Source organism: Cellvibrio sp. UBA7671 (assembly GCA_002483145.1).
Taxonomy (GTDB): Bacteria; Pseudomonadota; Gammaproteobacteria; order Pseudomonadales; family Cellvibrionaceae; genus Cellvibrio; species Cellvibrio fibrivorans.
The window spans coordinates 1-57671 of the sequence record DLHJ01000005.1; the positions used below are offsets into that span (position 1 = coordinate 1).

Sequence of the window (57671 nt, forward strand, 5' to 3'; positions counted from 1 at the left end):
AGTGGCGACATCAGCGCTGCCGGTGTAGCAACCCTCACCATTGACCTCAGCACTGTCAATACCGGTGTCGCCCTGCGCGATGAGCGTATGCGCGGCCTGTTGTTTGATGTGACCAACTACCCCACCGCAACTGTGACCGTGGCTGTACCTGCCACCCTGATCAGCAGCCTGGCGGTTGGCCAATCCGCTACCACCGATATCTCTGCCAGCCTGAACCTGCACGGTGTGACCGGTGCGATTACCACCAAAGTCTCCGTCCAGAAACTGTCCGCTAACCGCGTATTGGTGCAAAGCCTGTCACCGATCCTCGTGAAAGCCGGCGATTACGCACTCACCGATGGTGTGGAAGCCCTGCGTGCAGCGGTGGGCATTGCCTCGATCAGTGTCGCCGTACCCGTGGACTTCGCGCTCGTCTTTGACGCCCGTTAATTGGATGAAGCTTAGAGAGAACCTATCATGAAAAAATTAATGAAACTGTCGATGCTCTCCAGCGGGTTAATGGCCCTGGGCATCATGGCATCCAGCGGCGTTAACGCCCAGGGTGCCTGTAGTGTGGCTTACGATACCGTCAACAGCTGGGGCAACGGTGGCCAATACAAGGTCACTATTACCAACAACGCCACTGCCAAAACCAGTTGGGAACTCTGCTGGAGTTTTGCGGGCAATGACACTATCCCCAACCTGTGGGACGGTGTATTGACCCAAACCGGTAAAAACGTGTGTGTGAAAAATGCACCTTACAACCCCAACCTCGCGGCAAACGGTACAGCGACCTTTGGTTTCCTGGTGAATAACCCGGGCACCATCCCCACCGCGTTTACCTTGAACGGCGCCGCCTGTGGTGGCAATGCCAGCTCAGTGGCCAGCAGCACCCCAAGCAGTGTGCCGACTACCAGCAGCAGCCGCAGCAGCACACCGACCACTAGCAGCCGTAGCAGCAGTAGCGTCTCCGGTGCAGCTGCCCGCTGGTTACTCGATGCCACCAACTCCACCTTCAACTTCGTGACCGTGAAGAAAAGTACAGCCGGTGTGGAAACACCCGAAAGTATGACCTTCAGCCAGTTGCAAGGCACTGTGGCAGCCAATGGCCAGGCGACCCTGACCATTCCACTGGCCAGTATCAGCACCGGTAACGTGATCCGCGATCCACGCATGCAGAACCTGCTGTTTGAATCGGCTTACCTGCCCAACCTGCACTTCACCACCCAGCTCGACCTGACCGCGATTGACGCTATGACTGCTGGCAGCATCGCGGTACAAAGCGTCACCGGTAACCTCGTGTTGCACGGGGTCGTCAAATCAGTGGTGTTTGATGCATTGGTGGTTAAGCACGCCAATAACAGCGTCAGCTTCTCTCCCCGCAAACCGATCGTGATCAACTCGATTGATTTCGACCTGAATGCCGGTGTGGAAGCCTTGCGCGCTGTCGCTGGCCTTTCAACCGTTGGCGAGAAAGTGCCGGTTTACTTCAAGATGTTCCTGAACCGCGACAATCCCACCAACGTGCCTGCCATTACCCTGGCCACTGCACCTGCAGCGGCAACCGGCCTGACCGGCACAGTGAGCAACGCCACTGGCGCTGCCAACCTGAACTGGGCTGATGTCAGCGCGACTGAAACCGGCTTCCTGGTGCGCCGTAAAGGTGCCGATGGTCGTTGGGTAACCGCGAACAATGCCACCGCCAACAGCGTGAGCTACCTCGACAGCCTGACCGCCGCCGGCAGCTATGACTACAAAGTCATCAGCTACACCGACAGCATCCCGGCTGCAGCTACGGCGCCTTTGACCCTGGTGTATGCGGCAACCGGTTCTTCTGCTGGCACCACCTCCAGCGCCCCGATTACTTCTGCCAGTTCCTCCAGCAGAAGTGCAACATCGGTTAGCTCATCGAGTAGAAGTGCTACCTCCGTAAGCTCAGGCAGTTCAAGCAGTGTTACCTTCCTCGGTAATGCCACCACCGGTGGAAATATTTTCAAGACCAAAGGTTGTGCAGGTTGCCACGAGGATCCGGATAGCGATGGCGTGTTTGAAGGCTTCGCGTTTAACGTGAATTCCTTTACCTATCCCACAAGATTCGCGGTCAATAACTACACTGACGCCAATGTTGCAGGACTGGCCACATTTATTAGCCAACAAATGCTTCCACGTGTGGGCGGTTGCACCGATGCTAACTGCGCGGACCATTTGGCAGCTTACCTCTGGTCACTTAAGGGCCGCACACAAACCGGCGCAGTAGCTTGTGATACAACATCACCCGTTAAATACGGTATGCGTTCGGTGAAACTGCTGACTTCTTTCGAATACCACAACTCGTTGCAGGCATTGTTTAACAGAACACTGCCAGCCAACTTTGCCTCGAAAGAGTTGGCTAACGCCGACAAAACTGTTGCCAACTTGCCAAACCACACGACGGAGCCAGTATCTGAAGCGCGCTTGTTGTCTTACAAGAAAAACGCTGAAGATATCGCTAGTTGGGCAATTGCCAACAATGCAGTGACGCTGAACAACTGTGGTGATACCACCTCGGCAAACTGTGCAACCAGCTTCATCGACAACTTCGCCTACCTGGCCTTCCGTCGTCCATTAACTAACGACGAGAAAACCGAGTACAGCGCAATTGTTCGTAATGGCTCAACTGGCTTGCGCTGGGCGATTCAAACCGTATTGATGTCACCGCAATTCCTGTACCGCACCGAGCTGGGTATTCCGGTTAGTCAGGCGCGTTCACAATCCTGGGGTAATGGTTCAGTGTTCCAAAGCGCAGATGGTACTGCTTACGCGTTAGATCCTTACGAGTTTGCATCTGCACTGGCCTATATGTACACCGGCAGTGCACCTGACCGTACCCTGTTGAGCGCAGCAGCCAATGGTTCGCTTGAAAACGCCACGTCACTCGGACAACAAATCGATCGTTTGCTCGATTCAGATCTGGGTAAAGCCCAAATTGGCCGCTTCGCTGGCTTGTGGTTCCGCACAGACAGCGTGGTTGATATGAGCCGTACCGGTGGCGCCAACTTCAATCAAGCAGTAAAAGATTCGATGGCGCAGGAGATCCGCGAAATTTACAAATACGCGTTCTACAACAACCTGCCGTTCACCGACATCTACACCGGCGATTACACCGTCCTCAACAGCACCTTGTCGCAGTACTACGGTGTAACCGGCGGTGGTACGAGCGCAACGGATTGGCGGATGGTGAACACTGCCAACTCCAAACGCGGCGGTGTATTGGCTTCTGGCGCATTTATGACAGTGAATGCCCATGCAGGCCGCACCTCGCCAATTAAACGTGCTGTGCATGTGCGTCAGGATATGCTGTGTCAGAACATCCCTCTGCCAACCTCGTTCGAGGACAACACCGGGCTGCGTGACAAAGCGGCTGCCGACGCTCAAAAAGCGCTGGAAGCCGGCAACCTGACCACGACCCAGTTCTACGATATGCAAACCGCTGTACCGGGAACACCGTGTGCCCAATGCCATAACGCGATTATCAACCCACTGTTTGCAGTGGATGATTTCGACCACTTGGGTATGCCTCGCGCGCTGAGCAACGGCAAAGTTGTACAGAAAGCACTGGACCTCAACGGCAACGAAGCGCGCACAAATCTGGTTGAGGTGCCGATGGTTAACAACGGTGGCCGCCTGTTTGGCGCTAACGGTGTAGGAACTGTGGGCTTCAACGAAGTGAACAACGAAAAAGATACTGGCTCACCCGGCATCGCATTCAACGGTTCAAAAGACTTGGGCAAAGTGATGGTGGCTAACAGCCTGCCAGGTATCAATGCGTGCCTGATCCAAAAATCGTTCCGCTACGCGACAGGTTATTCGCTCAGCAGACAATTCCAGGACGACACTCAGGAACCAGCCCTATCAACCCAACAGCAAGGCCAACTGGCTTGCGTATCCGATGCGCTCAAAACCAGGCTCACCGCAAGCAATGGGAATCCGCGCGCCATGCTGAAAGAGTTGGGTATGTCTAACGTGATTCGTTTCCGCCGCTAAGGCCTGAATGGTGGGGGCAACCCCACCATTCAGCGAGACAACCAAAAACAGAATTCTAAATCCAAGAGGTTTGGTTATGAAAAAGATTGATAGCAAATTTCGTCATATGCCCGAAGAGGATGCCCTTGAGGCGATGGAGCATCAGAAAAAGCTCGAAGAAGGTCCTGCAGCACTTAATGCATACTTAAAAGACGATTATTACAGCGGCAACAAACAAATACGCGAAGACTTTGTTCGACAAGATCGCCGCCGCTTCCTTGACCTGATTGGTAAGTCCGGCATTGCAGCTGGTTTACTGAAAGGCTCTGCTTTAGTGGGCGGCATTTTGGCAAATCGCCATGCACTCGCGCAGAATGACATCAATAAACGCGTCGTATTCTGTTACCTGAATAGTGGTGCAGCAGCCGGCCAGTGGATGCCAACCAGCGCAAGCCAGATGAATCAGATAACTCGCCCCTACGGCCCGCAAGGTTATGCGGTTTCTGATATCTGTCACTTCCGCCAAGTTGATGTAATCACCTCTGGTCATGCGACTGCACTTAACTCATTAGGAGTTACAGATTACAACTCGCCCACGATGGATAAACGTATTGCATCCGTGCTCGGTAGTACGACCCCACGTTCGTCTATCTATTTAGGTGCAAAAGCAACCACCAACGGCACTCTATGTAGCAATATCGGCCCTTGCCAGGACAACCCGACCCAGGCATTGGCAAGTATTTTCAACGGTACTGGTGGCGGTGGTGGAACAACACCCGATACTACCTATGCACTTTCTTATGATGCTCAATTGCGTGCGCTTGACTCCATCAAGAGCAAACTCAGCACCCAAGAATATGCGCGCTATCAGGAGCACATTGATTCATTGAAGAAAATCAAAACCAATACCGCCAACGAAAATAGTGGCGGTGGTGGCACCACAACCAACTGCGGCAGCACCATCACACCGAGTATGGCCAACATGCAGGCGACCGGCAAATCACAAGCCGACATTATTGTCGCAGCGCTTGCCTGTGGTATTACAAAAGTGGCGACACTGCAGTTGGGCAACCACCAAGGTGACTGGACTGGGCATAACACGACTTGGAGCCAGGATGCCCATCAGGCATGTCACGGCGCACCTAACAATAGTGCGTTTGTCGAAATGTGGCGCTACCTGAACGATGTACCCGCTTACCTGATTGATAAATTGCGCAAAACATCCGGCCCGGATGGTCAACCACTCATCAATTCCACCGTGGTTGTCCAAGTCACTTGTATGGGTAACGGTATGGATCATACCTCGGGTAATGGCCCATTTATCGTCGCCACTCAAATGCCTGGTTTTGCAAGTGGATTCTCTGCTCGCTCAGGCGGCAATGTGTATGACCTAAATGGAGCTATTCCCAAGGGTATGGGTCTGACCGGCATCAACCTCGGCAGCAGCACTCTGGGTCTCGTGTAACGCTCTTTGTTTGACAAGCTGTGAACAAACGCCTTCTACTGCCATGCTGTAGAAGGCGTTTTGTTTTTCAAAAAACTATTTAGCAATTGCCCAACCAACACTTTTCAAGCCTGACTCTGGTAAAGACCGAATGAATAATAACAAGCAATATCCTGAGCATCTTATTGCAGCACTCCGATGCCCAAACTGCGGTAGCAGCGCACAGCAGGGATTTCAATTCAACGCTCTCCAATGCACTCACTGCGCAACCAATTACTTTTCATTGGGCGAGGTGCCCTGTTTATTTCCTGCCGGGATCCATCAGAAACTGATCTGGCAACATCAAACAGCCAACCTGCAGTACATGGCGCAACAAGGCCTCGCGGCTTTGCATGAATCCCTGTCGCGCTACGATTTAACTGATACAACTCGCCAGCGGCTTACCGAGATACAAACAGCGAGTCAGGTTAATCTCGACACCATTCTTTCGCTCATGCAAAAACACGGCATCAATCCAATCCCGGATGAGCAATTAAGCCAAATGAACCCCGGTGATTTGAGTGAATATTTTGATTTGCTATTACGCGACTGGGCATGGGACTCAACCACAAATGCAAACCCGGAAAATACCGCTGCGCTCGCACGGACATTGGCTGACATTGAAAAGCTACCGCAAAAACCGGCACGCATATTAGTGCTCGGTGCAGGCGCCGGTCGATTGAGTTGGGATCTGCATGTCCGCTTGCAACCGGAATATACCTTGGCGTTAGATGCAAATCCGCTTGTACTGGCAGCTGCCGATGAGCTGGTGCATCAACGCCAGACAATTGCGATTGGTGAATTCAAAAATTTTCCACAAATTGGATTTCAGCACGCACACTGTTGGCAATTGGAGCCACCACACGATACTGACAATGCGCGCTCAACCTGGTTTCCATTGGGCGCCAATGTATGGCAACTGCCTTTTGCGCGCGACAGTTTTGATTTGATTATTACCCCGTGGTTTATCGATGTTAACGGCGGAGATGTCAGGGATTTAATCGCAATTATTTATGAAAACCTCGCTCCGGGAGGGCATTGGTTAAATTCAGGTCCCTTGTTATTCACCCGTCATTTGCCGGTGCAATTAAAATACACGGCGACAGAAATCAAAGAATTTTTGTCACTCGCTGGATTTACATTAATTGAAGAATCTATCACCAATACAGATTACCTGCGCTCGCCATTGGAGGCGCGCTTTCGCCAGGAACAGGTTTGGACTTTTCGAGCCGCAAAACCCGAAGCGCGACAGGAAGCACCAATTATCGCAGGTGCACTAACAGCCTGGTTGGTGATGCATCATCTGCCCATCCCGAAAAACAATTATTCCAGCAAGGATTCGCACCCATTGATCGATGCGATATTGTCGCTCGTCGATGGCAATCGCTCGATCAATGATATTTGTTACGAAGTGGGTCCGCATCTTCCGCAAGATATTCCAGTAAAAGATGTAGTTGTCACTTTATTCGGGCAAATACTTTCTGAATAATCCAACAACATATTATCCAACAAAAATAGGCGGCGCATATTGCAACATTAAAAGAGAAAAATACGACAAATTGCGGCAATAAACTCATCATTTTTATTGCCGTTGTCGTTCAGAAATCCAGTAGCAAACAATGAATTTCACGCGCCGAATTTTTTATAGATGAGAAATAAAAATACAGGCAATTAAATATCAAGACATAAGTGATAATTTTTGTAAACTGCAACCTGACACAAAAATGCCCTGATATAGAAGAATAATAAAATCCCTAAAAAACAAGGCATTTTTTTCATTAAAGCTATCTGCTTCGCCAAAAACCACATTGAATATTTTCTTTCTATCGACTAGTTTTTTTAAGAGAATACCAAGCGCTGGCTTATCGCATAACTCACCTTATTTTTATCTATGCAATAAATTCGCATTTAAAAACAACAATAAATTTGTCTGTCACCCTCCCAATGACAGCGGCACTATCTTAAATTGCCTCCATAGCGGTTTATCACACGTATCGATTTGTCAGTGACCCGGATTGCTAACAAGCTGCGTGTTTATCCTATTTTCATCGCAATGACATCCTTTAGAAATAATTCTTGGGATTTCGTTTGATGCGAAATGGTAGCGCAATCATTTGGATATAAATAAAAAGGTCAACCGTAACAACCGTGCCGAAGTGATTCGGTATTTACTTTCGAGGAAGAAACTATGAGTAGCTTCAACGCTTCTGCAATAACCCCTCGCCTGGCAGGTGCTAAAAACCGCACCATCTATGCATTATGGGGTTTTCTAACACTATCGGTGTTATCCACCCAAGCCCATGCAGGTTGCCAATATCTGGTAACCAATCAGTGGGGCAACGGGTTTTCCGCCACCATAAAAATAACCAACTCAGGTGCTAGCGCTATCAACGGCTGGGATATTAATTGGCGCTATAGCGGCGACAATCGTATCACCAGCAGTTACAACACTACCCTCACGGGCAGCAACCCCTACAACGCCAAAAACCTCAGTTGGAATAGCACCATCCAACCCAACCAGACAGTAGAGTTTGGTGTACAGGGGACAAAGGGAGCGGCAGCCGCTGAAGTGCCTGTTATCAATGGCGCGGCTTGTGCGACGCCATTGTCTTCTTCAGCGGCTTCATCATCGCGAGCGAGTAGCTCGGCAATTTCATCCTCAGTTGTTTCATCATCGTCCATTGCTCCCAGCTCAAGCAGCAATTCCAGCTCTTCAGCAGTTAATACGGCAACATGGAGTCTGGATAGCAGCGCGTCTTACCTGAACTTTGTCACTACCAAAAACACCCACAATGTTGAAGTGCACAACTTCACCCGCATTAGCGGTGCAATCAGTGCGACGGGTGTTGCCACTTTGGCGATCGACCTCAGCAGTGTGAATACCAATATTGCCCTGCGCGATGAACGCATGCGCGATCTGCTCTTTCAGATCACCAGCTTCCCGACCGCCACCGCCACACTGAATTTGCCAAATGGATTGCTCACCAGCCTTGCTGTGGGTGACACCAGTGAAATCCAGCTCACCGCGAGCCTCGACCTGCATGGTGTGACCTCCCCGGTCGCAACCAAAGTGTCGGTGCAGCGGCTGTCTGCCACCCGCATCCTCGTTCAAAACCTCTCGCCTATTGTGGTGAATGCGCCGGATTACGCGCTCGCAGCCGGCGTAGAGGCATTGCGCGCTGCAGTCGGTATCGCTTCGATTAGCTCGGCGGTACCCGTGGATTTCACCCTCGTCTATGACGCCCGTTAATCGGACTGGAGAACAATCGAGATGAAAAAATTATTGAAACTGTCGATGCTTTCCCTGGGGCTGATAGCCTCCGGCAGCACATTCGCACAGGGTGCCTGTAGTGTGAATTACACCACTACCAATTCCTGGGGTAATGGCGGCCAGCAGGATCTGGTTATCACCAATACCAGCGCCGCCAAAACCAGTTGGCAACTTTGCTGGACATTTAACGGCAACGAAGTAATTAACAATCTGTGGAACGGCAGTTACACCGCAAGTGGTAAAAATGTGTGCGTAAAAAATGCGGGATACAACGGCAACTTGCCCGCCAATGGCACTGTCGCTTTTGGTTTTACCCACACCAATGCCCCGGGCGCCAAACCCACCAGCTTCACTCTCAACGGTGTTGCCTGTGGCGGCACCGCCAGCAGCAGTGCACCTAGCAGCATGCCAACCACAAGTAGCAGCCGGAGCAGCAGCAGTGGCTTCACTACCAGTCGCAGTACCAGCAGCAGTAGCCTTCCCGCAAACGCCGCTCGCTGGTTGCTAAACGACAGCAAATCGGTGCTCAACTTTGTATCGGTCAAAAATACCGATGTCGCGGAGACTTTCACCTTTGGCCAACTGCAAGGCACTGTTTCAAGCGGCGGCCAAGCAACCCTGAGTATCCCGCTCGCCAGTATTTTGACCGGGGTAGCTATCCGCGATACACGCATGCAGAGCATGTTGTTTGAATCCAACTACCTGCCCAACCTGCACGTCACTACCCAGTTGGATCTCGCCGCGCTTGATGCCATGGCTGCAGGTAGCACCAGCACCCTGAGCCTCAGCGGCAGCTTGATCCTGCACGGTGTGATCAAGCCACTAACGTTTGATACCCTGGTGATCAAGCATTCCAACAACAGCGTTAGCTTCTCACCGCGCAAGCCGATCGTGATCAACGCCACTGATTTCGATTTGAATGCCGGCATTGAATTACTGCGTCTAACCGCAGGTGCCACCAGCATCGGTGAGAAAGTCCCGGTCTACTTCAAGGTGTTTTTGACCAAAGACAATCCCACCAACTTACCTGCGATTAGCCTTGCACCAGTGCCCAACACACCATTGAATTTAATGGGTAGTGTCAGCCAAGTCAGCGGCAATGCCACTCTTAACTGGGCCGATACCAACAGCAACGAAACCGGCTTTTTGGTACGTCGCAAAGGACTGGATGGTCGTTGGACAACCAAAGCCAATCTTGGCGCCAACTTCTCAACCTACGTGGATAGCCTGCTCAACACAGGCGGCGGTTTCACTTACAAGATCATTAGTTACTCCGGCAGCATTCCGTCGCTCCCCAGCAATGAAGTCACTTTGGGGCTCAACGGTATTGACTCATCGGCTTCCAGCCAGAGCTCAGTTAGCAGTTCAGTCAGCAGTTCAGTGACCAGCTCCTCCAGCAGCGTTGCTTACGTTGGCGATGCCGCACGCGGCAAAATACATTGGGAAGACGCAGAGATCGGCTGTAAGTTTTGCCATGCCGTGAACCCCGATGGCACCGCCGGCTCAAGCCTGAGCAAGATCGACCCGAGAAACCTGCGCTTTACTACAGCACTGGGGATGGCGAAATACATTGAAGAAAATATGCCCAAAGGCAATGTGGGAGTTTGCACCGGCCAATGCGCGGCAGATACAGCGGCCTATTTCCAATCCTTGATGCCAATAACCGTGTCGTCATCAATGAGTTCAAGCAGTCGCCTGTCATCAAGCAGTTCGTCATTAAGCAGCTCCGCCAGCTCGAAAAGCTCTGGCAGTTCCAGCAGCGCACCAGTGTTGAACGGCGCCCAGCTCTATGTTGATAAAGGTTGTGCCAACTGCCATGGCGCACGCGGCGATAACCCAATGCGCCCGATTGTGCTTGACCGCTGGACCCGCTCGACCTTGATCAGCAAGATCGATGCGACTATGCCCTTGGGCAACCCCACCGCCTGTGTTGGCGATTGCGCGACAGCTATTGCGGATTACATTCTCAGTTGGAAACCGATTGTGAGCTGTAATGCCGATGAGGATGTCTTGCCACGCCGCCTGCGGCTGCTGACCAACCGCGAATACGCCAATACCATCAACGATTTGTTGAATATCAGCACTGGCGCCGCTATCGCTGCCAGTTTTGAGCCTGACACTGAAGTAAAAGGGTTCGATAACAATGCTGAAGCCAGCAAGATCAACAATGGCCGTATGGATGCTTACTGGAACGCGGCAAAACAAGTCTCTGAAACCGTCAGCCTAACCAACCTGATGACTTGTTCCACCGGAACTGCCCGCGACCAATGTGCCAATACCTTTGTGCCAGCATTTGGTAAAAAAGCATTCCGTCGTCCGCTAGTAGCGGCTGAGCAAACATCCTATAGCAACCTGTTTCGCTTGGGTGCGAGTAACGAAGCGGGCGCACGGCTGGTTATCCAATCGATGTTGTCGTCGCCCAACTTTCTCTATCGCGCTGAAATTGGCAGCGTTGTGAGTGGTACAAGCAACCTGACAGCTTACGAAACCGCCAACCTGCTCTCTTACACTTTCGCCGGTTCTATGCCGGATGCAACCCTGTTTACCGAAGCCGACAACAATCGCCTGACGACGCCAGTACAACTGCGTACCCAGGCCGAGCGCTTGCTGGCGACGACCAAAGCGGCCAGCCAGTTCAGCCACTTTGGTCTGCAATGGTTGCATGTGGATGATGTCGCCAACCTGCAGCGCGATAAGACCCTGTATCCACAATTTACCCAGGCGATTGGCACGGCGATGAAGACTGAGCTGGAAACCTTCCTGAACGAGCTGTTCCTGAAGCCCGGCTACAAAATGGCAGATGTGTTCAACCCCGGCTTTACCTTCGTGAATGGCACACTCGCCAGTTATTACGGTATGACTGGTGTCACCGGCACCAACTTCCAGAAAATCAACACCAATAGCCAACGCGGCGGTGTACTGGCGATGGGGGCGGTCACGGCAACACTGGCAACAGTCACTGGTTCACACCCAATCCATCGCGGTCTGTTAGTGCGCCGTAATCTGCTCTGTCAGGAATTTGCGCCGCCACCACCAAACGTGGGCGAAGTCGAACCTCTGAACCCCAACAAGCCGACCCGCGAGCGCTTTGCGGCGCATACCAACAATCCGAACTGCCAATCATGTCACCAGTACATCGACGATATTGGTTTCGGTTTTGAAAACTATGATGCCGTGGGCCGCTTCCGCACCACCGAGGGCAACAACATTGCCATCAATGCGAGCGGCACTATTTCCGGTTTGGCGGTCATGACTGAGTCGGACAACTACTCGTTTACCGACTTGCGCGGTCTGTCCACTGTGCTCGCCACAGCCGGCGCTGAACCCACCTCAAAATGCCTGACCAAGCAGTACCACCGCTTTGCCACCGGCATTTCCGAACCGAATGAATGTGCGGTTAACGCGAGTTATTCACGCTGGCAGAACAAGTCCACGGATCTGCGCGACATGATGCTCGAAACCGTTACCTCACCCACCTTCCTGACCCGCAAATAGGAGTCATCATGAAAAGACGTTCATTACTCAAAGCCATTGCGGCCGGTTCTTTAGCGATGACCCCCTTGGCAACCATGTTGGCGCGCTCAGCGATGGCGGCCGAAGTACAGCGGATCCGCACGCTCTTTATCTACCACCCCAACGGCTGTGTGCCCGATGTATTCTTTCCGCGCGCCGGTGCACTCGCCAACGCCAGCTTTCCAGCCATGACCGCCCCCTTGCAAGCCGTTGCCAACCAGTTGGTCTTTTTGGATGGCATAGGCTACGAAGGCCAGGCCAATACCCACGAAGGTGGCGCGCTTAAATGCCTTACCGGCGTAGCCAGTTCGTCTGCGGGCGCCTCATCCATAGAGGTGCAAATGGGTCGGGAGGATTGGGCCAACCGCGCCAGCTCCGGTATCACCCGCCCCTCAGTACAAATGGGAGTCGGCACCAAATGGGGCAGCGATACCAGCAAACGCATCAGCTACGACAACGGTACCAGCCTGCATCCAGTCGATGACCCGCGCATTTTGTATCCGCAGTTATTTGGCGGGACTAATAACGGTGTCGATACCAACCAGATACAGGTGTTGGCGCGCGCGCGTGAAGACCTCAACCGCTTGAGCACCCAGCTGGGCAGTATCGAGCGCGAGCGGCTGGATCAGCATGTCGCCGCGTTGGATGTATTGGAGCAGCGCCTGAACAGTGCTTCTATGGGGGGATGCCTGGACGTCAGCACCAGCATCAAGCCGCGCGTCGATGCGATTGTCGGTGGTGAGGAACAAGCGCTTTGGGCAACCCAGGTGCTGGCGAATATCTCCGCCATCCAGCAAGACATTGCAGTCGCCACGCTCTCCTGCGGTATCACCCGCAGCATGGCGTTTATGTACGGTGTGCCCGTATCGCCGATTGTGGTACCCGGCACTGGTACCGGCGACCACGACTTGTCGCATCAGGACGCTGCCGCGCATACCACCAGCAAGGTGTGGTGGATGGGGCAAATCCGTCAGTTCATTCAAAAATTGGCGGCCACGCCCGACGTCAACGGCAGCTTGCTGGACAACACCATCATCTGCACCGTATCCGACCTCGGCCACGGCAACTACCACAACCATCACCGCATCCCCATGTTCCTCGCGGGCGGTAAAAATGCGGGGTTGATTACGGGACGCTCGGTGGATTTGCGCCCGCTCGGTGAAGTCAACAAACGTTGGGGTGACCAAACCAGTACCCAAGGTGGCGTCAACCACACCAACGTGCTGATGACCATTGCCGAGAAAGCAGGCTACCGCAACGTCGTCATGCCGACTGCGAATGGCCGCATCAACAACGTGTGGGTAAATGGAACTGGTTTGTAACGAATGATTTTTTAAGAATGATGGCCTTCGGCGCCCCGCCGAAGGCCCCGCTTGGAGTCCGGAACAAGGATGTACCGGTTTTTTATTGGCTGAAAACCCTTCTAACCTCATCCGCAATAATCTGCGCGCCCTGCTCTACTACGCTTGCATCCTGACAATAAGTCACACGAATGCATTCGCGAGAATGTTGCCACTCACCCGCCAAACCGGGGAAAAAATGATGGCCGGATACCACTAAAACGCCACGCGCTTTTAACCGTTGATAAAGTTCTTCGCTGCTAATGGGTAAATTTCTAAACCAGAGCCACAGAAAAATCGCGCCTTCCGGTTTGTGGATAAAACACGGTAGATCGCCGAGATATTTTTTAAAAGTCGCCACGGCGTGCTCCATACGCGCGCGATAAAAAGGCGCGACGACTTCGCGGCTCAATTGCAGAATTTTTCCATCCGCCAATAAATGCCGCGCGAGAGCGGGGCCGAAATTTCCAGTCGCTAAACTTAAAATCGTATTGGCTTTGGCGAAGGCGTTAATCACATCGGGGTTGGCGATAACAATGCCCGTGCGTGCACCGGGCAAACCCAACTTGGAAAGGCTGAGCACGAGAATGGTGTTCTCATTCCAATGGGGTTGCGCATCGGCAAATAGAATATTCGGGAATGGAGTTCCATAAGCGCCATCGACAATAAACGGGACTTGATGCGCGCGCGCCAGTTCATCCAGTTTTACTAATTCTTCGTCGCTAATCACGTTACCGGTGGGATTAGTGGGGCGCGACACGCAGAGCGCGCCTGTCTCACTGGTAATCTTGAGCTGTGAAAAATCGACGTGATATTTAAAAAAACCGTCGGGCAGCATTTCAATGCTCGGGCGCGTTGATGTAAAAAAATCCGCGCTGATTCCCAAATCGTTATACCCCAAATACTCCGGTGTGAGCGGCAATTGGATACGCTTTTTTGAGCCGTCGGCATAATCGCCTGCGAACAAATTAAACAATACAAAAAATGCGGATTGGCTGCCATTGGCGAGCGCGATATTCGCACGCGAAATCGGCCATTGATATTCGTTGTGCAGTAAATTGGCAATGGCGTCGAGCAATTCAGCATCACCCTGCGGCGGCTGGTAAACCCCTAAAAGTTGATGGGTTTCATGTGGATTAGTGAGCGTTGCGCGCAGTGCATCTTCAAACACTTGCTCCATTTCTGGAATGCGCGCCGGGTTGCCGCCCCCCATAAAAATCATATCGGGATTTACGCGCAGCGCCTCACCCAAATCATCCATTAGCGTGACTATGCCAGCATCAGTGCAGAGTTTTTGGCCGAAGCGCGAGAATTGCATAAACAGGAACCAGAATGATTAAACCGCTAGTGAGAGCGAAGCAATCTAGCGGGTCAGGCGGAAAAACACTAGCGGGATTAAATCAGGCCAAATTTTTTCAGGGTTGTAGCCAATTTTTCCGGGTTAACCGGCTTCTGGATAAAATCAATCGCGCCCAACTGGGTGACGCGAGCGTGGGCAGTTGGTTGGATATCGCCGGAGATAACGATAATCATCGCATCAAGCCCTTCCGCCTTTACCGTCTCCAGTACCTGGTAGCCATCCATTTCAGGCATGGTCAGGTCGAGAAAGACCATCTCGCCCTTGCCCTCGCGAATAGCCTGTAATCCTTCGGCACCATTGGTAGCAAAGGTGATCTCGACATCCCAGCCTTCAGGTAGTGAGCGCGCGACTTGCTTGCGCGCCATCATGGAGTCATCACAAATCAGTAGAGGTGTCGCCATGGGGTAAACGGTTCTTTTAATTGGTGAATAATGAGTGACATAACGACTGACAAACAGTGGCGCTCAAATGCAAAGCACCTAATCCAGTCGATCTCTGGAGAGTATAGTCAGGGATTTTTGTCCGCAGCGAGTTTTTTATCCAGCTTTGCGTTTTATCAATCCCTAGTCAGTCAGACGTGTAGCCGCCACGGCCGTTTGTTGCTCAAAAAGAGCGGCAACGCTAACACTCAATAACTGCTCACGTGTGTTATCAACTCCACTCAATATTCGGAAGGCATCTGCGCCCCAGGGTACGTGAGCCAAACAAGCAGTATCCTGTGGCAACTGGCGTGGCAAGGCCAGAATGTCGCTCAACTGTTGCAACGTCAGCAAATTAAGATTCTGGCTGATCAGATAATGTCCCTGGTAATTGGCCGTAATGACATGGCTTTTTACCAGCGCATCGCGGATCCGTAACCACTGCTCTGCGGCAAGCCCCTGGTGCAAGAGTTCGCGTTCCGGTACGGCAACGCCTTTCTCTGAGGCACGATAACATCGCCACAAAATCATTAAACTGGCAAACAGATCCGGGTAGTTGCGGTCGCGCAACACTATTTGATGTGCACCAATGGTATGGACAAATACAGCACCGCCCAAAATCACCGTCCAAATCAGGTTCACCCACAGCAGAAACAGCGGTAAAGCGGCAAAGGCACCGTAAACCAGAGTGAATGACGAGTGACCAACAATCCACCCAAAAGCGGCTTTTAATCCCTGAAAACCAAGGGTGGTAAAAAAGCCACCGATTATGGCGTGCCGCACCGATACCTTGCAGTTGGGCACAGCGACAAACAACAATGTAAATGCCGCCCAGGTGAGCACCCAGGGAGCTAGCTGGAATACCCATTCAAATACGCCGAGGCTGTCGTAAGTTCCAACCAACAAACGAAATGAGGCAAGATAAGTGCTTATACCCAGCGCCGCGCCAAGCAACAAAGGCCCCAAACTCAATATCGCCCAGTAGAGTAAAAAGTTGGCGACGCCACGCCGACCGCGCGGCACACCCCAGATACCATTAAAGTTTTGCTCGATATCTTTGAGCATCAAATAGGCGGATACGAGCAAAAACAGCAGACCAAAGGCGGTCAAATTGCGCGCCTGAGCGGAAAAGTCTTTTAGGTACTTACCCAAATCCTGTTCACTGTTGGGTAAAAAATGCTGGAACAACATCGACTGAAGTTGGTCGCCGAGGTTTTGAAACGCGGGGATAATGGAGAACATCGAAAAGGTCACCGTCATCATTGGCACTGTGGCGAAGAGGGTGACGTAGGTAAGCGAGGCGGCACTTTTTTGGCAGGATTTGGCCTGATACTGGTGCACCATCAACCAAAAAAAACCGACTAACCAACGATATCTTTTGTGTAAAAGCTCAATCAGAGACGGCGACAGCGGCATAACGTGAAATCCTTAAACCAAGTCAGGGCGCAGCCGCTATAATCTGCCGCGCCATCGTAAATAGACGTTATCAAGAGACAATTATGGTCACACTTTATCACAACCCGCGCTGCTCAAAATCGCGCGAGGCGCTGAACCTGTTGCGTGAACAAGGGCAAGAACCCGAGGTGATCCTGTATTTGGAAACACCGCCCAACGCCAAAACATTGAAAGCACTGCTAGTTAAATTAGGAATTAGTGCGCGCGACTTGTTGCGCAAGGGTGAGGATGCGTATAAAGAGCTGAACCTCGCCGATGAAAAACTCAGCGAAGCCGCCTTGATTAAGGCGATGGTAGAAAACCCCAAATTGATTGAGCGGCCAATTGCAATTAATGGCGATAAAGCAGTGATCGGTCGTCCGCCGGAAAACGTTTTGCAAATCATCGCGTAAGTTAATCGCTGCTAGTTAGCAGCGATTAACACCCAGACATTTGACTAAAGATACTTTTATGACGCCTTATATTTTAGTTTTGTATTACAGCCGCAGCGGTTCCACACTCGAAATGGCAAAACAGATTGCGCGCGGTGTTGAACAAGTGAGTGGTATGGAAGCGCGCTTGCGCACTGTACCGGCAGTATCGACAACCATCGAAGCAATTGAACCCGCCATTCCCGACAGCGGCGCAATTTATTGCAGCGAAACCGATTTAAAAAATTGTAGTGGCTTGATCCTCGGCAGCCCTACCCGCTTTGGCAATATGGCGGCGCCCATGAAATATTTTCTCGATAGCACCAGCGGCCTTTGGCTGAATGGCGATTTAATTAACAAACCTGCCGCCGTATTTACCTCGACATCAACATTACATGGCGGACAAGAATCCACCCTGCTATCGATGATGCTACCGCTCTTGCATCAAGGCATGGTGATTGCCGGCATTCCCTACAGCGAAGCTGGCATCAGCACAACCACCACTGGCGGCACACCTTACGGTGCATCACATCTCGCCAGCGGTGATGCACCCACTAAACTCAGCAGCGAAGAAATTGCGCTCTGCCAAGCGCTGGGCAAACGCGTCGCGACCCTAGCACTGAAACTTTCGAATTGAAACTCTCGCATTAAAACGACAAGGTTAATGTATGACTAACACGCCAGAACACAATGATTTATCCGCAGGTGAAAAACCAAAAAAAGTCATTGTGATTACCGATGCAGATTCCGTTGTGCTGCATAAAAAATTGCACATTGGTCGCTTCATAGTGCGCGCCAGTTACATCAGCTTACTGGTGTTATTCAGCTTGCTAAATATCATTAATGAAAACGGCAAACTCGCGCTCTGGTTGCTGCAAATTATCCCACTGCTGATTTTCATTCCGGCGCTGTTGCGCGAAACACACCGCACTTACAGCTGGCTGTGCTTTGTCGCACTCATGTATTTTGCAGCGATTATCCCGTTACTGATGAGCCGTTGGTTGTGGAGCGATTGGCTGATAACCCTGCTGGTAAGCGCCATGTTTATGGCCGCCATGATGACCAGCCGCTGGTTGCAGTACTGGAATTATTATTTGTCTACCAAAACCCAAAATTCATAAATTTTTTCGGAAGGAAATTATTGTGTCTGTGAATTATTACGAACCACCAGCACCACACAATCCAACGCAACCTGGAGCATCGAAACCAAACCGTGCAGCACCACAGCTGCCCCCACCAAAAAAACGTGGTGCATGGAGCATTTTTTTTAACGGAATGGGTGCAGGTATTACCTGGTTTCGCAATGCGTTGATGAACACCCTCTTCATTGTTGTGCTCATCATTTTTATCATTGCGGTAAGTTCAAGTGCACCACAACCTTTACCCGAAACCTTCGCCTTGCGTCTTGCGCCAACCGGTTTATTGGTTGATCAACGCAGTTACATTGACCCGGCCAGCTTGTTACTTTCTGAAGACGACCCGGAAGAAAATGAAACCGTTGTGAGCGATGTTGTTGAAGCCATCAATAAAGCGGCTAAAGATAAACGCGTAACCATGCTGGTGTTAGAACCCGGCCGCATGCTCGGCGGCGGCGTGAGCAAAATGAATGACATTGGGCAAGCGTTGGAAAATTTTAAAAGCGCGGGCAAAAAAATCATCGCCGTAAGCGACAACTACTCACAAGACCAATATTACCTCGCCAGCTATGCCGACGAAATTTATCTGCATGATATGGGTTTGATCGAAATTACCGGCTACGGCCGCTACATGAATTACTACAAAACCGCGCTGGATAAACTCGGGGTAACCATCCACGCCTTCCGCTCCGGCAAATACAAGGATTATTTGGAACCCTACCTGCGCGACGACATGTCAGAAGAATCGCGCGAGCACAATGCACAGTGGATCAACGAACTATGGGCCAGTTACACCGGCAAGATCGAAAGCCTGCGCAAATTACCGCCGGGCAGCATCAATGACTACGTGAATAATATCGATGCACATATGGCCTTAACAACCGGCGACAGCGCCAAACTCGCACTGGAAAAAGCACTGGTCGATAAAGTTGTCTCGCGCCAGGACATGGAAAAAATGCTTATCGAGCAAGCAGGAAAAAGTGAGGACGGCAATTGGTATAACGGCGTCGGCATAAAATCCTACCTTGCCGATATTCGCAAGCATCCAAAACTGGATAAAAACAAAGTTGCGGTAATTGTTGCCTCCGGCTCAATTGTGGATGGGCATCAACCCGACGGCAGCATTGGAAGCGAAAGCATGCTGGAATTATTGCGACAGGTAAAAGACGATGAACAAGTAAAGGCCCTGGTAATCCGTATCGATTCCGGCGGTGGCAGCGCCTTTGCATCGGAGATTATCCGCTCTGAAGTTATTGCACTGCGCGAGAAAAAAATCCCGATTTATATTTCCATGGGCACAGTCGCAGCATCCGGAGGTTATTGGATCGCAACCGCAGGCGATAAAATCTGGGCGCAACCCACTACCATTACCGGTTCGATTGGCGTATTCGGCGCATTCCCTACACTGGAAAAATCCCTGCAAAAAATTGGTATTAACACTGACGGTGTAGGCACGACTGAATTAGCGGGCACCATGCGCCTTGATCGCCCACTATCCGAAAAAGCCAGCAAGGTTGTACAAATGGGTGTGGATAATATTTACCAGCGCTTCATCACACTGGTAGCTGACGCGCGCCAACAGGAAGTGAAAGCCATTGATGAAATTGCCCAAGGCCATGTATGGACCGGCAATAAAGCCAAAGAAATCGGTTTGGTGGATGAGCTGGGTACGTTGAACGACGTCATTACCGCCATCGTACAAGAGGCCAAATTGAGCAGTTACAAAGTAGAGTTTGTACAGCGCCCGCTTTCGTCCAAAGAAGAATTCTTGCGCTCACTCACGCAGGGGCATGCAGGTACATTTGTCCCCAAATCGTTGCTGGAGAATTTTGCATCGCTCAATGTGTTGAACAATCTCGCACCCGCATTAAAGCCACTGAGCGATCTGCAAAAAATGAATGACCCACAAGGCATTTATGTACAGTGTTTGGATTGCGTAGCGCCTTAACAAGATTAAATGATTGGCAGGAAACCCTGCCAATCATTCCCTCCGCACTTTTATAATTTATCCTGTTTAGTTGCAATTCTCCAACCCACCAATCCATGCCGCTATAACATTCACTGCTTCTTGATCAACCACATGTGATGCTAACGGCGGCATTTGGTTTACATCCCGCACTTTCATACGCGCAAGCAGTACTGAACGCTCGGGCTCACCCGGAGCAATAATGCGTGCGTTGTTAATGCCCAAATCGCCCGCTGCTGGTTGTACATTGCAGGTTTGTGTTGCGGCAAGCTCTGTGCTGTAGCGCAAATCCAAAGTGACTGGTGTAGGCCCGTTGGGGCTATGGCAATTGCTGCAGTTACTGTGCAAATAGCTGCGCGCACGCTGCGTCAGTGTTGCATTAGTATCGCCGAGCGAAAAAAGTGTTTTTGCTTTTTGCGTGGGTGTAATTGCAGAAGAAAAAAGATTGATATGGGCGAGCGTATCCAGTTGATGTGCATTGATACCGCTCGCGTTGTAGAGCATGAAATTATTTAATTGCAGGGTTTCCAAACCCAGTGAAAAATTCGCGACTTGCGTATGGCAAGTGAGACATTGGCCGCGGCTGGGGTATTGCCATTGCACTCCTTCGATTGATTTTTCTTTGGCATCGGTTAATAAGAGCGCGTCGGTTTGGTCGTCGCGCCATTCATAGCTAAAGCCTTGCCACCCCAACTCACCGCGTGCAAATAAACGTGTTTCGACAAAACGCTCATTCAATGTGAAATGTTTCATCAACACACTGCCAACTGGAAATAAAAAATCCCCATCAGTCGTTAAATCTATTTTTGTGTTATTGGGAAGTGCAAAATACCGGTCTTTTTCTGCGGCATCTGACCAAAGTGGGCTGGCGACTGTGTAAGGGATCATTGCTGCTGCAGGCAGTGTTGGATTTGCAGAATTAACACAACCGGTTGCTGATAACCGCGCCGCCATAGTGCCCGGTTGCAATTGCCCTCCGGTCGCTTGCATTTTAACGATTTGTGAACCGGCACCCGATTGGCCAATCGCATAGAGTTCGCCTTGATTATCTTGCGCGAAGGACACTATATCGACCGGTACATTACCGTGACTGTTAACACTGATGTTGCCGTTACTATTACGCGTAATAGATTGCATGGTATTCACGCAAAAATCGGTGAAAAAATATTTCCCGTAAGCAGCAGGATATTGTGTACCACGATAAACATAACCGCCAATCACTGAGCAAACACCCGTGTTGTGGCTAATCGATAACACCGGTTTAATTTTATTAGCGGTAGAACAATTGGTGCGCTCGCTATAACAGAAGTCACCCTCCATATCACCCCAACCGTAATTGCCGCCGCGCGTAACCAGATTCACCTCTTCCCACGCGCCCTGCCCTACGTCGCCCACCCACAACTCATTGGTCTCGCGGTCAAAACCAAAACGCCAGGGGTTGCGTAAACCGTAAGCCCAAATTTCTGGCGCACCGCCGGTAACAGCGAAAGGATTATCAGCGGGAATCGCGTAATTGCGTCCGCCACTCGCGTTATTCACATCGATACGTAAAATTTTCCCAAGCAAATTGTTGGTGTTCTGGCCATTTTGTTGTGGGTCACCCCCACTGCCGCCATCACCGGAGCTGATATATAAGTAGCCGTCGCTGCCAAATGCAATCTGCCCGCCGTTGTGATTGGAATAAGGTTGATTAAAACGCAGCAAAATAATTTCTGAATCGCGATTAATAATTCCATTATTTGCAACTTCAAAACGCGTCACCCGCGTTTCCATATTATTGTTGACATTGCGGCCGATATAATTGAAATACACATAGCGATTAGTTTCAAATTGTGGATGAAATGCCATCCCCAACAAACCGGTTTCACCGCCGGAAAAATCCACACGATCTTCAATATTCAAGATCTCAGTCAATGCATTCGCGCTCGTATTATTTTGAAAACGCACCACCCTGCCAGGCTGACGCGTTGCATACCAATAATTATTGTCGTTGGGTGCCTGCAGTAAATTGGTCGCATTGGCAATATTGGGGAGTGAAGGAAATACCGCTTGCCAGCTAATACTGGTTGGGGTGCCGGAGTTAACAGGCGCCGGTGCAATACAGGTGGCATTCTGTGGCCGTGCAGATAATCCGGATAAGACACTGCTGGATGCCGATGAACCTGCTAGCGAACTACCCATTGATGAATTGGCAACAGAATTCCCTTGGGACGATTGGGCAGAGGATCCACCACTACCACCCCCTCCACCGCACGAAAAAAGAAATAGAAAACTGGATATAAACAATAATTTTTTTACGCACTTTTCCATGGTGATTACCTCGCAGAACATTGCCCGATACGGCGTATCTTTACGAAAGTCTGATCAATCACTATAGCGCTCCTTGCTGATAGTGTTCTGTGGTCAACAGCTCATAAGATCGGTGTGCGCTCACTTTTTATCGCAACAAAAAAACCCGCGTAGAAAGCTGGCGGGGTTGATTGCGTGGCGTGGAAAAATCACCGTTCCACTTTGCAGTATTTCTTTATTTAGTTGCCCAACCTCTATCGCCCACTTTGTAGGCCAGGTTGCCGTCGAAACGCCCGGGTATCGGAGCATGACGCAATACTTGCGTGCCACCCACCTCTGAAGTGAAGAAACCAAACAGGGTCAGTTGTTTGATCATCGTGAAGTAATGGATACCGCCTGCAGCAATATCCGCTTTTGCTGTACGGTCGAGTTGATTAACAAAATCTTCCCGCTCATTTTGTTGCAGATCCATAAAGCTACGGCGGTAAGTTTTTTTGCAATTGTCTTCGAGCGTCATCAGGCCTTTATGAAAAATTGCCTGTTCATCCAGCGTGTAGCAATCCGTCACAAACACACTCATAAACTGGCCGACTTGCGCGTCTTTGGCGCCCGGCGTGTCGGTGCGCGGCAGAATGGTTTCTGCAATTTCATCCAAGAGCGCAATATTTTGTGCAGAAAAACGGGTTGGTGCCTGAGTGGCACAACCACTTAACAGCGCGGAACCACCAATCATGGCAGTACCGGTAGCAGCAGTAATCAGTTTTAATAATTCACGGCGATTCATGACAGATTCCCCTTTTTCAGTTCTTTTACCGCATGGTCCACAGCGCGTGCAGTCATTGCCATATAGGTCAGCGATGGATTTACGCAGGAGGCAGATGTCATGGCGGCACCATCGGTGACAAAGACATTGGGTGCATCCCACACCTGGTTAAAACCATTGAGCACGGAAGTTTTAGGGTCGCGCCCCATACGCGCGGTTCCCATTTCGTGAATGCCCATACCCGGTGAATAACCCCAATCGGCACCACCGACATTTTTAACGCCGGCAGCCTCAAGGATCTCAATGGCATCCTGCTGCATATCTTTGCGCATCGCCAATTCGTTTGCGCGGATCTCCACATCCATCGCCAATACGGGCAGGCCCCATTTGTCGGTAACCTTGCGATCGAGATAAATCCGGTTGTCGTGGTGCGGCAGCATTTCGCCAAAGGCTGTCATACCGATAGTCCATGCACCCGGTTCGGCCAGGGCATTTTTGAAATCTGCACCCACCCCCATTTCCGCCACATCGCGATTCCAGTCCTGGCGGCTGGCAGCGCCTTGATAGCCAAATCCACGCACGTAACTGCGCTTTTCGTCGCCCAGATTGCGGAAGCGGGGAATATAAAAACCCGCCGGGCGACGGCCGTAGTAATACTTGTCCTCGTAACCTTCAACAACTCCACCAGCACCGACGCGGAAGTGGTGATCCATGACATTGTGCCCCAACTCGCCGCTGCTACTGCCCAAACCATCCGGCCAAATATCGGTGGCGGAATTCATCAAAATCCAGGTGGAGTTAAAGCTGGAAGCGTTGAGGAAAATTACGTTGGCAGTGAATTCATACGTCTTGTTGGTTTCTGCATCAATGACCTCTACCCCGCGCGCGCGTTTTTTGTCTTTGTCGTACAACACCTGGCTGACAATAGAAAATGGGCGCAGGGTGAGATTGCCCGTTTTCATGGCCGCCGGCAGCGTCGATGATTGGGTGCTGAAATAGGCACCGAACGGGCAGCCCAACCAACACTTATTGCGGTATTGGCAGTTGACTCTGCCCTGCTCCGGTTTGGGTTGGGTGATGTTGGCCGTACGGCTGTTGATCATCAAACGTTTGCCGCCATAGGCTTTTTTGATTCTGGCCGCCACGTCTTTTTCAACGATGTTGAGTTCAATCGGTGGTAAAAACTGGCCATCAGGCAGATGATCCAAACCTTCAAGGCTGCCGGAAATTCCCGCGAACCGTTCAACGTAATCGTACCAGGGCGCCATGTCTGAATAGCGAATCGGCCAATCAACGGCAATACCTTCACGCAGATTGGCTTCAAAATCCTGCGCACTAAACCGATAACTTTGACGCCCCCACAAGAGCGAACGACCACCCACGTGATACCCCCTAAACCAATCAAAGGGTTTCTTTTCAACATAAGGGCTTTCCTGCTCATTCGCCCACATACCTTGGGTTTCTTCATTGAGTACAAAGTCGCGTTTCAACACCGGGTGATTGCGCTGCATTTCCTGTGTCGGGCGGCCGCGATGCGGATAATCCCACGGTTCTTTGTGGGCATTGACGTAATCTTTGATGTGCTCAATATTGCGCCCGCGTTCGAGTAGCAATACTTTCAGCCCTTTTTCGGTGAGCTCTTTCGCCGCCCAGCCGCCGCTAATGCCGGAGCCAACCACAATGGCATCAAAGTGTTGTGTAGTGGACATAGATATACCTCTGGATAAACCGACTTTTTTATAGAAAATTAAATATCGCAGATGCGGATCGCCGCTTTTAACGATTCAATTCTTTCGTTGTCCGTTGCGCGCTTGGGCATAAACTCCTGCGCGACATATCCCTTGAAACCCGTTGCGTGAATAGCGCGAACAATCGCGGGGTAATACAGCTCCTGCGAATCATCGATCTCGTTGCGCCCCGGAACACCGGCCGTGTGGTAATGGCCAAAATACTGGTGATTATTTTGAATGGTGCGAATGATGTCGCCTTCGCTGATTTGCATGTGATAGATGTCGTACAACAATTTAAAATTGGGCGAATCCAAACGCTTGCACAGTTCAATTCCCCACGCGGAGTTATCGGCAAAATAATCCGGGTGATCGACCTTGCTATTGAATAATTCCATTTGCAAAACCACACCGCGTTTTTCTGCTTGGGCCAGAATTTTTTTCAATCCTTTTGTGGCCTGCTTTAATCCATCTTCCGGATCTCTGCCGCGTGCATTCCCACTAAAACAAATCAGGTTTTTATAGCCTGCATCGCTGACCAAATCGATATGTTTGCGATAATTTTCAATCAGCGGCTGATGAAATCTCGCATCGCCCCAACCATCTTCCAGATTTAATTCAGCGCCATTACACATGGAAGAATCGACTCCATGCTGCTTGAGGATATGCCACTCACCGGGTCCCACTAAATCAATTGCCGAAAAGCCCAAACGTTTCACGACCAGACACAATTCTTCCACCGATAAGAAATTAAACGTCCAGCGCGCAACCGAATGGTGAATATTGCCCCTGAGTGAAGCTGTTGGTGAAACCCCGCGGGAAGATGAAGGTGCCGCCGTGGGTGAAGCGAGTTCTGCCCCGAGCGCGGAAAGGCTGGAAAGCCCCAATGCACTGGCAACAGCGCCGCGCATAAGCGCACGGCGATTAATAGAATGGTTCATGATGGCTAGCTCTATTTTTTTAGATGGTATTTATACCGGCTCTCTCCAGCGCCGATAATAAAGATTAGCCCGCCAAAAACACCTTATCTATGCACCGATACGGATCTTTACTCTTTATGACAATAACCTGCAAAAGCGCAATAAAGCCGAGCAAAAACTGCCCATTCATTTGGTAAATAAAAAAGCCAGCTCAATGGCTGGCTCATAACAAACTAAAACGAGGTTACAACATCACTTAGGCGTTAACGCCTGAATAGCGGCCGAAACGTAAACCAAGGGCGCATTCCAGTTAATCGCAATTTCATTACTGGCATAACTGCACCAATTATCCAGATAGGATTTGGCCGCGATATTGGATGGATAAGGCACATTGCAACCGGACTTATCCTGCTGCCCAGGCTGCGGGCCACCGGCGATAAAACCGGGAATTGGCTCCGCAATGCCATCGGCTTCTGATGGGCGATGATGCGGGTGCAGTGTTGCTTTATCGCCATAACCAGTCACGAACGACATATCCGTCGCATTGCGGCCGAGTACGTAATCGAGCATCGCCTGAGCGGCATCCAAATATTCACGCTTGCCATTCAAACGATAGCCTTGCACCAACATCATTGCCTGCCCCAGTGCGACTGAGTTACTGCCCCAGACAAAATCATTTTTCTGCATAGTGACGCGATACGCCGATGCAGACCACACCGCTTGCAAATTGGCAGCGAGGCCATCGATACGGTTGGCAATTAATTGTTTATCGGCAACTGCGGTTAAATTATCGCGATGATGCGCCAATGAAATCCAACCCAAACTGCGTACATCGCCCCAGGAGGGAACTGTGGCAAAAGTTTCGGCGGGTTTCATCGCAGTGTAATAAGCGTCTTTTTTGCTGGTGATATACAACTCGGCTGCAGCCCAGGCAAATTCGTCAGCCAGATTGCCATCGCCGTACTCACCGGTTTTGACATCATCGGGTTGTTTGTAGGTGACTGCCGGATTGGCAACCGCCCAGCCCCAAGCCGATTCTGCAGCAGCCAGCATTTTTGCCGACATACCCGGCAATTGGGCTTCATATTGCGCAACGACACGGCTTGCGGTTGCCATTACCGCAGCAAAATCCAACGCGGCTGCCGTCGTTTTTTGCACCACATAACGCTCGCTCGTTGCCTGATGCGGCATTACAGTGCCATCAAAATTTTTGTTGGTGAGCTTGTGGTAGACGCCACCATCGTTGGGGTCCTGCATGCTCAACATCCACTCCAGATTCCATAAGGTTTCATTGAGCAGATCGGGAAGTGCATCACCACTTTCGGGAATATTTAAATTCTGGTTGTTAAACATTTCTGGAAAATGTTCGTAAGCCGCAAGCAGCGAATAGGTCGCAATGCCCGAGTTGACGATATATTTGTTGTAATCACCGGCATCGTACCAACCCTTGGGGCTGGAGATAATGGTGCCAGCAGGGCGAGCTGCACTGGCGGCTGACGGATGTACCAGCACCTGGGTATCTGGGTGGCCGAGTGGACGCGCAAAAATGCCAGCATGAGTTGCGAGTAATTCAGCGCTATTGCGGTTGTAATAAAAGGCTTTGATGCTCGCCGCCGTTAATGCGCTGTAGACATCATTGGCGATAGTAAAAGGATATGAGTCATTCACACCCTCAACACGCACAAGGTAATCACCCGGCGTTTTTACGCTGGAAAAATCGGCTAGCCTGACGCTTTCTTCCGATGCACTCCAGGTAGTTGCAGCGCTCAGGTTGCCGCTCAATACTGCTGCGTTGGTCGCAGTATTGATCACTTTAAAAGTAGCCGCGCTGCCCGCTGGAACAACCGCCCATTTGGCAGACTCGGGTAGAAAACCCAATTGATTGAGCTTGATATTGCCCGCTACTGCGGCGGTAGAACTGGCGGCGGCGCTGCTAATGGCTACCGCAGCAGCAGATGATGCAGCCTTGGAACTAGCCGCACTATTACCGCCACTGCCTCCACCACCACTACCGCAACCAAACATGACACCGGTCAGGCCGACAAGCGCCAGCGCCGACGCCAAACGAGTCGGGATAAATACAGCCATTGTGATTCTCCATTGCGTAGTCAGGCCCGGATGAGCCTGTTGTTGTTATGTGTTTGTCGTTATGTTGTTGAGCTAGAACACCTGGCGAGATTAGTTGATTAGCAGCTAGTCTGCGCACCGTTTTTCGCGAAAACCTAAAGTGGAGATTAGGTTGAAGAGAGTCTGGAGGTGAAGCGGAGGGAGATCAAATCGCTAAAACTTTCTTTACAAAAGGAATGGTAAGTTTACGTTGCTCGGCGAGCGAAGCGTGATCGAGCCGCGCCAATTGCCAAAAGAGTTCGTTAGTGTCGCGCGGCAGACGCTGGATAATGTATTGCGCCACATCGTCACCCAACTCCAAACCGCGAGCGCGGGCGCGCATTTGCAAAGCTTGCTGTTTGTCTTCGTCGGTCAAGCTGTGTACTTGATAAGTCAGTCCCCACTGCAAACGTGAGCGCAAATCTTCCAGACTTAATGCAAGTTCACGCGGACTGTGTTCGGCGGCAACCAACAAGCATTTTTCCGCATCGCGCAGGCGGTTGTAGAGATGGAAAATCGCCAGTTCCCAATCGGCTCGGCCAGCAATCGTTGGCAAGCAATCCAGGCACACTAGATCAACCATCTCCAAACCGGTAAACAGGTCGTCGGGCGCATAACCCACCAGATCACGCAGCGGCAGATACTGAACAGATAAACCCATCTCCTGCGCCTGGTGACAAGCGGCCTGCAATAGATGCGTCAACCCGCAACCAGGTGCACCCCACAAATAGATGAACGACTCACCACTGCCGTCCAATTGGTCGCGTAACCCCTTTACTACCATCGCGTTGTGAGAATGGGCAGGCGCATAAAAATTCTCGAAGGTTGCGTCATCGTTCAGATTGACGCTGAGTGACAACTGCTGGGGCAAGTTAACCATAACTACTTCTGCCAAACGTATATCAAAGGGTTCTCAGCGGTGCCGCCATAAACAGGCGCTTGCACCTGTGATGCAGGGGTGACACCGGGAATCTGCTCATTAGCCAGTGCCTGATCCAACTCCGCCATCACCTCAGCATCAAGGCTCGGATCGTTGATAACGGCTGGATCATTGACACCACCAGGAGTTTGGTCAGCTACTACCGCGCCCGTAGGTGTATCCACCAAAGTGTCCGATTGCAGCGGCGCCAACCGGCGCCCGAGTGCCAGCGTACTCATCAATAACTTCACATCGCCTTCGGTTGTCAGGCGCACCAATATACCTTCCGCGTTGACCTTCACTACTTCCATACGCTGCACCATCGCCAGTTCATCCAAGTAGGCTTGCGCCTGTTTGAACTCGCCAAAACTAGTGATATTGCCAATGCGCAACACGATGGTTTGCGGCCCCTGATTGGTGGGCATGATGGCGTATTGGTTGGCGAAATAATCGGCGGCATGGTCGATCGCCGAGACAAACAGGCCTTTTACTTCCGGTGTCTCATCGACAAATGATTGATCGTTGCTGGCGTGGAGCAACTGCCAATCGCCAAGCCATGGGCCTTGAATAACAGGAGCAGAAGCTACGTCAGTCATGCCATCTACCACCACTGAACTTGCTGCTGATGAAGATGCAAGGCTGCTCACTGCTATCGCTTCGCTCGGCGTTTCAGCCGCTAATGGATCAACCACTACCGCCGGGGGAATTGGCCCAAGACTGTAAGGGGTGTAGCGACCAATCAAAATCGCATCGGCTCTATAGCGAAGCGAAGCGGTTTTGATTTTTTCGATATCCAGAGCCCAGAGATCATCAGCCGTAAGCGAGAGGCTATCTTCCAAATCCATCTTAGGGAAACTGAGCGGCAAACCGCGATACTGCGCCTGCAACTGCATCGCCTGCAGATCAGCTATGTCTGGCACTAGACGCAAACCCGTCGGGTCTTTTGCGACCAACCACACCAATACTTTCGGGCGAGTTGCAGGCCAGAGCGGCAGCTGCGAATCGCGCAACAGCTTTTCAATCGCCTGGGGTTCGTAGTTCAACTGCAATCCTACGGCCGGGAATGTTTTGCCATCGGCAGTGATTTTTTCCGATGAAGATTTATAAGTGAAACCGAACAGGTAATTCTGTGCACCGGGTTGGGCGGCTTTTATGGCGGGGTGATCCAGTGCGCTGCGCTGGCCGGATACACGCACAACAACTTCACCGAAAGTCGCACGGGCGGCAGCATTTCGCTCGTTCTCAGACTGGGTTTTGACCAGCGTATCGGCGCGATAAATATCGACTTTTTGTCCAGCGGATGCTGCGCTTGCAAGCGCAACAATCAAGGAAGAAACCAGCAGACGTAGATGCAGGAAACGCAACAGGAATTACCTCTAAATGCAGTCAGCAACAAGCAGGGAGGCGGCATTGTAACAGGCTTAAACAAGCATGCGGCAGACCCAATTGAGGAAGCATTCACCAAAAATGTCTGATTCCAATAGCCACCGGCCCAGTGAGATTAGAATAACTTGCTCAGCCGCAGTGCTTTGGCCTGCAAGCGCCGCCATAAGCTGTTAGAATGGCGGCCTTTTTTTGAACCAGTCCAACTGCCAGAGCTGTGAGCCCTTTCCTATGAGCCAAAACCAAACCCCTACCACATCCCTTAGCTACAAAGATGCAGGCGTTGATATTGAAGCTGGCGATGCGCTGGTCGAGCGTATCAAAAGCGTCGCCAAACGCACCCGTCGCCCCGAGGTAATGGCCGGTTTGGGCGGTTTTGCAGCACTTTGTGAAATCCCCGAAGGCTATCGCCAACCGGTATTGGTATCTGGCACCGACGGTGTAGGAACCAAACTGCGTCTGGCAATGAATCTGCAAAAGCACGACACCATAGGTATCGATCTGGTGGCAATGTGCGTTAACGATTTGGTGGTCACCGGCGCTGAGCCGCTGTTCTTCCTCGATTACTACGCCACTGGAAAACTCAATGTGGATGTCGCTGCCGCCGTAGTATCCGGCATCGGCGATGGCTGCGAATTGTCCGGCTGTTCATTGGTTGGCGGCGAAACCGCAGAAATGCCCGGCATGTACGAAGGCGAAGACTACGACCTCGCCGGTTTCTGTGTTGGTGTCGTTGAGAAATCCGAAATTATCGATGGCAGCAAAGTGCAGGCAGGCGACGCTTTGATCGCCCTCACCTCCAGCGGCCCTCACTCCAATGGCTATTCGTTGATCCGCAAAATTATCGATGTCACCAAGGCCGACCTGAATCAGGATTGCGGCGGCAAACCACTAGCCAATGCGCTGATGGAGCCAACCCGTATCTACGTTAAATCGGTGCTAAAGCTGATCAAAGAATCGCAAGTCAACGCCATGGCACACATCACCGGCGGCGGTCTGACCGAAAATATCCCACGCGTATTGCCGGACGATTGCAAAGCAGTCATCGACACCAAAAGCTGGGCATTTCCACCCGTATTCCAATGGTTGCAACGCGGCGGCAATGTGGATATCCGCGAAATGTACCGCACCTTTAACTGCGGTGTAGGCATGGTGATTGCGGTTCCGGCGAGTGAGAAAGATAACGCACTGAACATTCTGCGCGCAGCGGGTGAAAACGCCTTTGTGATTGGTTCAATTGCCAAAGCCACTGGCGACGAACACCAAGTTGAACTGCAAGGCCTCTGATACGCATGTCATCTACTGAAGTAAAAACCTTGCGGGTTGTTGTCCTTATCTCCGGTAGCGGTAGCAACCTGCAAGCCTTGATCGATGGTGTCGCCAATGGCGACCTCCCCATCGAAATAGCCGCCGTAATCAGCAATCGCCCTGACGTTTTGGGGTTGACCCGCGCGACCAACGCGGGCATACCAACAGCAGTACTGGATCATAAAGGTTTTGCCAGCCGCGAGGCTTTTGATCAGGAATTGATGCGCACCATTGATGCTTACAACCCTGGCTTAGTCGTACTCGCTGGGTTCATGCGCATCCTAACGGCCGAATTTACCCAGCATTATCTGGGCAGAATGATCAACATTCACCCCTCGCTGCTACCCAAGTTTCAAGGGCTACACACACATCAGCGCGCTATTGATGCCGGTGAAAGCCACCACGGTGTTACCGTACATTTTGTCACTGCAGAATTGGATGGCGGCCCGGCAATTGTGCAAGCGTTGGTGCCTGTATTGGCTAGCGATGATGCCAGCCTGCTTGCCAAACGTGTGCAACGCCAGGAACATGTGATTTATCCATTGGCAGTAAAATGGTTCGCGCAAGGCGATTTGAAAATGCAGGACGGCAAAGCTGAGTTAAAAGGTGAACTTTTGCCTGCTTGCGGTTATCAAATTGAGGCCAATGAGCCCTAAAAGGAACGTCCATGTTAAGCCTTCGCGTCAGCGTCTTTTTTATCCTTGCCTTGTTTACATCTTTAGCAAGCGCAGCAAATGCCCCCAAGACATTTGACAATCAGTACAAAGCCAAACTCTACGGATTTAATATCACCGTCAATAACCGCTTAACCAAAACAGCAGAAAACCAATACGATCTATTATTCAAAGCCGAGTCATTTATCGGCAGCATAACTGAACAGAGCAAGATGCAATGGAACCCGGCGCAGCAAACCGTCAGCCCGCTCCACTATAGTTATGCGAGGCGCGGCTTAAGCAAAGACCGCACGGCCGAATTATCGTTTGATTGGAAAAACAAAAGCGTCACTAACAACGTGCAGAAAACAAGTTGGCAAATGGATATCGCACAAAAAGTGCAAGACAAATTGAGTTACCAAATCCAAATGCAGCAGGATCTACTCAATGGCCAGAAAAACTTTACTTACCAAATTGCCGATGGCGGCCGTCTGAAAGAATATAAATTCATGACCGTTGGTGAAGAAATGTTGGACACCCCTTTAGGGAAAGTGAACACCATTAAAGTAAAACGCAGTCGCGAAAATGACGAGCGTGTGACTTACGCCTGGCTTGCAAAAGATTGGAATTATCTGCTGGTACGATTACAGCAAGAAGAAAAAGGGGAAGCCTATACAATTTATATTCATAAGGCGACCCTGGATGGCAAGGCCATCGAAAAATTTTAATCTCGTAACAGTTAGACTGTATTAATTTGATTTATTTAATTCTATTCAACTAAACCTATTCACTCAAATCAAAAGGCTCTTTATGAACATCTCTGAAAATTGCGTTGCCAGCTTTCACTACACACTGACTGATGGCACTGGCAAAGTGCTCGATTCTTCCGAGGGCCACGAGCCACTGTCATACCTTCACGGTGCTGGCAATATTATTCCCGGCCTGGAAGATGCGTTGGTAGGCAAAGTAGTCGGCGACAAACTGAATGTATCTGTAAATGCTGCAGAAGCTTACGGCTTGCGCGATGACAGCCTGGTACAAGAATTGCCATCAAACATGTTCTCCGGTATCGATAACATCGAAGTCGGTATGGAATTCCACGCTGAAACTGAACAAGGTTTGCAGGTTGTTACTGTCACCAAAGTAGAAGGCGACCAAGTCACTATCGACGGCAACCACCCGTTGGCCGGTGTTGACCTGACCTTTGATGTGGAAATTACCGAAGTACGCGCAGCGACCGAAGAAGAATTGAATCACGGTCACGCTCACGGTGCCGGTGGCCATCACCACCACTAAGCCTAGTGATGAAATAAAAAAGGCTCCCCCTGTGTTTCACTTCAGAGGGAGCCTTTTTTATAGCTATAGCAACAACACTTTTGTTACGAATTATTTTAATTCCACTTTTTGCTCACCGCAGCGACTGCATTTATAGATAGTCACCAGCTTGCCCTGTTTTACATCAAACTGTTTTTCCTTTACCACTTCCCACTTATGAAAACCGCTGCGGCATAAGGTTTTGCCTTTGTGTTTGTCAAAAGGGCTTGGCTTTTTAAATTTGATTACATCACCCATAACCTAGCGCACTCGCTTATTAAACATACGCAGCCGCCGCCGCACCAGACGCCCAAGCCCACTGAAAATTAAAACCGCCCAAATGGCCTGTCACATCAACAACTTCACCGATAAAAAATAACCCCGGCTGCGTTTTTGCCTCCATGGTTTTGGAGGAAAGATGATGGGTATCCACTCCGCCCAAGGTAACCTCAGCCGTGCGATAACCTTCCGTTCCGGCAGGCATGATTTTCCATTCGTGGAATTGTGCTGCAATGAGCTGCAACTCCGCATGCGTATATTGATTGATCGGGCGATTGCCATTCCACTGCGCACCCCAGTAATCACATAAGCACTGAGCAATATTTTTGGTGAGCAACTCACCCACCATAGTCGTAAGCAAAACCTTGGGGCGCACTTTTTGCTGTTCAGTTAAAAAATCAAATAAATGCAAATGAGGTAACAAATTTATTTCCAACTCTTTACCCGGCTGCCAATAGGACGATATCTGCAACATGGCGGGACCACTAAACCCGCGATGGGTAAAGAGCATAGCTTCCGAAAAACTCACCTGCCCGCTTGCGGTTTCGCAACTCACACTGACATCGAGCGCATTACCAACGCAGGGCGAAAATACTGCGAGCTGCGCAGGTGAAAGCGTAAAAGGAACCAAACCTGCAGTGCGCGGCTTTAACGGCAAACCAAATTGTTCCGCCAATTCATAACCCGCACCCGTCGCCCCCATAGTGGGAATCGAAAGACCACCCGTCGCCACCACCAGAGATTCGCAATAAATCGTACCCTGCGAGGTTTTGACTTTATAGCGCATCGGCAAATCGCTTTCGGGCAATGACGCAACCTGCTCAATATCGCAAAGCGTGTAGATATCAGCACCCGCTTGTGCGCACTCATCAAGCAGCATCGACAAAATATCTTGCGCTTTATTATCGCAAAATAATTGCCCGAGCTTTTTTTCGTGATAGGGAATGTGATGTTTTTGCACCAGCGCGATGAAATCCCACTGGGTGTAACGCGCGAGCGCTGATTTGCAAAAGTGGGCATTGTCCGAGAGATAGTTTTTCGGCAGCACTTCCATATTGGTGAAGTTGCAGCGGCCGCCACCGGACATCAGAATTTTTTTGCCAACTTTATTGGCATGGTCGATAACGACCACCGCGCGGCCACGTGCACCCGCCATAGCAGCACACATTAAACCAGCCGCACCGGCACCAACAATTAATACCTGTGTTTGGGAAGGGAGAGCCATAACGGTGAACACTGCAGAGCTGGTGCGCGGCACCAGCAGAAAATTATGTGCACGGCATTAGGTGCGCGGCAAAGTCACGCCGCGCTGCCCTTGATATTTTCCACCGCGATCTTTGTACGAGGTTTCGCAAATCTCATCGGATTCAAAAAACAACATTTGCGCAACACCTTCATTGGCATAAATTTTTGCAGGCAGTGGTGTAGTGTTGGAGAACTCCAGTGTCACATGGCCTTCCCACTCTGGCTCCAGCGGCGTTACGTTAACGATAATCCCGCAGCGCGCGTAAGTGGATTTCCCCAAACATACCGTCAAAATACTGCGCGGGATACGGAAGTATTCAACGGTGCGGGCAAGTGCAAAAGAGTTGGGCGGAATAATGCAGACATCACTTTTAATATCGACAAAACTTTTTTCATCAAAGTTTTTAGGATCGACAACGGTGGAGTGGACATTGGTGAAAATTTTAAATTCATCCGCGCAGCGAACATCGTAACCGTAGCTGGATGTACCGTAAGACACTATGCGCTGACCGGCGGCATCATAACGAATCTGACCCGGCTCAAAAGGTTCGATCATGCCGTGCTCTTCAGCCATACGGCGCATCCATTTATCGGATTTGATGCTCATAGTTGCTCCACTGCTAAATAGTTAAACGGCGCGCATCATAGCCTTTTTCAGGGTAGAAAAACACCGGCCTACCGGTTAGGAAATATCGCCGGATAGCCGATTGGCTGGCACATCCACCAAGGTAAATGCCATAGAAGAAGGTCGTTTTAGCTGCGGTGATTCATCCACCGCCAGCTGATTGATAATTGCACAATCACTGGTGTCATCACCCGCGCATTCATTTGCCATATCAACCAAGGTATCGCGCATGGCGCGGAGCGCAATCAACTGCTGATCGATCTGGATTATTTTCTCATCCACTTGTGCTTTTACCTGGCTGCAACGACGCTGTGGGTTCGCGTAAAGCGCCAATAGTTCGCGGCATTCATCCAGACTAAATCCCACCGCGCGTGCGCGCTGCAAAAAGCGCAATTGCTCCACATCTCTCAATGTGTAAATCCGGTAATCATTTCCCTCTTGTCGCATGGGCACCACCAAGCCTATCTCCTCGTAATAGCGGATAGTTTTATTGGGTAGGCCGCAAGCTTGGGCCGCTTGGCTGATATTCATTTCATTGCCTCCGCGCAAGTTTTTATCTATTCCAATCACTTTAAACATTTCCCTAACTGTAATGTCAATGAAATCTTGCCACTTCAGCTATAACCACACGTAACCCGTTACACTTTTTTTGCTACTTTTTGACACAAAAATACAAATTTAAACGCCACTTTTATATCAACCTTCTATATAATGGGTGAACTAATACACACTTCTGGTTTAATTATTTTTATATAAATCATTACCTTAGCAAGGCTTCTTGACAAAATAATTTAATAAACCAGAATAACTGAACAAGATTTATCCGGGTCCAACGACGGGTTTTACCTTAAAGGACGATTTATGGAATATCTCGATATCAACCATCCTGAATGGCAAAGAATGTGGGATGAGTTGTCCAGCTACCGTTTAAATGGCGGCGACCCCCTCTGCATCCATGAAGGGCACTGCTGGGAATATATGGGGTCCACCCTCGATCACCATCATTTGCGCCATTCCTGTCACCCGCTGACCAATAAAGTGGAGTACATGTATATAGAACGCGCTGGTGCAGCATTGCGTTGGGCTTAATGCGCACATCGCCACAATAAAAAACCCGGCTGCCTGCCATCATTTTTTGCGTTCCTGCAATAAATTTTATACTAGTGTCACACTCCCCCTTTAAGCTACATCCTGCTTTGATAATTCCTACCACTTTCGCGTTAAAAGTATGCTAATGTGCTGCGTTTTTACGACGCGCACCGACTAACAATTCATCACAACTCATTACAATAACAACTCAATAGAATAACAATGAAACGCTTCGTCCTGTTTGTAGGTATTGGTGGCATATCCACCCTGATCCAGTTTTTATTGCTGATCTTGTTTGTCGAAAGCCGTTTATTGCCAGAGGTTGTTGCTTCTGCTGCGGGATATGTGCTCTCGTCATTCTTTAACTACTGGGCGAACTACCACTACACGTTCAAGAGCTCTAGCAGTCACGCGCAGACATTTCCCAAGTATGCGCTGGCGGTTGCTATTGGCTTATCAACCAATACCTTGTTGTTTGCAGCGTTTTTATGGTTGTTCAATAACTATCTCGCCCTGCCTTGGGTCGAGCATTATTTGGCTGCGCAATTTCTGGCTACGGGAATCACCGTGGTGTTGAATTTTGCGGTGCATAAATTCTGGATCTACAGGAATCATTAAAATGACAACGTCCATTCCATCGCTTGCGGTTGTTATTCCCTGTTACAACGAAGAAGAGATGTTGCCCAAGACACTGGCGACCATGTTAAACCTACGCGACTCAATGATCGCCAAAGGTAAAATTAACCAGGAATCCAAAATTTATTTGGTTGACGATGGCAGCAAAGATAAAACCTGGAAAATTCTCGCCGAAGAAGCGGCAAAAAATTCTGCGCTAGTTGCGATAAAGCTCTCACGTAATAAAGGCCACCAAAATGCGCTCTATGCAGGCCTGTGCACTACCACTGAAGATATTACGGTCAGTATCGATGCTGACCTGCAAGATGACCCACAAAATATTGAAGCCATGGTGGATGAATATCTAAAAGGTAACGATGTAGTTTACGGCGTGCGCTCAGCACGCCACACAGATACTTTCTTCAAACGCTTTACCGCCGAGGGCTATTATCATTTGATGAAAAAAATGGGCGTTGATCTGGTGTTTAACCACGCCGATTTCCGTCTACTCTCGCGCCGCGCATTGGAATCACTAAAAGAATACGATGAGTCCAATTTGTTTTTGCGCGGCATAGTGCGCGAAGTGGGTTATCCCTCATCAGTAGTTGAGTATGAGCGTCAGGCGCGTGAAGCGGGTGAAAGCAAATATCCGCTGAAAAAAATGCTGTCGTTTGCATGGAAAGGTATTACTGCATTTTCCACTGCACCACTGCGTATGATCACCGTGCTAGGTCTGCTTTCAGGTTTTGCCTCTTTTAGCTTGATTGCCTGGGTTCTGGTAGTGCGGCTATTTACTGACAATGCCGCACCCGGCTGGGCATCAGTACTCTTGCCATTGCTATTCATCGGCAGTGTGCAATTAATTTGCCTTGGAATTATTGGCGAGTACTTATCAAAAATTTATGAGGAAGTAAAAAGAAGGCCTAAATTTCATATTAGCGACATTGTTGGACGAAAGGATCAATAAGCAAACGCCCATTTAGAAAAAACAGGTATGTATATAAAAATGAACGACACGACCACTACTGCTGACGATGAACCAAGGGGATCTACAACAACTAGCGCCAGCGATCAGGAGCATGCACTCACGCAAAGTGCGATAACCTTTGTCGATATGGTGCCGTTGGAGTTATGCGATAGTCGCCGTACTAATTCCCGTTTATTACAGAGCTATTTAATTTTGGCCATAGTCGCCAATTTCACATTGCTCTTTCTCAAGGGCTACAGCCAGGATTTAGGTTATTGGCAAGATTGGGTGCGGCAATTATCAACCACCGGTTACGATGGTTTTAATGGTAACTACCCTCCATTCTATATCCACTGGCTATATCTCGTTGGGCAGATTTACAACTCCACAGGCATACCGCTTGAGCATAATGATTTATTAAAGTTTCTTACCCAGCTACCTGTCGTGGTTTTCCATGGGTTATTGATCATTTTAATTCAGAGCCAATTACGCAGATTCAATGCCACATACCAATTCACTCATATTATTTTGCTACTAACGGCAATCAACCCAGCCATATTAGTAAATGGCCCTATTTGGGGGCAAGTCGATTTAATACCGGCCACGATGGTATTCGGTGCGTTTTTACTGGCCACCTACCGACAATACACCTACCTTTCTATTCCTGTTTTTGTGTTGGCGCTGTTAACAAAGTTCCAAATGATTGCTTTCGCGCCGGTATTTGCATTTCTATTTTTCCGCAACATCGGTAAAAACCTGATAGGCGTTCTTATTGCTATCGCCGTTGGTGCACTGGTATTTATGCCATCGATACTTGCTGGGCATTTTTTACAATCGGTTAACCAAGCGTACATAGATACTCTAGGTCAATATCCAATGACCACATTCAATGCCGCTAATATTTGGATTTTGCTAACAGGTAATGTTGCCCCAGATAACATCATTTTATTTGGTGTCGCAGCTGATTCAGCCTTGGCCAAAGTATTTACTGCCAAGTATTTTGGGATGCTGTTATTTTCCTTGACCGCACTGGGCATTTTCTTCCACGGCATTCACTTTCTCATCAAAAATGAAACCATAATCAACGCGCGCCAACTCCTATCACAAGCACTCTTTTCTGCCACCATTTGTGCATTGGCTTTTTTCGCGTTACTGCCTGCCATGCATGAGCGTTACTTGTTTCCAGCCGTCATTATGGCGATCACTTTCAGCGCTATAGCTCAACAAAAATTGATTTACCCCATAGTAATCAGCCTATTATGCAGCCTGAACATGTTGATCATTTTAGAAATCAACGGTTCAGATATCTGGCATGGGCTTGCTTGGGGTACTATGGTGTTGCTGGTTTTAGCCATTATTGATTTGGCTAGCGCCGGGCGAATCATTAGTTGGCTAACAAACTTACTGAAATTTGCGACCAAAATTCCCGCAATATCCGTGTGGTGTTTTATTGTGGCTACGTCAGGAATGGCAGGCTATTTTTTTGACCGCTACCAAATTCACTCGCTCGCACTCACCGACAAACAAACTTTTCTGACAACTCTCCCCCTTGTCTACGCCAAGCAAGATCACGGCACTATGGCATTAAACCGCAGTTACGATGGCAACTATTTGTCGATAGCTAATCGCCGCTACGCGCAAGGAATAGGCACACACGCGAGTTCTGAGATCCAATACCAGTTGCCACCAGATGCCGTCGAGTTTAGTTTTATAGCCGCTTTGGATGATGAAGTAGGTACAGCTGATGTGCAATTTTCCGTGTGGGGCGATGATAAGTTACTATGGGAATCTGCACCTGTTTTAGGTTATGAGCGCGACATTCCCACTATTAATCTCGACGTGCGTGGTGTTCAAAAATTAACACTGAAAGTGGCTCCATTGAAAGATGACAAATGGGATCATGCCAACTGGGTCAACACAGTTATATCTATTGCCCCAACAGCGGCCCCTGAAGAAAAAACACCAACAATTCACTGACCCAAATCGATACAGGTGCACGCTTATGCGAGAGCGAATCCTAATAATCATCCCAGCCTACAATGAAGAAAAAAATATTCGCAAGGTTGTTCAATCCTTGCAGGATACTAACTCTGGTTATGAGTGCCTGGTAATCAATGACGGTTCAAAAGATAACACCCAGCGTGAGGCTGAGGCCAACGGGCTAGCAACCGTTATCGAATTACCTTCCAATCTTGGAATTGGTGGTGCAGTGCAGACCGGTTTCAAATACGCGCTCTACCAAAACTATGACTACGCCATTCAATTTGATGGCGATGGGCAGCACCTCGCCAGCGAAATACCGAAAATTTTATCGCCACTCCAACACAACGATTATGATGTCTGTATAGGCTCGCGCTTTATTGAAAAGACCTTGGGTTTTCAATCCACTTTCATGCGCCGTATTGGCATTCGTATTTTTGAAATAATGAACATACTACTGATCAAAAAAAGAATTACCGATAGCACTTCCGGTTTTCGTGCTTACAACAAGCAGGCCATTGCATTTCTTGCAAATAATTATCCAACTGATTATCCCGAGCCCGAAACGGTCATCTTATTAGGCAAAAACGATTTCCGTATCCGCGAGGTCTCTGTTGAAATGGTCGAACGCCAAGGCGGCGAATCATCCATTTCCGGCCTGAAATCAGCACACTATATGATCAAAGTAATATTGGCCATGCTGATGACATCACAACGACAAAAAATTCGCAGGATCTCGTTATGATTGAGGATACATTGAAACTTCTGCTTGACAATCGTATTCAGGTTTTTTCCATTATTGGCAGCCTGATGTTATTTCTATTTATTTTGCGCTTGGTCAAACGTAGAAAACTTAAGGAAGAATACTCACTACTGTGGCTGGGTTTTGGGTTTGTTTTTATCGTCTTATCCATTTTTAAACCTATGCTGGAAATAGTTGCCAGCGCGGTTGGTATATTGTATGCCCCCGCCGCGTTGCTATTGATGCTGGTGATTTCAGTCTTTTTTATATTGATCCAGTTTTCAATCGTTATTTCAAAGCTAGCGGAAGGTAACAAAAACTTAATTCAGGAAGTCGGCATACTCAAGGCAGAACTTAAAAAATTAAAGTCATTGATTAAGGATAAAGAATAAAATGAAATCGCTGCTAGTACGAACTCTAAAATCAAAGACGCTTTACATCTTGATTTTAGCTGTTGGCCTATTGATTTTTCTTCTACAAAGCATACAACCCGTCTTCTCAAATTTTATCCTGACGACCCCCTCAGGAAATATACAGACTATAGCAACCCCAGGCTTTATGCAGTCCAATGAAAGTGGGGTATACCGTCTAAGCGGCACACTCACAATGGGCAAATACACCAGCACTTTATTACGCTTTATTCCTGACGATGAGATTTATACATTAACAATCAATCAACACCCGATTGATCTAAGTATGATCCCAGCGCACGAACGCAAAGATTACAGCAAAGGGTTTACCTACGAACTTAAAGACTATTTACATCAGGGCGACAACCAAATTGAAATCCTTTATATGGATCAAGGCGGTCTGATGGGTATAGTTATCAGTGCCGAAAGTAATGGGCATATCAAACGTATTGTCTATTTATTGTTTACCACAGTGGCACTTTTGCTAGCACTCAAAATCACCAACGCTTGCCGCTTATCTACCCCGGTTAAAGTACTTTTTATTGGTGCTTTATTAATTCGCCTGGTTTATTTTTCGGTTACCACCGCTGATATCCGCGAACACGATTTGGGTGATCATATTGGCTACACTGAATACCTATCCCAACACTGGATGCCTCCACCCGTTGACTATGCAGTTGGCGGTGCATTTTTTCATCCACCTCTGTACTACTACACAGGCGCTATTGTTTATAAAGCAACCCAACTGGTGGAACCCAGCAATAAAGTTATTCTATTTCGCATACAGCAGGTATTAGTACTGATTTACTCGATGGGATTTGTATTGTTTGGTTTGATGATTTTGCAGGAGCTGCTGAACTTATATCGCAAATCACCTGCACAACCGGAATACCCAACACCGGAAATCATATTAGGCCCTCAGAGATCTACGGAATCTAAGGAATCTACGGAATCTACGGAATCTCAGCCTGGCTTATTCAAGCGCTTGTGCAAGTCATTTAAAGATGAGAGTGTGCTTTGGGTAATTGGGGCACTTTTTGCATTTTGGCCGGTGGCGATTATCCATTCGGTGCGGATCGGCAATGATCCGCTGCTTTATTTCCTTTTCACTGCAAGTCTCTACTACATCATCCGCTGGTACAGACACGATCAAAAACGCGACTTAATGATCGCAAGCCTCGTAGGTGCAGCAGCTATTTTGACCAAAGCCAACGGTGAAATTTTAGTGGCTGTACTCGGCGTTATTGGCCTTTATAAGATGGTATCCACTAAACAGTGGGCGACTTATTTTAAAATGGCGATTGCACCCTGTTTCATCATGTTACTCGCTGTTGCAATCACCGTTGGTCCAGGGTTAATTTTGAAAATGCAGGGAAAGCGCGACAAGTTGTACATCGATAACATCGATGGCCTCTCGCAAGCCAACCTGGTGGGCAATACCGCAGCAAATTATTTCTGGTTTGATGCGAAAATTTTTATTACTGAACCTTTCACTGACCCCTACGATGATCGCATGGGGCGTCAATTTTTCTGGAACTATCTGGGTAAAACCGGATTATTTGGCGAGTTTAAATATCCCGCGCTGTTAAATGTGAATACAGCTGTTATATGCAGTTTTCTGGCGGTTTTGATGTTTCTTTATCTGTTGTTTGGCCTCTATCGTATGACCAGAGAAGACTTCAAGCGGATGGCGCCAGTGCTACTATCCGGATTTTTCCTCTGGGCTGGCGTCACCTATATGCGCATGACATTTCCAGCAAATATCGACTTTAGATACATAGTGCCAATCATCCTCACCTTTTGCGCACTCTATGGCGTCAGTATTTTGCGCTTTCAACAACAGGGAGCCACCCGCTTAGCCAATATAGGGTTGACGATGTCGGCTTTATTTTCACTCTCAGCGCTGATATTTATTTGGGGAATTTACCTTAACAGTTAATATAGGCATCCTTGAAGGGTGCCTTTCTATTACGCTAGGAGCAGTCAGCGTGTTAGCAGTACAATTTGTCAGGTTTTTAGTCGTGGGGTTGGTGAATACCTTATTTGGCTATTCCATATATGCCCTGCTCATCTACTTAGGCCTGAGCTATACCTACGCCTTGTTGTTCGCCACCATCCTGGGAGTGCTGTTTAACTTTCACACGATTGGCAGGTTGGTGTTTCAATCAAGAGATAAACGTCTGATTGGCAAATTTTTTGCTGTTTATGCAATAACCTTTTGCCTAAACCTGTTATTGATCAAATTGATGATCAAGTACGGACTCAGTGCTTATCTTTCTGGTGCATTAGCATTGGTTCCCACAACAGTCCTTTCGTTTTTGCTTAATAAATTTTTTGTGTTTAAAGGAAAACAGCATGAAACTCATTAGTGTGGTTACCCCCTGTTACAATGAAGAAGACAATGTGCAGGAGTGCGTGAAGCTTATTCAAAGCGTGTTTTCACACTATGATAATTACACCTACGAACATATTTTTATCGACAATGCCTCGACAGATAAAACACTGGATATTTTGCGAGATATCGCCAGTACCGATAAACATGTCAAAGTCATCGCCAACAGCAGAAATTTTGGTCATATTCGCTCTCCCTATCACGGTCTTCTGCAAGCCCATGGAGATGCAGTGATTTTGTTTGTGGCCGATTTACAAGACCCTGCAAGCTTGATACCCGAGTTTATAAAAAAATGGGAAGAAGGTTTCCAAACCGTTGTCGGCACCAAACGATCAAGCGAAGAATCATCAGTGATGTTTACCATTCGCAAACTCTATTACAAAACAGTAAACCGGCTATCCAATATTGACCTCATCGATAACTTCACCGGATTTGGTCTGTACGATAAAGAAGTGATCGATCACCTGCGTAGTATAAATGACCCCTACCCTTACTTCCGTGGATTGATTGCCGAGATAGGCCTGCGTATTCATCAAATCCCTTACGACCAACCCGTTCGTGTTCGCGGTATTACCAAAAACAATTTTTTCACCTTATACGATATTGGCATGCTGGGAATAATTTCTCATTCACAAGTGCCATTGCGAATTGCGACCATGGCAGGATTTTTACTCTCCTTTATCAGTATTTTTATTGCCGCCATTTATTTCTTATTGAAACTGATTTTTTGGAATTCATTTAGTCTCGGTATGGCACCTGTGGTAATTGGTATTTTCTTTTTTGCTTCGGTTCAATTATTTTTTGTGGGTATTTTGGGTGAATACCTCGGCTCTATTCATATCTACAGCAAAAGAAGACCATTAGTGATCGAAAAAGAGCGAATTAATTTTTAACCCAATACCAACTGACAAACCCATAACCCCAGAGATAAAGCGGATTCCGACGATGGCGGTAGTAACTCTCTCTAACCACAAGCAGTTTGCAGCAACTGCCGAGACCAGTTTGCTCGACGCAGCAAAAGCCCAAGGGTTAGTACTTGAACACAGCTGTCGCAATGGCCGCTGCGGTGCGTGCAAGGCGAAGGTAATTAACGGCGAAACGCAGATTTTAAAAGCCGAGGAAAGCCTGGACGAAAATGAGATGAATGCAGGTTTTATTTTAACCTGCTGTAGAACCGCAGTGAATGATATCGAATTGGATATAGAGGACTTGGGGCTACTAGCCAGTATAAAAATCCAAACGCTGCCCTGCAAAATTGATCAGCTCAATTTGCTCGCACCCGATGTAATGCAAATATTTCTGCGTCTTCCACCAACCAACCAATTCAATTATTTGCCCGGCCAATATATCGATGTGATTGCCAAGAGTGGCGTGCGTCGTAGTTACTCTATTGCCAACGCTTTGCGCGCCGACAGCAAACTGGAATTGCATGTACGTGCCGTAACCCACGGGCAAATGAGTCAATATTGGTTTAATGAAGCTAAAACCAATGATTTATTGCGCTTGGAGGGCCCCCATGGCACATTCTGTTTTCACCCGAAACCAGAAAAAAATATTGTTTTTTTAGCTACTGGAACAGGTATAGCTCCCATAAAAAGCATTTTGGAAGAATTCTCCAATAACGCTGAATTGGTGCAGAAAAAAAATATTTATATTTACTGGGGCGGCAGAATTCTGGCAGATCTGTATTGGCAGCCCGATTTTGCCAACCTAAATATTGCGTTTCGCCCGACACTTAGCCGGGCATCAAACGATTGGGACGGGAGACATGGCTATGTACAAGATGCAGTCATTGCTGATGTTATAGATCTGCATGATTCCGTTGTGTATGCCTGCGGCTCCGATACCATGATTCACACCGCTAAAAAGCTGCTCGTCACTCAAGGGCTGAACCCAAACAATTTTTATTCTGACGCTTTCGTCAGTTCATAAACACAAATTAAGGAGAGAGGATTAATGAAAGCCGTTATTCTCGCTGGTGGCTTAGGCACCCGTTTAAGTGAAGAGACAGTCACCCGCCCAAAACCTATGGTGGAAATAGGTGGCAAACCTATCCTCTGGCATATTATGAAAATGTACTCGGCCCACGGCATAAATGATTTTATTATTTGCTGTGGCTACAAGGGCTATGTCATTAAAGAATATTTCGCGAATTATTTTCTGCATATGTCAGACATTACGTTTGATATGAGCGAAAACAAAATGCACGTTCATCATCAGCGCGCCGAACCTTGGAAAATCACCTTGATCGATACGGGTGATAACTCCATGACCGGTGGCCGTTTAAAAAGAGTCTATGATCACATCAAAGATGAATCTGCATTTTGTTTTACCTACGGAGATGGTGTTAGCGACATCAATATATCCAAAACCATTGATTTCCATTTAACCCATGGCAAACTCGCCACCCTTTCCGCGACTTTTCCGCCAGGTCGCTTCGGCGCATTGGATATAGAAAATAATTGTGTAAAAAGCTTCAAAGAAAAGCCCAAAGGCGACGGAGCTATGATCAATGGCGGTTTTTTTGTATTGTCGCCCAAAGTGGTTGGTCTGATCGAGAACGACCAGACCATATGGGAGCAACATCCGTTGATGAAATTGGCTGAAGACGGTGAATTGATGGCTTATAAACACGAAGGTTTTTGGCAGCCAATGGATACACTGCGGGATAAAACTTACCTTGAAGAATTGTGGGCAAGTGGTAAAGCGCCCTGGAAAAATTGGGAGTAATTGTGAAAGCTCAGGTTGATGCAGCCTTTTGGCAAGGTAAGCGCGTATTTTTAACAGGCCATACGGGCTTTAAAGGTAGTTGGCTCAGCTTATGGCTTGCGCACATGGGCGCGGTAGTTAAAGGTTATTCTCTCTCGCCACCGACCACACCTGCGCTCTTTGATGTTGCAAAAGTCGATCAGGTGATTGTATCGGAGATAGGTGATATCCGTGACCTCGATCGTCTTACCAAGAGCATGACAGAATTTAATCCAGATATTGTTGTTCACATGGCGGCGCAAGCACTGGTACGTTTGTCTTATAGCGAACCACTGGCCACTTATTCCACCAATGTGATGGGTACCTTGCACGTATTGGAAGCCGCACGCCTGTGTCCATCATTGCGCGCAATTGTGAATGTCACTACCGATAAGTGTTATGAAAATCGCGAGTGGGAATGGGGTTATCGCGAACACGAGCCTATGGGGGGACACGACCCCTACAGCAACAGTAAAGGCTGCGCTGAATTAGTTACCTCTGCTTATCGCAATTCTTTTTTTAACAAACCCGACAGCCCTGCATTGGGCTCAGCGCGTGCAGGCAATGTTATTGGCGGTGGAGATTGGGCTACAGATCGCTTGATTCCCGATATCCTACGCGCATTTGAAAAAGAAGAGCCAGTGGTGATTCGCAATCCACAGGCGACACGCCCTTGGCAACATGTGCTGGAACCTCTGAGTGGGTATCTGGTGTTGGCACAGGCGCTCTATCAACACGGGCAGCAACATGCAGAGGGTTGGAATTTTGGCCCACGCGATGAAGACGTTGAACCGGTTGAGTGGATTCTCCACCAAATGGTAAGCAGTTGGGGCAATGGTGCCAGCTGGCAATTGGATGCGGGCGACCACCCTCATGAAGCAAAATATCTCAAGCTTGATATTTCCAAAGCTCGCACCCATTTGCATTGGTCACCTAGCTGGCGCCTGCACCAAACACTAGACAAAATTATTGCATGGCAGCGCGCATGGCTTGCTAATCAAGATATGCATGCCTATAGCATTAACGAGATCAAACAATACATGGCCGCTATGCGTGCCGATTAATTTTTATCGGTTTAAATATTAAAAAGGCAACACAATGACTCCTGAAATTCTACGTCAAGAAATCGCTAAGTTGGTTCAACAATTTGCAGAACAAACTACTGCCCCAAAAGCGTTTGTACCCGGTGAAAGTGCTATTCCCCCCTCGGGTAAAGTCGTGGGTGCACGTGAAATGCAATTGATGGTTGAGGCTTCACTCGACTGCTGGTTAACCACTGGTAGATTCAATACAGAATTTGAAAAAAAACTGGCTGAATTTTTAGGTGTTAAATATTTACTCTCGGTTAACTCAGGCTCATCCGCCAATCTGGTTGCCTTCAGTACCCTAACCTCTCCCAAGCTTGGCGCACGCGCAATTAAAAAAGGCGATGAAGTGATCGGCGTTGCGGCCGGTTTCCCCACTACCGTAAACCCCATTATTCAATTTGGTGCTATCCCTGTATTTGTCGATGTTGACGCGGCCACACATAATATTAATGCTGATTTAATTGAAGCGGCTATTACGCCAAAAACCAAAGCGATTATGCTAGCCCACACGCTGGGAAATCCCTTTAACCTCACCAAAGTAAAAGCAATTTGCGAAAAATATAACCTGTGGTTGGTAGAAGATTGTTGCGATGCACTGGGTGCAAAATACGATGGCAAATTGGTTGGTACCTTTGGCGACATTGCCACCCTGAGTTTTTATCCCGCACACCATATCACTATGGGTGAAGGCGGCGCCGTATTTACCAACAACCCACAATTGAAAATGATCGCCGAATCTTTCCGCGATTGGGGACGCGATTGCTATTGCGCACCCGGTTGCGACAACACGTGCGGCAATCGTTTTGGTCAACAGTTTGGCAGCCTGCCCGTGGGTTATGACCACAAATACGTTTATGCACACATCGGATACAACTTAAAAATCACCGATATGCAAGCTGCTTGCGGTTTAGCGCAGTTGGAACGCGCGCAGGAGTTTATTGATGCACGCAAACGCAACTACGACTTATTAAAAGCGCGATTGAGCAACCTTGCTGATTTTATCGATATTGCCCAACCAACGCCCAATAGCGAACCCTCCTGGTTTGGTTTCCCTATAACACTGAAAGAAAGTGCAGGCGTTAATCGTGTTGATTTTGTAAAATTTTTAGATCAAAACAAAATCGGTACACGTTTGTTATTTGCGGGTAATTTAACCCGCCAACCGTATTTTGAAGGCGTTGAGCATCGCGTGGTCGGTGATTTAACGGTTACTGACAACACTATGAATAACACGCTTTGGCTAGGTATTTATCCTGCGTTGGGTACAGAACATTTCGATTATGTCGCCGAAAAAATGGAAGAATTTTTTGGTTTGAATTTTTAACTGCTCATGAATCAGGACTCTACTAATCACACACTCACTAGCTATCAACCCGGTGTAGCACTGGATGATTTGCAGTTGATTGTTACGCAAACGCCAACCGAGGTATGGGCGGCGTTGCGCAATCAACGTATTTTTATTACCGGCGGCACCGGCTTTGTGGGTTGTTGGTTATTGGAGGCGCTGCTATGGGCAAACGCACAACTGGATTTAAATCTCCACCTGAGTGTTCTCAGTAGAGATCCCGCTGCGTTTACTATCAAGGCTCCGCATTTAGCGACGCATAAGATAGTGACTCTGATTCAAGGTGATGTCACCGCGCTAGATAAAATCCATGAACCCTTTGATAGTGTGATTCATGCGGCTACTGATGTAGTAAAAACCGGTGACAATCCTATCGCTACGTTCGACAACATCGTACAAGGCACGCGGGCAACCTTGGCGCTTGCACAGCGCGCAGGCGCAAGACGTTATTTATTGACCAGCTCGGGCGCAGTTTATGGTCGCCAACCGACAACAATATCTCATATCGCGGAAAATTATTCCGGCGCCCCTGACTCACTCGATATTAATAATGCCTATGGACAGGGTAAGCGTGTCTCCGAATGGCTCGCCCACAATTTTGCTCAGCAGTACAATATCCAGGTAAAAGTTGCGCGCTGCTTTGCGTTGCTAGGCCCTTACCTGCCACTGGATGCACATTTTGCAGCGGGGAATTTTATTCGCGATGGACTCGACAATCGCACAATTGCAATCAATGGTGATGGCACCAGTAGCCGCTCTTATTTATACGCAGCGGATATGACCGTGTGGCTATTAACCATGTTGATCAATGGTCGTTCCCAACAAAATTATAATCTGGGTTCTGCACAGGCGATCTCTATCAAAACCTTGGCTGAAACCATATCCGATATTATTTACGGTGAAAATAGAGTCACCATTGCCCAGCAACCTGTCACCAACGGTCCAATCCAGCAATACGTGCCCGATGTGAGCAAAGCACACCAGGAATTGGAGCTGGCACAATACACCGATTTGCTTTCTGCCATTCACAAAACAATTGCTTGGGAAAAGCGCAGGCGCTTATCAGCCGCGCATAATCACTAGCCCTTTATTCAAGACGGACGTAGCGCATGACTGCATTTGCCCCCCACCAATTACGACAAACCGTATTAAGAATGGCCTATTCCGGCTCCACCGTGCATATCGGCTGCGCATTTTCGATTATCGAAATCATGTCGGTACTCTATCGCAATCATTTACGCTATCCCGGAGATAATCCAGCGGCAACACTGCGTGATTATTTAGTATTGAGTAAGGGCCACGGCGTTATGGCACAGTACGCCTGCCTTTATGAAAAGAATTGGTTGACGACTACCGACATCGAAAACTATTTTAAAGATGGCTCAAAGCTCAAAGGATTATCCGATGCTCACGTTGTTGGCTGTGAAGTCACTTCAGGCTCCTTGGGACACGGCTTATCCGTAGGTGTCGGGATGGCACTCGCCGCCAAATTAAATAAAAGCGATCAATACTGCTACGCTATTGTTGGCGATGGTGAAATGAATGAAGGCACCATGTGGGAAGCTATTTTATTCGCCAAACAACAAGCACTGGATAATTTAATTGTTATCGTCGATGAAAACGGTTTTCAGGCAATGGGCAAAACCCATGAGGTGTTAGGCTTGGGCAGCCTGAAAGATAAATTTATCGCATTTGGTTTTGATGCAATTGCCGTAGATGGTCATGATGAAACCGCGCTGGACAACGCCTTGATCGAATTAAAAAACAATAAAAATGAAAATCCCAAAGCCATCATCGCCCGCACTGTAAAAGGTAAAGGTGTTTCGTTTATGGAAAACGAAAACAGCTGGCATTACACGCGTTTAACCCAAGACACATTTGATCTGGCCATGGCCGAATTGGAGCCAGTAGTATGAGATCCGTATTTTCCAAAGCTATTCTTGCCGCAGCCCAGGCAGATTCCAAAGTGCTGCTATTAACTGGCGATCACGGGTATGCATTGTTCGATGAATTTCGTAAATGTTTACCGGCGCAATTTATTAATGCCGGCATCGCCGAACAAAATATGGTTGGCGTTGCTGCAGGCCTTGCCAAAGCGGGCTTTAAACCCATTGTGTACGGTTTGAGTGCATTTGTACCCATCCGCGTGCTTGAACAAATTAAAATGGATGTGTGCTACGAAAACTTACCCGTCGTCTTTATGGGTGATGGCGCCGGCTTGGTTTACAGCAGCTTGGGTAGCAGCCATCAATCGACGGAAGATATTGCTGTGTTGCGCTGCATTCCAAATATCAGCATTTTATCGCCTTGCGATGTTTATGAAATGCAATATGCCATGGATCAAGCATTGCGTTTTGAATCGCCATTTTATGTACGTATGGGAAAATCCGATATTGGCCAAGTACATCAAGGACCAGTTTCCGTACCTGTTGGTGATTTGGTACCTGTACGTACAGGCACCCAAAACAATATTGTTTTTTTAGCGACGGGTTCAATGGTAAAGACTGCAGTTACTCTGGCGGAAACAATAGACGCGGCCGTATGGAGCGCACCTGGACTAAAACCAATTAATAAGAATCAAGTCAATAATATTGCCCTCCACACCAAAACTCTGGTGACAATTGAAGAGCATTCAATTATGGGGGGCTTGGGTAGCCTTGTTGCGGAAATAGTCAGTGAAACAGGTAATACGCGGGTTGTCCGTATGGGAGTGCAAGATCGGTTCTCACAAAAGTGTGGCAGCTACGATTATTTGCTTAAAGAGCATGGCATTGATGTAGCGGCTTTATTACCACAACTCTCATCAATACTAGCCACAGATTAATTAAATTACCTATTTATTACTAAAGATCTGCTGTAAGCACTTACGGTCGAAGACTTATTATCTAAAACTTCTACCTAAGGTACCCAGGGTAATACCAATTCATAGGGGAACGGAGTTTGTATTTTTTTAAACTCAAGGAACAAGGCTTATTAAGCCTATTGCTATTGGCCTATGTTGTCGTGCGCAGTTTTTATTTGGATGCTGTACCACGTTGGGATGCCGCCACCTATTGGGGCGGTATTGCCAGCGCAATTGAAGCCACTAAAACTATTGGTAATATGGCTGAATTACCACGCGTTATCCTCGACACCTATAACGTGTTTGGCCATTCCGCGATGGGCTATGTTGGCTTATTGGTATTAGGACAACTACTTGATTACCCCAATCTGTTTACGCTTAACTTCACCCATCTTTTGTTGGCTACTTTTTCGGTATTCTGCACATTTAAAATTTTTCGCTGGTTTTTACCAAGCGCGCAACATTTACCGGAAGTATTATTGGCCACCGCAATTTTTGCACTGGACCCCCTATTTTTTGCCACATCCATTTTTATCAATACTGATTTTCCAGTATTAGTTTTTTTTACTGCCGCACTGGCTGCATTACTTTATGGTCACTACGGCTGGTTTGCGATTGCCAGTCTGTTTATGATTTTCTCCAAAGCGACAGGAGTACTATTCTGGATTTCATTAGCCGGTGGCATAGGGCTTTATAGCTTGATTGTCCTGTGCCGGGAAAATCGTGCAGGTCGCCTGCCAAGTTTGGGGCATCTACTTCCGCCTACAGGAATTTTAGCGGTAAAACACCACCTCCCGTTATCAACTATTTTTTACCGAATATTTTGTATTTTCCTACCCGGTGTTGGTTTTAAACTCTATTCAATTGCCAAACAGGGAGCCATGTGGTCAGCGAGCAACGGGATTAAATTTGATTCGCAAGGCTGGAATTGTTTTGGTTTCAATACGCGTGTGATGTCCAATCGAGCAGGTGAAATATTTATTCTCAATTTTCACTGGGTATTGGTGCTTGTTGTATTGTTTGCACTTTTGATCGGTTACGGTCGCTATATCGAGCGAGGTCGAAAAAAAACAAGCGCAACAATAGAAACCGCATCGATAGATTCAAATACTGAGTACAGCCAATCGGTTATCACTGAGCCCAATAGTAGTAATGCAGAAGCCACGGCAGCTCCAGCAGAAAATAATCGCTGGTGGGGCATGCTACCCGTGCTTATGTGTTTCCTCATCTTTGTTGTCTTTAACCTCACATACATCACCTACATTATTCCGCGCTACGTAGTGTACGGTGGTTTTTTCCTGATTATTTTTGCGCTCCTATCACTACAATTCGCAGCTAAGTCACGCAAAACACGCTGCATTTTACTCGCCATAGTATTTACTTTATTTACACTCCAAACTTTTCGCACAATTGATCCGCTCTCGAAATGGGTATTTGGATCAACCGCGTTTAGCGAACACCGTATTTTACAAATTGATAGTGCTGGAGAAGCCCAGGGAAATGGTTTTGTTTACAATGCGGAATTTGCACTGGAAGACAAATTGCTCAACCGCATGCAAAAAGCCATTCCCATCAAACCGGATACCACGATCATTACCTGGAATAAAGACAGCGGTTACGCCTGGTTTACCCGTGGTGATACTTTTGTGGATGCGGACTCACTGGAGCGCACCATAGATAAACGCAATAGTTTTGGCTATAACATTATCGAAATTAGCGATCTGCACCGCGCAATAGCACCACCCCATGCGATTTATATTTATATGTCCTGGCTTGCGCAATTTTCTAATGAAGAAAAGGAGCTGGCGCATCTACGCCAGTTTTATGAAGTGTCAGCAGCGGAAGATGTAGGTTTCCAAGGTTATAGCCTGCGGCTTTATCGTTTAACACGGCTCAGTCAATAAACTTTTGAGTCCTTCTTTTAGATACATCTCGCTTAACAGAGTGAGATATATTTTTAAACCGTTATTATTTTTTATTCAACCAACCGTGCTTCACGCGCGGCGATACCCGTATGCATCCACTTGCCCTGCTTCCAACGCCAGCGTTTTATCAGCGCACGGATACATTCATCAAGCACAGCCGCAATCAATAACCCATACAAACCCAAGCCGAGAGGTATCGCGAGGATATACGCGAGAGGAACGGAAAATAACCAGATCACACCAATACTGGAAATAGACGTAAATGCAGCATCGCCTGCGCAACGCAGGGCACTACCAATGGTAATATTGACCGTACGCCATGGTTCAGCGAGAAAACTTAATACAAAAGCCCATAACCCAATTGCGATAACTTCAGGGTCATCACTGAACAATTGCAATATTGGTTTATTAAATAGCAGCCAAGTCAATGCCAGTGCGGTGGTACCAATCAGTGAAAGCTTTAATGTTTGTTTAAGTTGTTTATCCACCAAATCAAATTCTTGTCGGCCTACACGCTGCGCGATAATTGCCTCAGTCGCCATACCCAGGGCGATAGAAATCATCAGGCAAAATAAAAAGGTATTGTATGCATAGACTTTGACTTTTAACGCAAGATCACCTACTTCAGCGGCGATCCAGTTAAGCGCAATCATGTAGGCTTGAAATGACATAGGTTCGAGAATAGAAGGCGCAGCAATCATTACTACCGGTGTAATTAACACACCAAAGTTTTTTATACCTTCGCGCAACGGAATATGAATGCGCAATTTTAAATGAACAACCAATGCAACAAATGTGAGGCTCATACCTGCTGCAATCACGCTCGCAATAGCAACACCTTGCACACCTGTCGGGGGTATTCCCATAAAGCCATAGACTGCAACTGAACAACCAATAATATTGCTGACAAATAAAATTATATTGCTATAGGTATTCCATTGGGGCTCACCATAAATATTTAAAACAGTTTGGTAAATAACGCGGCAACCCCAGAGCGCCACCATCCAGCCAATGATCGATAAATATGTCCGTGCATGTTGTTCAACGTCTGCACTTAATGACATTGCCGATGCGACCCAAGGGCCACCGTGATTTACAGTCAGCGCAGCAATTAATGCCAATACCATCACAAACACTGCATAAGCGGCGATCGTGGCATTGCCGCGCGCATAATCATTTGCACCTATGCGCTGGCTCGCAATACTCGCGCCGGCAAATGCGCTGACTATTAAAAACGCGTTGGCGACAAATACCAGGGGGGTGATTGCACCTACCGCAGCGGCAGCACTATCGGAAATACGACTGAGGAAATACATATCCACCAGCGGGATGGTATAGGTCACTGCCTGATCGATAAACATCGGACGGCTCATGCCCCAAATACCTTTATCCAGGACCCGGCTTTGGGGTACCTGTCTATGTGCAGATTTCATAATGAGTTTCTATTATGTGACTGTATTGTTAAAAACACAGAGGCAGATTTCCGCCTCCGTAAAACAAGCTGGATGGATGGGAAATCAAGCAGCCTCACGCAATACAACAGCGGGAGGTGTTGTCACTACATGGCGACAGCATATATAGCCTAGCGCAGACACGAACACGGCACCGCTAAGAGGGGATATTAGCCAAAAAATATAGTGTGGCTGTATCGCCGTTTCCAACACAAATTTTTGCAAACTAATCAAAAGTAGTTCGGTTCCAACAATGGCAATCAGCCCCGCCAGAAAACCGAGAATGGCAAACTCGGCGCAGATACTCCCCACAATTAATTGGCGTGGACTGCCCAATGCACGCAACAAACCTGCCTGCTGTTTGCGCGCGGCGATACTGCCCATTACCGCCGCCAGCAATACCAGACAACCGCCAATCAAGGTCAACCACAGCACTAATAAAACACCATCGCTGACTTGGTCGATGATACTGCGGATCTGCTCGATAATCCGGTCAAGCTCCATCACTAGAATGGTTGGATGATCTAGCAACAGCTGATTGATAAACGATTTTTGTTGTGTCGGCAAATAGATACTGGTGATAAATGTAGGTGAGTATGTGTCCAATGAACCCGGTTCAAAAATAAAAAAGAAATTTGGGCGCATACTACGCCAATCAAGGCTGCGGAAACTCGCGACTTCCGCATCTAGCAATAAACCACCAAATGAAAATTGCAGTTTATCGCCAATTTTTAACCCGATTTCTTTTGCGGTATCCACCTCAACTGACACACCCGGTAAATTCGCAGCACTGCGCTGCCACTTATCCCACCAAAATCCTTCGAGGATTTTATTATCTGCCGCCAGGGTTTCAGCCCAAGTTACATTTAATTCACGGCGCAACGCATTGGCAAGCGAGCGCTGCTCTTCCGTTGTCTCAACACCATTAATGTGCGTTAAGCGCGCACGCATCATCGGGTAAAGCGGTTCTGGCCTAACCTTATTTTTTTCCAGCAATGCTTGCACTTGTGATAATTCAGCAGGCGGAATGTTCACTAAAAAATGGTTGGGTGCATCATCCGGCACCTGTACTTTCCATTCTTCAATCAGCGATGTGCGCACAATGGTCATCGTAAACAACAACATAATTGCAATTGAAAATACCAAAATTTGTATCAGACTTTGGCCGCGTTGGCGCTGCAAATTGGCAAAGGCCAAACGCCAAAAACCACCGAGACGCAATACCATTTTTTTGCTCAAGGCCAGTAAGCCATATGCAGCAATAATGGTAACCACAATAACGGTAAGTAGCGCACCGCTGATACTCAATGCCAATTCAAGATCGCGGCTAAATAAAATCACCAGGGTCAATACCGCAAACAACGCCAAAGCGGCTTGCATCCACACCTGCGGCATATTCACGGCCAATTCACGGCGCAGGATTTTTAGTGGCGGTACAGCTGGCAAATACCAAAGTGCGGGTAAGGCAAAAAATACCAGGCACATCAGGCCGCTAAAAAAACTCAACCCATAGGGATAAAAGCTCGCAGCGCCTAAACGGATTTGATACACCTGCTGCAAACTTGTCGCCACAGTGCGTTGCAATAAGTCACCAAAAACCAACCCAATCAGCGAAGCAATTATTCCCAATAACAATAATTGAGAAAAATACAGCGTGCGAATTTGTACGGCACCTGCACCAAGACTTTTCATCAATGCAACTTGATCAGTATGGCGCGCGGAAAATTGGCGTGCGGTAATCGCAATCGCCACTCCGGCCAACAACACGGCAATTACAGCTGATAACAACAAAAATTGACGGCTGGTCTTTAAGGTGCGCCCCACCCGCTCTTGCGCCGAATCTATATCGATCAAGCGCTGGTGTTTATTAAGCAGCGGTTTAAGTTGATCAACAAATGCTTTCAGTTGGCCAATATTGTCCGATGCAATTAACCATTGATAATCCACACGGCTCCCGGGTTGCACCACCTGGGTTTTTTCCAGATCGGCAATATTCATAATCAGGCGCGCGCCAGTCATGCTAAACGGATTGGCGCTGTCAGGTTCACGAATCAATACCTGTGTGACTTTTAATTCGTATTCACCGACAGCCACTTTGTCGCCCAGTTGAATTTTTAATAGCGGCAACAAACGTGAATCGACCCAGGCTTCGCCGGGTGCAGGAATTGTTTTAGCGATTTCGATATCGGCAAGATTCATCGCGAACGGTACA

48 protein-coding genes (1 of these 48 running past the window's edge) are annotated in these 57671 nt (G+C 48.4%); 32 read left to right on the forward strand and 16 right to left on the reverse strand.

The window, feature by feature from the left end:
• The 7 genes from B4E62_RS06355 to B4E62_RS06385 all read left to right on the forward strand — a co-directional run.
• Window positions 1–429 (forward strand): YceI family protein (locus tag B4E62_RS06355; RefSeq protein ID WP_331351516.1); only part of this gene is annotated, 429 nt, incomplete at its 5' end.
• A gap of 27 nt (window positions 430–456) precedes the next feature.
• Window positions 457–4002, forward strand: a complete 3546-nt coding sequence (locus tag B4E62_RS06360; RefSeq protein ID WP_331351517.1) for a DUF1592 domain-containing protein — start codon at window positions 457–459, stop codon at window positions 4000–4002.
• Between the two features lie 76 nt (window positions 4003–4078).
• On the forward strand, window positions 4079–5446 hold the full coding sequence (locus B4E62_RS06365) for a DUF1552 domain-containing protein (RefSeq protein WP_310074001.1): 1368 nt from the start codon (window positions 4079–4081) through the stop codon (window positions 5444–5446).
• 130 nt (window positions 5447–5576) lie between these two features.
• Window positions 5577–6953, forward strand: a complete 1377-nt coding sequence (locus B4E62_RS06370) for a hypothetical protein (protein ID WP_331351518.1) — start codon at window positions 5577–5579, stop codon at window positions 6951–6953.
• Window positions 6954–7652: 699 nt separating this feature from the next.
• Complete coding sequence (locus tag B4E62_RS06375; protein ID WP_331351519.1) at window positions 7653–8714, forward strand: cellulose binding domain-containing protein; 1062 nt, start codon at window positions 7653–7655, stop codon at window positions 8712–8714.
• Window positions 8715–8735: 21 nt separating this feature from the next.
• On the forward strand, window positions 8736–12230 hold the full coding sequence (locus B4E62_RS06380) for a DUF1592 domain-containing protein (protein WP_331351520.1): 3495 nt from the start codon (window positions 8736–8738) through the stop codon (window positions 12228–12230).
• 8 nt (window positions 12231–12238) lie between these two features.
• Window positions 12239–13570, forward strand: coding sequence for a DUF1552 domain-containing protein (locus tag B4E62_RS06385; protein ID WP_331351521.1), 1332 nt, complete (start codon window positions 12239–12241; stop codon window positions 13568–13570).
• 82 nt (window positions 13571–13652) lie between these two features.
• On the opposite strand, the gene B4E62_RS06390 is transcribed toward B4E62_RS06385, so the two are convergent.
• The 3 genes from B4E62_RS06390 to B4E62_RS06400 form a co-directional block, all read right to left on the reverse strand.
• Window positions 13653–14906 (reverse strand): valine--pyruvate transaminase, encoded by a 1254-nt coding sequence (locus B4E62_RS06390; protein ID WP_331351522.1) that lies wholly within the window; start codon window positions 14904–14906, stop codon window positions 13653–13655.
• 77 nt (window positions 14907–14983) lie between these two features.
• Window positions 14984–15349 (reverse strand): response regulator, encoded by a 366-nt coding sequence (locus B4E62_RS06395; RefSeq protein ID WP_310073989.1) that lies wholly within the window; start codon window positions 15347–15349, stop codon window positions 14984–14986.
• 162 nt (window positions 15350–15511) lie between these two features.
• On the reverse strand, window positions 15512–16783 hold the full coding sequence (locus B4E62_RS06400; RefSeq protein ID WP_331351523.1) for a YihY family inner membrane protein: 1272 nt from the start codon (window positions 16781–16783) through the stop codon (window positions 15512–15514).
• Between the two features lie 83 nt (window positions 16784–16866).
• On the opposite strand from B4E62_RS06400, the gene arsC reads away from it, so the two are divergent.
• Genes arsC through sppA form a run of 4 tightly spaced genes read left to right on the forward strand, consistent with a single transcriptional unit; the run spans window position 16867 to window position 20316 of the window.
• Complete coding sequence (gene arsC / locus B4E62_RS06405; RefSeq protein ID WP_310073986.1) at window positions 16867–17214, forward strand: arsenate reductase (glutaredoxin); 348 nt, start codon at window positions 16867–16869, stop codon at window positions 17212–17214.
• Window positions 17215–17272: 58 nt separating this feature from the next.
• Window positions 17273–17869, forward strand: coding sequence for an NAD(P)H:quinone oxidoreductase (wrbA, locus tag B4E62_RS06410; RefSeq protein WP_331351524.1), 597 nt, complete (start codon window positions 17273–17275; stop codon window positions 17867–17869).
• A gap of 31 nt (window positions 17870–17900) precedes the next feature.
• Window positions 17901–18353 (forward strand): DUF2069 domain-containing protein, encoded by a 453-nt coding sequence (locus tag B4E62_RS06415; RefSeq protein WP_331351525.1) that lies wholly within the window; start codon window positions 17901–17903, stop codon window positions 18351–18353.
• 22 nt (window positions 18354–18375) lie between these two features.
• Entirely contained in the window at window positions 18376–20316 is a 1941-nt protein-coding gene (gene sppA / locus B4E62_RS06420; RefSeq protein WP_331351526.1) for a signal peptide peptidase SppA, read from the forward strand.
• A 66-nt stretch (window positions 20317–20382) separates the two neighbouring features.
• On the opposite strand, the gene B4E62_RS06425 is transcribed toward sppA, so the two are convergent.
• The 7 genes from B4E62_RS06425 to B4E62_RS06455 all read right to left on the reverse strand — a co-directional run bounded on the left by B4E62_RS06425 (window position 20383) and on the right by B4E62_RS06455 (window position 30422).
• Window positions 20383–22644, reverse strand: a complete 2262-nt coding sequence (locus B4E62_RS06425; RefSeq protein ID WP_331351527.1) for a PQQ-dependent sugar dehydrogenase — start codon at window positions 22642–22644, stop codon at window positions 20383–20385.
• A 214-nt stretch (window positions 22645–22858) separates the two neighbouring features.
• A complete protein-coding gene (locus B4E62_RS06430; RefSeq protein WP_331351528.1) occupies window positions 22859–23407 on the reverse strand; it encodes a gluconate 2-dehydrogenase subunit 3 family protein in 549 nt (182 codons plus the stop codon).
• A complete protein-coding gene (locus B4E62_RS06435) occupies window positions 23404–25095 on the reverse strand; it encodes a GMC family oxidoreductase (protein WP_331351529.1) in 1692 nt (563 codons plus the stop codon). The genes B4E62_RS06430 and B4E62_RS06435 overlap by 4 nt, the downstream gene beginning before the upstream one ends.
• A 38-nt stretch (window positions 25096–25133) precedes the next feature.
• The gene (locus B4E62_RS06440; protein ID WP_331351530.1) at window positions 25134–26054 is read right to left on the reverse strand and encodes a hydroxypyruvate isomerase family protein; all 921 of its coding nucleotides are present in this window, start codon (window positions 26052–26054) and stop codon (window positions 25134–25136) included.
• A gap of 231 nt (window positions 26055–26285) precedes the next feature.
• Entirely contained in the window at window positions 26286–28121 is a 1836-nt protein-coding gene (locus B4E62_RS06445; protein WP_331351531.1) for a glycoside hydrolase family 9 protein, read from the reverse strand.
• Between the two features lie 184 nt (window positions 28122–28305).
• Window positions 28306–29019 (reverse strand): DnaA regulatory inactivator Hda, encoded by a 714-nt coding sequence (gene hda / locus B4E62_RS06450; RefSeq protein ID WP_331351532.1) that lies wholly within the window; start codon window positions 29017–29019, stop codon window positions 28306–28308.
• 2 nt (window positions 29020–29021) lie between these two features.
• Window positions 29022–30422 (reverse strand): DUF2066 domain-containing protein, encoded by a 1401-nt coding sequence (locus tag B4E62_RS06455; protein WP_331351533.1) that lies wholly within the window; start codon window positions 30420–30422, stop codon window positions 29022–29024.
• Between the two features lie 250 nt (window positions 30423–30672).
• Here B4E62_RS06455 and purM point away from each other — a divergent pair, with 250 nt between their 5' ends.
• The 4 genes from purM (at window position 30673) to B4E62_RS06475 (ending at window position 33698) form a co-directional block, all read left to right on the forward strand.
• Window positions 30673–31728, forward strand: coding sequence for a phosphoribosylformylglycinamidine cyclo-ligase (gene purM / locus B4E62_RS06460; protein WP_310073968.1), 1056 nt, complete (start codon window positions 30673–30675; stop codon window positions 31726–31728).
• Between the two features lie 5 nt (window positions 31729–31733).
• The gene (gene purN, locus B4E62_RS06465; RefSeq protein ID WP_310073966.1) at window positions 31734–32405 is read left to right on the forward strand and encodes a phosphoribosylglycinamide formyltransferase; all 672 of its coding nucleotides are present in this window, start codon (window positions 31734–31736) and stop codon (window positions 32403–32405) included.
• Window positions 32406–32416: 11 nt separating this feature from the next.
• Entirely contained in the window at window positions 32417–33130 is a 714-nt protein-coding gene (locus B4E62_RS06470) for a DUF3108 domain-containing protein (RefSeq protein ID WP_310073964.1), read from the forward strand.
• An 82-nt stretch (window positions 33131–33212) separates the two neighbouring features.
• Complete coding sequence (locus B4E62_RS06475; RefSeq protein ID WP_310073961.1) at window positions 33213–33698, forward strand: peptidylprolyl isomerase; 486 nt, start codon at window positions 33213–33215, stop codon at window positions 33696–33698.
• A gap of 90 nt (window positions 33699–33788) precedes the next feature.
• Here B4E62_RS06475 and B4E62_RS06480 read toward each other — a convergent pair whose 3' ends face one another.
• The 4 genes from B4E62_RS06480 to cueR form a co-directional block, all read right to left on the reverse strand.
• Window positions 33789–33974 (reverse strand): hypothetical protein, encoded by a 186-nt coding sequence (locus B4E62_RS06480; RefSeq protein WP_310073959.1) that lies wholly within the window; start codon window positions 33972–33974, stop codon window positions 33789–33791.
• Window positions 33975–33993: 19 nt separating this feature from the next.
• Complete coding sequence (locus B4E62_RS06485; protein ID WP_310073957.1) at window positions 33994–35220, reverse strand: NAD(P)/FAD-dependent oxidoreductase; 1227 nt, start codon at window positions 35218–35220, stop codon at window positions 33994–33996.
• A gap of 57 nt (window positions 35221–35277) precedes the next feature.
• Window positions 35278–35847, reverse strand: a complete 570-nt coding sequence (gene dcd, locus B4E62_RS06490) for a dCTP deaminase (protein WP_007642150.1) — start codon at window positions 35845–35847, stop codon at window positions 35278–35280.
• Window positions 35848–35922: 75 nt separating this feature from the next.
• Window positions 35923–36444 (reverse strand): Cu(I)-responsive transcriptional regulator, encoded by a 522-nt coding sequence (cueR, locus tag B4E62_RS06495; RefSeq protein WP_331351534.1) that lies wholly within the window; start codon window positions 36442–36444, stop codon window positions 35923–35925.
• 282 nt (window positions 36445–36726) lie between these two features.
• On the opposite strand from cueR, the gene B4E62_RS06500 reads away from it, so the two are divergent.
• From B4E62_RS06500 to B4E62_RS06580, 17 genes are all read left to right on the forward strand, one after another.
• Window positions 36727–36954 (forward strand): 4-diphosphocytidyl-2C-methyl-D-erythritol kinase, encoded by a 228-nt coding sequence (locus B4E62_RS06500; protein ID WP_331351535.1) that lies wholly within the window; start codon window positions 36727–36729, stop codon window positions 36952–36954.
• A gap of 222 nt (window positions 36955–37176) precedes the next feature.
• The gene (locus B4E62_RS06505; RefSeq protein WP_310073948.1) at window positions 37177–37572 is read left to right on the forward strand and encodes a GtrA family protein; all 396 of its coding nucleotides are present in this window, start codon (window positions 37177–37179) and stop codon (window positions 37570–37572) included.
• A 1-nt stretch (window position 37573) separates the two neighbouring features.
• Entirely contained in the window at window positions 37574–38536 is a 963-nt protein-coding gene (locus B4E62_RS06510; RefSeq protein ID WP_310073946.1) for a glycosyltransferase family 2 protein, read from the forward strand.
• Window positions 38537–38575: 39 nt separating this feature from the next.
• Entirely contained in the window at window positions 38576–40513 is a 1938-nt protein-coding gene (locus tag B4E62_RS06515; protein ID WP_331351536.1) for an NPCBM/NEW2 domain-containing protein, read from the forward strand.
• Between the two features lie 25 nt (window positions 40514–40538).
• On the forward strand, window positions 40539–41261 hold the full coding sequence (locus B4E62_RS06520) for a glycosyltransferase family 2 protein (protein ID WP_310073942.1): 723 nt from the start codon (window positions 40539–40541) through the stop codon (window positions 41259–41261).
• Window positions 41258–41650, forward strand: coding sequence for a DUF2304 domain-containing protein (locus B4E62_RS06525; protein ID WP_310073939.1), 393 nt, complete (start codon window positions 41258–41260; stop codon window positions 41648–41650). The genes B4E62_RS06520 and B4E62_RS06525 overlap by 4 nt, the downstream gene beginning before the upstream one ends.
• Window positions 41651–41816: 166 nt before the next feature.
• Window positions 41817–43607 (forward strand): hypothetical protein, encoded by a 1791-nt coding sequence (locus B4E62_RS06530; protein ID WP_331351537.1) that lies wholly within the window; start codon window positions 41817–41819, stop codon window positions 43605–43607.
• A 49-nt stretch (window positions 43608–43656) separates the two neighbouring features.
• On the forward strand, window positions 43657–44037 hold the full coding sequence (locus B4E62_RS06535) for a GtrA family protein (protein ID WP_331351538.1): 381 nt from the start codon (window positions 43657–43659) through the stop codon (window positions 44035–44037).
• Window positions 44024–44953, forward strand: a complete 930-nt coding sequence (locus B4E62_RS06540) for a glycosyltransferase family 2 protein (protein WP_310073933.1) — start codon at window positions 44024–44026, stop codon at window positions 44951–44953. Before B4E62_RS06535 ends, B4E62_RS06540 begins: the two co-directional genes overlap by 14 nt.
• A 52-nt stretch (window positions 44954–45005) precedes the next feature.
• Window positions 45006–45992 carry an FAD-binding oxidoreductase gene (locus B4E62_RS06545; protein WP_310073931.1) on the forward strand — a complete coding sequence of 329 codons (987 nt, stop codon included), beginning with the start codon at window positions 45006–45008 and terminating at the stop codon, window positions 45990–45992.
• Window positions 45993–46016: 24 nt separating this feature from the next.
• On the forward strand, window positions 46017–46790 hold the full coding sequence (rfbF, locus tag B4E62_RS06550; protein WP_310073929.1) for a glucose-1-phosphate cytidylyltransferase: 774 nt from the start codon (window positions 46017–46019) through the stop codon (window positions 46788–46790).
• Between the two features lie 2 nt (window positions 46791–46792).
• Window positions 46793–47872 (forward strand): CDP-glucose 4,6-dehydratase, encoded by a 1080-nt coding sequence (gene rfbG, locus B4E62_RS06555; RefSeq protein ID WP_331351539.1) that lies wholly within the window; start codon window positions 46793–46795, stop codon window positions 47870–47872.
• 34 nt (window positions 47873–47906) lie between these two features.
• Window positions 47907–49220 carry a lipopolysaccharide biosynthesis protein RfbH gene (gene rfbH, locus B4E62_RS06560; protein WP_331351540.1) on the forward strand — a complete coding sequence of 438 codons (1314 nt, stop codon included), beginning with the start codon at window positions 47907–47909 and terminating at the stop codon, window positions 49218–49220.
• 6 nt (window positions 49221–49226) lie between these two features.
• Complete coding sequence (locus B4E62_RS06565; RefSeq protein WP_331351541.1) at window positions 49227–50324, forward strand: NAD-dependent epimerase/dehydratase family protein; 1098 nt, start codon at window positions 49227–49229, stop codon at window positions 50322–50324.
• Between the two features lie 26 nt (window positions 50325–50350).
• Window positions 50351–51157 (forward strand): transketolase, encoded by an 807-nt coding sequence (locus tag B4E62_RS06570; RefSeq protein ID WP_331351542.1) that lies wholly within the window; start codon window positions 50351–50353, stop codon window positions 51155–51157.
• Window positions 51154–52065 carry a transketolase family protein gene (locus B4E62_RS06575; protein WP_331351543.1) on the forward strand — a complete coding sequence of 304 codons (912 nt, stop codon included), beginning with the start codon at window positions 51154–51156 and terminating at the stop codon, window positions 52063–52065. Before B4E62_RS06570 ends, B4E62_RS06575 begins: the two co-directional genes overlap by 4 nt.
• A 116-nt stretch (window positions 52066–52181) precedes the next feature.
• Entirely contained in the window at window positions 52182–53987 is a 1806-nt protein-coding gene (locus B4E62_RS06580) for a hypothetical protein (RefSeq protein ID WP_331351544.1), read from the forward strand.
• Between the two features lie 71 nt (window positions 53988–54058).
• On the opposite strand, the gene B4E62_RS06585 is transcribed toward B4E62_RS06580, so the two are convergent.
• Together B4E62_RS06585 and B4E62_RS06590 are read right to left on the reverse strand one after the other, a co-directional pair.
• A complete protein-coding gene (locus B4E62_RS06585; RefSeq protein WP_331351545.1) occupies window positions 54059–55381 on the reverse strand; it encodes an MATE family efflux transporter in 1323 nt (440 codons plus the stop codon).
• A 144-nt stretch (window positions 55382–55525) separates the two neighbouring features.
• Window positions 55526–57671 carry the 3' portion of an ABC transporter permease gene (locus tag B4E62_RS06590; protein WP_331351546.1) on the reverse strand. It continues 353 nt past the right edge of the window, so only the last 2146 of its 2499 coding nucleotides appear in the window; its start codon lies beyond the right edge, outside the window; the stop codon is at window positions 55526–55528.

Excerpts from the sequence above, each read along its gene's own strand:
- cueR (WP_331351534.1), bottom strand. The coding sequence starts at position 36,444 with ATGTTTAAAGTGATTGGAATAGATAAAAACTTGCGCGGAGGCAATGAA.
- B4E62_RS06575 (WP_331351543.1), top strand. The coding sequence starts at position 51,154 with ATGAGATCCGTATTTTCCAAAGCTATTCTTGCCGCAGCCCAGGCAGAT.
- B4E62_RS06385 (WP_331351521.1), top strand. The coding sequence starts at position 12,239 with ATGAAAAGACGTTCATTACTCAAAGCCATTGCGGCCGGTTCTTTAGCG.
- B4E62_RS06435 (WP_331351529.1), bottom strand. The coding sequence starts at position 25,095 with ATGTCCACTACACAACACTTTGATGCCATTGTGGTTGGCTCCGGCATT.
- wrbA (WP_331351524.1), top strand. The coding sequence starts at position 17,273 with ATGACGCCTTATATTTTAGTTTTGTATTACAGCCGCAGCGGTTCCACA.
- B4E62_RS06475 (WP_310073961.1), top strand. The coding sequence starts at position 33,213 with ATGAACATCTCTGAAAATTGCGTTGCCAGCTTTCACTACACACTGACT.
- arsC (WP_310073986.1), top strand. The coding sequence starts at position 16,867 with ATGGTCACACTTTATCACAACCCGCGCTGCTCAAAATCGCGCGAGGCG.
- B4E62_RS06480 (WP_310073959.1), bottom strand. The coding sequence starts at position 33,974 with ATGGGTGATGTAATCAAATTTAAAAAGCCAAGCCCTTTTGACAAACAC.
- B4E62_RS06380 (WP_331351520.1), top strand. The coding sequence starts at position 8,736 with ATGAAAAAATTATTGAAACTGTCGATGCTTTCCCTGGGGCTGATAGCC.
- purN (WP_310073966.1), top strand. The coding sequence starts at position 31,734 with ATGTCATCTACTGAAGTAAAAACCTTGCGGGTTGTTGTCCTTATCTCC.
- B4E62_RS06485 (WP_310073957.1), bottom strand. The coding sequence starts at position 35,220 with ATGGCTCTCCCTTCCCAAACACAGGTATTAATTGTTGGTGCCGGTGCG.
- purM (WP_310073968.1), top strand. The coding sequence starts at position 30,673 with ATGAGCCAAAACCAAACCCCTACCACATCCCTTAGCTACAAAGATGCA.
- B4E62_RS06360 (WP_331351517.1), top strand. The coding sequence starts at position 457 with ATGAAAAAATTAATGAAACTGTCGATGCTCTCCAGCGGGTTAATGGCC.
- B4E62_RS06565 (WP_331351541.1), top strand. The coding sequence starts at position 49,227 with ATGAATCAGGACTCTACTAATCACACACTCACTAGCTATCAACCCGGT.
- B4E62_RS06425 (WP_331351527.1), bottom strand. The coding sequence starts at position 22,644 with ATGGAAAAGTGCGTAAAAAAATTATTGTTTATATCCAGTTTTCTATTT.
- B4E62_RS06530 (WP_331351537.1), top strand. The coding sequence starts at position 41,817 with ATGCAGTCCAATGAAAGTGGGGTATACCGTCTAAGCGGCACACTCACA.
- B4E62_RS06545 (WP_310073931.1), top strand. The coding sequence starts at position 45,006 with ATGGCGGTAGTAACTCTCTCTAACCACAAGCAGTTTGCAGCAACTGCC.
- B4E62_RS06515 (WP_331351536.1), top strand. The coding sequence starts at position 38,576 with ATGAACGACACGACCACTACTGCTGACGATGAACCAAGGGGATCTACA.
- B4E62_RS06390 (WP_331351522.1), bottom strand. The coding sequence starts at position 14,906 with ATGCAATTCTCGCGCTTCGGCCAAAAACTCTGCACTGATGCTGGCATA.
- B4E62_RS06375 (WP_331351519.1), top strand. The coding sequence starts at position 7,653 with ATGAGTAGCTTCAACGCTTCTGCAATAACCCCTCGCCTGGCAGGTGCT.
- B4E62_RS06445 (WP_331351531.1), bottom strand. The coding sequence starts at position 28,121 with ATGGCTGTATTTATCCCGACTCGTTTGGCGTCGGCGCTGGCGCTTGTC.
- B4E62_RS06430 (WP_331351528.1), bottom strand. The coding sequence starts at position 23,407 with ATGAATCGCCGTGAATTATTAAAACTGATTACTGCTGCTACCGGTACT.
- B4E62_RS06570 (WP_331351542.1), top strand. The coding sequence starts at position 50,351 with ATGACTGCATTTGCCCCCCACCAATTACGACAAACCGTATTAAGAATG.
- rfbH (WP_331351540.1), top strand. The coding sequence starts at position 47,907 with ATGACTCCTGAAATTCTACGTCAAGAAATCGCTAAGTTGGTTCAACAA.
- B4E62_RS06470 (WP_310073964.1), top strand. The coding sequence starts at position 32,417 with ATGTTAAGCCTTCGCGTCAGCGTCTTTTTTATCCTTGCCTTGTTTACA.
- hda (WP_331351532.1), bottom strand. The coding sequence starts at position 29,019 with ATGGTTAACTTGCCCCAGCAGTTGTCACTCAGCGTCAATCTGAACGAT.
- B4E62_RS06525 (WP_310073939.1), top strand. The coding sequence starts at position 41,258 with ATGATTGAGGATACATTGAAACTTCTGCTTGACAATCGTATTCAGGTT.
- rfbF (WP_310073929.1), top strand. The coding sequence starts at position 46,017 with ATGAAAGCCGTTATTCTCGCTGGTGGCTTAGGCACCCGTTTAAGTGAA.
- B4E62_RS06395 (WP_310073989.1), bottom strand. The coding sequence starts at position 15,349 with ATGGCGACACCTCTACTGATTTGTGATGACTCCATGATGGCGCGCAAG.
- dcd (WP_007642150.1), bottom strand. The coding sequence starts at position 35,847 with ATGAGCATCAAATCCGATAAATGGATGCGCCGTATGGCTGAAGAGCAC.
- B4E62_RS06440 (WP_331351530.1), bottom strand. The coding sequence starts at position 26,054 with ATGAACCATTCTATTAATCGCCGTGCGCTTATGCGCGGCGCTGTTGCC.
- B4E62_RS06370 (WP_331351518.1), top strand. The coding sequence starts at position 5,577 with ATGAATAATAACAAGCAATATCCTGAGCATCTTATTGCAGCACTCCGA.
- B4E62_RS06505 (WP_310073948.1), top strand. The coding sequence starts at position 37,177 with ATGAAACGCTTCGTCCTGTTTGTAGGTATTGGTGGCATATCCACCCTG.
- B4E62_RS06520 (WP_310073942.1), top strand. The coding sequence starts at position 40,539 with ATGCGAGAGCGAATCCTAATAATCATCCCAGCCTACAATGAAGAAAAA.
- B4E62_RS06500 (WP_331351535.1), top strand. The coding sequence starts at position 36,727 with ATGGAATATCTCGATATCAACCATCCTGAATGGCAAAGAATGTGGGAT.
- B4E62_RS06585 (WP_331351545.1), bottom strand. The coding sequence starts at position 55,381 with ATGAGCCGTCCGATGTTTATCGATCAGGCAGTGACCTATACCATCCCG.
- B4E62_RS06510 (WP_310073946.1), top strand. The coding sequence starts at position 37,574 with ATGACAACGTCCATTCCATCGCTTGCGGTTGTTATTCCCTGTTACAAC.
- B4E62_RS06415 (WP_331351525.1), top strand. The coding sequence starts at position 17,901 with ATGACTAACACGCCAGAACACAATGATTTATCCGCAGGTGAAAAACCA.
- B4E62_RS06400 (WP_331351523.1), bottom strand. The coding sequence starts at position 16,783 with ATGCCGCTGTCGCCGTCTCTGATTGAGCTTTTACACAAAAGATATCGT.
- B4E62_RS06365 (WP_310074001.1), top strand. The coding sequence starts at position 4,079 with ATGAAAAAGATTGATAGCAAATTTCGTCATATGCCCGAAGAGGATGCC.
- B4E62_RS06540 (WP_310073933.1), top strand. The coding sequence starts at position 44,024 with ATGAAACTCATTAGTGTGGTTACCCCCTGTTACAATGAAGAAGACAAT.